Consider the following 42,494-nt stretch of genomic DNA (forward strand, 5'->3'; position numbering starts at 1 on the left):
GGCGGCGTCGCGGGACAGGGCGGCAGCGGCGGCGTCGCGGGCCAAGGCGGCAGCGGCGGCAGTGGTGGCAGCGGCGGCGAGGCCGGCCAAGGCGGCGCCGGCGGCGGCGGGGGCGCCGCGGTTTGTCCGATCGGCGAGCACCGATGCGGGCTCGTGTGCGAGCCGGATACGGCCCTCGAGAGCTGCGGCAGTTCCTGCGAGTCCTGCCCCGCCGTCCCGAATGGCATGGCCACCTGCGACGGCACGACCTGCGGCGCGTCCTGCGCGGCCGGCCAGAAACAATGCAATGGCGCCTGCATCGCCGGGTGCTTCACCTGCCCGAGCACCCCGCTCGCGCGCTGCGCCGGGGGCTTCCAGGCCTACACCTTCACCGAGGAGATGATCTCGACGGCCGTGACGGGCATCTCCAATGCGCGCGTCCGCGTCGATCCGGCCGGCTTCGTCCACGCCGCGTTCACGAATCGAGTCGTCCCGGTCCACGTGGAGTATGCGACGAACCGCAGCGGCGCGTGGGTCGTCGAGACCGTGGCCGTCGCGGGCCCATCTCCGGGTTCCGAGGTCTCGCGGGCCCACCTCGCGCTCGGCGCGTGCGCCACGCCCACGGTCGCGTACATGCGCACCGGCGGGGGCCTTCAGCAAGCGTGGCTGGCCGTGAAATCGGGGATGAGCTGGGCCGAGGAGCTCATCCCCGTGCCGACGAGCGCGGCGGATACGACGCCGTCGACGAACGTGTCCTCCCTCGACGTCGCCTCGGACGACGCGGGCGTCCTTTACGTCGCGGCGAGCGTCGGAAACACCGCATTCCTCCTGCAACGGAGCGTCGCGGGCGTGTGGACGAGCGAGGCCGTGCCTTTCTCCATCAATGGCCTCGAGACGCCGGTGATGACGCTGCACCCGACGATGGGCGTCATCCTCGCGTATGGCAGCGTGCCGCGTATTGCCTGGAAGGACACCGGCACGTGGACGGAGTCGGTCGTGCCGGGCGCGAAATCGCTGCTCAGCTCGGGCTTCAACCACCAGCCGCAGATCGGCGTCGCGGCTGACGCCGCGGGGACGGTGTACCTCGCCTGGGGCGCCGGCGAGGCCAATGGAAGCGACAGCCTCTACGTGAGCCGCCGCAGCGGCGGGACGTGGTCTGTGCCGGTCCAGCATTCGAATGCGAGCGGCTGGGCCGCGGACAACCTGCGGGTCTACGTGGACCCGAACGGGCGCGCGCGCATGAATTACGAGATGTACGCGACCGGCGGCTCCGTCACGCCTTTCTGGTCCGTCGCGGAGGACGACGCGTGGCTGAGCCGCGGCATCTCCACGGGCGTGAGCGGCGGCGCCGTCACCACGACCGACGACGTCGGCCGGCTCTTCCTCCTCGTCAACGATAACAATGGCCTGAAGCTTCGTCATCAAGCGTGCGTCGCGTGCAGCGGCGGCTTCTGCCCGCAGATCGTCGCGGGCGCGGGCAACGTGGGGAACGACCTCTCGCTCGCCGTCGATTCGGCGGGCCGCCCGATCATCAGCTACACCGACACGGGCCGGAGCCTCCTCCGGCTCGCGCGGTGGAATGGCTCGACGTGGGTCCACGAGACGGTCACGACCGGGAGCATCGGGGACAACTCGATCGCGCTCGACGCGAACGATCAGCCGCAGGTGAGCTTTCGGGACGCCACGAACACGGACCTCAAGCACGCGCGATGGGACGGGGCGAGCTGGGTCGTCACGACGGTCGATTCGATGGGCAGCGTCGGCGCCTTCAACAACCTCGCCCTCGACGCGGCCGGGAATGCGCACATCGGGTATTTCGACTCGACGAACAGCGATCTGAAGTACGCGCGGTGGACCGGGGCCCTGTGGGAGGTCCAGGCCGTCGATACGGCGGGCGACATGGGGCGCTTCGGCTCGCTCCGGGTGGACAAGGACGGCCATCCACGGATCACGTACATCGACTTCGACGCGCGCGACCTCAAGTACGCCGCGTGGAACGGCTCGCAATGGAACATCGAGACGATCGATCCGGACAGCACCGCCAACGCCACGAGCCTCGCGCTCGACGCGGCGGGCAACCCGCACATCGCGTACCTGGATGCCGGCATGGTGAACGATCTCAAATACGCGTTCTGGGACGGCGCGCAGTGGGTGATCGAGACCGTGCTCGCCGACGGCGCCGTGGGGTCTTCGCCGGCCCTTGGGCTCGACGCGGAGGGGACGCCGCACATCGTGTTCGGTAATTTCACGACGAGCGAGGTGCGGTACGCGCGCAAATCGGCCATGGGCTGGTCGTTCCAGACGATCGACAAGTTCTCGAACTCGAGCTCGACGAACGCGCTCGTGATCGACGGCAAAGGCCGGGTGCACCTCGCCTTCCAGGACCCGAACAACTCCGACGTGAAATACGCCCGTCAGTGAAGCGCGCGGCGTCCGCACCTCGTGCCCTCGCGCTCGCCTCGGGCGCGCTCGCGCTCGTGGCCTGCGCGGGCGCGGTCGCGCCTTCCCCGGCGGCGCGCGAAGACGTCGCGAGCGTGACGGCCGCGCCGCTCGGGCTCGTCGTCCCCGCGGACAATTCGCAGGCGGTGGAGAATGCGCGTTGCGAAGGCTGTCACGAGGACGTGGCGGCCGAATGGCGTGGATCGCTGCACCAGCGCTCGTGGACGGATCCGGTCTTCCTGGCCGCCTATTCGATCGAACCCCTGCCGTTTTGCCGCGGCTGCCACGCGCCGGCGGCCGATCCCCAGAAGCCGCCGGATCCGGGCGCGCGCGCCATGGGCGTCGGGTGCGTGACGTGCCACGCGGATCTCGCGGGCGAGCCTGTCCTCGCGGGACCGATGCCGCACCGGAGCCGCTCGGCGCCTGGATTCGACACGGCCGCCGCATGCGATGGCTGCCACGAGTTCGATTTTCCGCGGCGCAAAGGCGCGCGCATGCAAGCGACCCTCACGGAGCACCGCGCGAGCCAGCACGCCGATACGCCCTGCCAAACCTGCCACATGAAGCCCGTGGCCCGCGCGCGTGGCCGCTCCGGCAAGGGACATCGATTCGAAGTGCGCGAAGATCCGGCCCTGCTCCGCTCGGCCGTCATGGCCGCCGCCGCGCCGCGCAGCGCGCGCTCGATCGTCGTGACCCTGCGCGCCGCCGCCGTGGGCCACGCTTTTCCCACCGGTGACCTCTTCCGCAGAATCGAGATCCGCGCCTCGTCCGTGGAAAATACCTCGCTCCGCGCCCCGGCCGTGGCCCTCCAGCGCGTCTTTCGCCTCGAAGGGTCGGAGAGCGGCTCCGCCTCGCGGATCGAGGTGCGCGACGAGCGTGTCCCCGCCTCGGGCGCGCCGCGCGACGCCGTGCTCGTTTTCCCCGATTCGATCGAGGGGCAAACCATTCGCTGGGAGGTCGTCTACCAGCGCATGGGCCCCACCCTGGCAGCGTCCTTCGGCGTGGACCTCGAAAAAGACGAAATCGTCGTCGCCGCCGGCACCCTCCGTATCCCCAGCCCCCCCGCATCGCCATGATGAAACGAAATGCCATGCTCGCCCCGCGTTCGCTCTTGCTCCTCACCGGAGCCGCCCCCCTCGTCCTGCTCACCGCGTCGTGCGGCTCCGCGCCGCCGACGCCGCCGACGGTCGTCGCGCCTCTGCCGAAGCCCGCGAAGGCGGCGGAGGCCCCCGCCGAGGCGCCGAAGCCCGAGATCCTCGTCGCGTGGGTCGAGACGACGCCGCCGAATCCGGTGATCGACGGCGAGATCGACGAATGGGGAGAGAGCCAGGGTTCGCCCTCGGTCAGGCTCTCCGTGACGAAAGACGGCGCGCATCTCATTGCGGATCTCGTCGGCGACGCGAAAAACGGCCTCTGGATCGCCCTCTCGGCGCCGGCCGCCGAGCTCCGGCCGCTCGGGGAATGGGGCCGGGACGGCACCTTTTACAAGTTCGACTGCGCGGAGGGCCTCGAACCGGAGGCCGCCACGAAATGCAAGGCGACGCTGGACCTCCACGCCGCATTCACGGCCAGGCACGCGGCGCGCTTCGAGCGGCTCTTCCGGCTCGACGCCAAGGGCCTCCGCTGGCTCGAAGCAGGCGGCCTCTCGCCCGTCCCGAATGCGATCGTCGCCTCGAAGGTGAAGGGCGACCGGGTCACGACCGAAATCAGCCTCCCGCTCTCGGCATTGCCGCGGATCTCCGAGTCCCCGGCGTCGACGTTTTCCCTGGCCGCGGTCACGGGGCCCGCCGACAAGGCGCCGGCGCTCGCGCCCGAGCAGCGGGCGGAGCTCAGCGCGCCCGAAAGCATCGATTTCGAGCCGCACGGCGAGCTCCGCGCCGCGGCCCGCATGCACGCGCTCGACCAGGCATTCTCCTATCACCCCGCGCAGCCGAACATCGTCGAGCTCGTCGATTTCCCCGACCGCGTGCACGGCGGCACGTCGCTCGAGCCCACCGAGCAGGTCCTCTGGGAGCCCGTGACGAAGCTCGGCGATCTCGAGCTCGGCTACGTGCACGTGCTCGACACGTACGTCGGGATCTTCAAGGCGAAGAAGCTCGTCGACACCGTTCTGCTCGTGGGCGAGCCCAAAGGGTTCGTCGAGCGAAACAAGATGGTGCATTTCTTCGGGTACGACGAGCACATGATCGATCCGATCGGCGCGACGAGCGCCTCGTGGAGCGTGCTCGCGGTCGACGCGACGGGCAATACCTCCGAGCCCCTGGATTCGGACCTCCTGCCATCGGGCTGGTCCTCGGTCACCGCATTCCAGGACAAGAGCTTCGACCGCTTCGGCGTGCGCGGCGTCCCGTATGGCGGCGACGAATCGGAGCCGGGGGGCCCGCTCGAAGTCGTGTGGACGTGGAACAAGAAGAAGGCCGCGTACGTCCCCTCGCGCCAGGTTCCGCGCGGAAAACGCTGAACTTCCGGGTTTCTCCGGTTTCATTCCGTCCCTTGACGATCGCTCTCCGCCTGCACAGCCCTCGGGCCGGCGCGAGCGGAAACGGTACGCTCTCAGCCGAGCCTGCTGGCCCGGGCTCTGCAGTGGTGTTCGGACGGCCGCCAGTATTGGTAGGACGAAGAACACCATGAACAGAACCCGAAGCGTCATTCTGGTCGCGTCCGTATTCGCGCTCCTCGGCGCACAACGCCTGACCTCGGCGCAAGAACCGCGGCTCCGCCCGGATTTCGCGTCGATCGGTGAGTTCCGAACCCACGAGATCCTCGTGCCGCGGGCTCCCGGACGAGAGCCCATGAACGAGACGAACCGGCCCGCGCGGCTGCACCCCGAGCTCCGGGGCGCGCTTTTGCGCCTCCAATCCGGTGCGGATTCAGGCGAGAGCTCGCGGCCCATCTTCCCGTCGAGCTGGTGGCCGATGAGCGACAACGGCATCGCCGCTCGCTGGAATACGCGAAACAAGGACTACAGCGATTACCGCTCCGATCCGGACAACGTCTCGCCCGTCGAAAAATACGATCTACTCATGAATCCGGGCGAAGCGCAGCGGCTCCCGCAGGTCCGCGCGTTCACGTCCGAGGAGATGCGCAGGCCGGAGCGCGAGCGCGGGCAGGGCACGGTCCGCCCCTCGATCGTCGTCGCGGGCCCCGCCACCGCGTGGGAGCTCTTGAACCACGGCACCTACCAGACCACGGTCCCCGAGTCGTGGTGGGGCCATTGCAATGGCTGGTCGTCGTACGCCACGGCCGAGAAGAACGGCGCTCCGATGCGCGACGTGCGCGTCCGGCGCGAAAATGGGCGCATCGCGGAGTGCAACGGCGAGCGCGACCGCTCCTGCGTGCTCTTCCGCATGGCCGACATCGAGGCGCTCTTCTCGGAGGTCTACTTCCACGACTCCTCCACGATGGCCGGCAACCGCTGCAACGTGCCCGAGGACGACATCACGCGGGACAACGTCGGACGGCCGACGACCCCCGCCTGCCGCGACGTCAACCCCGGCACGCTGCACATCGCCTTGACGGGCCTCATGGGCCGCGGCGCGCCCGCGCTCGCGAACCTCGGCGGTCCGCGCGAGAAGCTCCCGTTCGTCATCGATTACGCGTACGGCGACGAGGTCTGGACGTTCCCGGTCGTACGATATCGCGTCCAGGAGAACGAGGAGATCGACGAGAGGCGCGCCTCGCAGCTCGTCTGCAACGGCAATGGCCCCTCGTCCGGCTGCCGGACCTACCGGTGGAACGAGAACGCCACCCGGTTCGCGCGGATCCGCACGAGCATCTACCTCGTCAATTACGCGGCGTCCATCGAGCAGATGCTCGTGCCGCCCCTGCAGCGTCGTCGCCCCCTGGCCGAGGTCTCGCTCAATTACGTGCTCGAGCTCGACGGTCGCGGCACGATCCTCGGCGGCGAATGGACCGAGTCGCCGACGGGCGTCGGACCGAACAGCAAGGAGCTGCATCCCGACTTCCTTTTCATGTCGGCGTTCCCGGACGCGAGCGACGAGGCCGGCGACGATACGAGCGGACGCTCCGACAACCCCAACATCTCGTACGTGGTGCTCCAGCAGATCCTGCGCCTCTCGCGCAATGGCCGGTAGGACACGAAAGGCCGTGATGGGAAGACACGTGATCGCCCTCGGGGCGCTCGCCGCAGGCCTCGCGGCGTGCGCCCCCGAGGGCCCCTCGGCGGGCGTCGTGGAGACGGCGCCGGCGGTCGAGCAGAGCAGCGCGGAGCTCCGTCGCGGGCCGCCCTCGCTCTGGACCGCGGAATGGACGTGGCTCGTCTTCGCGGCGAACGACGACCTCGATCCGAACCTCGTCTCGGCGTTCGATCAGGACGCGCTCGAATGGCAGCACGGCCTCGGCGGCAGCGCCCTCTTCCGGATCCTCGTGCAGCGCGACTATGCGCCGTTCCAGGTGGGCGACGACGGCAGGCCCCGCCCCTCCGAGCGATACTCGCTTTATCGCGAGGAGATCCGGCCTCCGGGCCGGGAGAACGAGGAGCCGGGCGTCATGGTCCTCGGCGAGACCGACACGAGCGACATGGCGACGCTGCGTGATTTCCTGGTGGAGGGCGTGCGGATGTACCCGGCGCGCCATTACTGGGTGACGTTCACGGGCCATGGCGACGGTTTCGCGGGCCTCGCGGACGACGCGACGTCGGGCGAAGGAAAACGTTTGTCCCTGGAGGGGCTCTCGGCGGCGCTCGGCGAGGCGTCGAGGGTCATCGAGACCGAGATCCGCACGAGACCCGGCCTCGGCGGGATCGGGGCGTCGAACCGCATCGACGTCGTCGCATTCGACGTCTGCCGGCTCGGCGCCGTCGAGGTGGCCTCGTCGCTCGCGGGCGTCGCCGATTACATGATCGCCTCGCGCGAGACGGTGCCGGACGCAGGTCACCCGTACAGCGCGCTCCGCTACATCGCGCAGGATCGCCCCGCGGCGAGCCCACGCTTGCTCGTGGAGACAGTCGTCACCGATTACGTGCGCGCCTACATCGAGGGCGTCTCGACGGCGGGACGCGCATACGTCGGCACCTCGGTCACGAGCGTCGGCCTCGATCTGCGCCGCATCGGCAAGCTCGAAGCAGCGCTCACCGACCTCGTCACGGCCGTGCGCCGGGAGCGACCTCGGGGCTTTCGCTGCGAGGATGTCACGTCGCTCCTCACCGAGGCCTGCGGCGGGGCGGGCATCGTCGCTTCCGCGGCGTCGGCGTCGCACGGCGGGCGCTCGCGGCAGCGGTCGCGGACGCGCACGACGGCCTCCGACGCGTCGGTCGATCTCGTGGCCTTGCTCGAGCGGCTCGCGGATCCCGCACATTGCGGCCCGGGCGGCTCGGGCTCGGTGATCGTCGGCCCGGACGTGGCGGCGGCGGCGCGCGAGGTGCTGACGGTCATCGGCCGGCCGCACCTCTGGACGAAATCGGAGCCCTGGGGCGAGCAATTGCAATATGGTGACCAGTACCGCCGCCTCTCCGGCTTCCACGCGCTGAGCCCGTTCGTGGTCGAGGCCCAGCGCCTGGAGCCGCGCACGGGCGCGCGGCTCGGCGGCCTGAGCGTGCTCTGGGGCAATCCATTCGAGCTCTTGCTCCGCGAGAATGGGCGTTCGCTGATGGACACGTACCGGGCGACGTCGTTCGAGAAACGCACGGGCTGGACGAAGATGCTGGAGGCGTGCGTCGACCAGGCCGAGGCGTGCCGGACGGGCAAGCCGTGGCCGAATGGGCCCGCGGGCGAGGATCCCTGCGAGGGCCTCTGATCTCGCCCGCCCCGCCTACTTCTTGATCCTGTCCGGATCTCCGAGGAACTCGAAATGCATCGTGTCCTCGAGCGCGTCGTGCCCGAGCCAATCGAAGCCGAACCGTTCGAATGCCTTGATCCAGCATTTCGGCATCGCCGCGCGGTCGTAGGGCGAGCGCGACTTCTGCTTGCATTTCGGGTGGCTCGGCCAGGGGTCCACGCAGCCGCAGCACGGGTTTCGGTCGGGGTCGACGTCGAGCGCGATGCCGAAGAGGTGGTTCGAGATCTCGATGCCGCGATAGGTATTCGCCCCGCGAAAGCCCCCGAGGGCGCGCGGCGTGTACTTGGAGGCGCCGGTGCAGGATTTCTTGATCTTCTTCTCGACGCAGGCGAGCGCGGGCGCGACCTTCGCGTGCACCGAAACCGGGAGGCCCATGAACTGCACGGTCACGGCCTGAGGGAGCGCGCCTTTCGGGTTCAGCTTGCGCGTGACGTCGTCACCGACGTTGCCGTAATGGGTGGCGAGGAACTGCACGGCCTTCGCGTGTTTCCCGCCGTCCAGCGCGCCCTTCGAGACGAACGTGCGGCGCTCGAGGAATTTCTGCGGGCTCTGCACGCGGCAACCGTGCTCGAACACACCCTTGCCGGCGGGGGCCTTCTTCTCGGCCTTGGGCTTGGCCTTGCCCTTCGCCTCCTTGGCCTCGGCGATGGGAAGCTCGCCGGTGACGAAGGGCGCGGCACAGACGAGGCCGAGGGCGGCCGCGAAGAGCAGGCGCGAGGCGCGCTTCAGCCTTCGGTCGTCGGGGCGCGGGGAGCGGGCGGACACGCCGGAGTTCTACACGCAGATCGGGCCGGAGGGAAGGGACAGCGGCGGGATTCCGTCACCGCTGCCGATGCCGCTGCCTTGACGAGCACGACAGACCGTGGTTTACGGCCCGGGTGAGCTCTTTCCTTGGCCTTACCGCTCGGCGATGGCTTGGATTCTTCGCCGGCTTCGTCGCAATCGGTTGCAGCGGCAGCAGCACCAGCACCAGCACCACACCACCGATCGCGCAAAGCACGCCCGCGGCACCGCCGAGCCCACCGGCCGCGCCTCCGGTGACCGTGGTCTTTCAGCCGTGGCAAGTGGGGGGAACGCGCCTCCTTTCCTTGCCAGAGCGGAAGGTGATCTGGGCCGGTGAAAACCATCTGACGTTCTTCGACAGGCAAAACGCCGGCGAGGCTGTCGATCCGGGGCGGTTCGTCGCCGTCGCCTCGCTTCCCGTGAACAACCTCAACACACGGAGCATTGTTCTCACGTCGAATGGCGCCGACGCCATCGTGCTCGCTTCGGTCGCCGCGCCCGTCTGGGAGGGAAACATCATCCGGCCACCGTCGGCGCGGGTGGTGGAACGGTGGAACCTCGCCACGCGCACGCGGATCTGGTCGCGCACCCTGCCGGCCATGCCGAACATCCAAACCGGCGCGTCGTCGACCGAAAATGACGACCTCCTGACGCTCGGCCCGCGCGGCCTCTTCGCGACCCGCTGCATGCAGATGATCGCGCGCTCGCAGACCAACTGCCATGTCGTCGCGCTCGACGAGCGTACGGGAGCGATGGGCGCCTCGGAGGCATGGACGTTCACGGACTTTCCTTTCTCGTGGTCGAACCATGACTCTCAGGAAGTGTCGAAAGGACGGCGTCATACGCTCGTCAATGCATACCGGTACTGGCAGCAGTTCCCCCACTTCCTGGTGTTCGACGACGTGGGGCGCATCGTCGGGAGGGTGCGAGCGTCGTGCGCTCGTTTCGCAGATGACAATGCGGAGCAGATGCCGACGATCCTGGTCGACGAGCAGAGCAACCTCGAGGAAAACGCCGACGTCTCCCGGCGTTTTCGCCTGATCAAGGACGCGAGCGCCTGTCAATTGCAGCAACATTTGACGGACGCGCGCAAGTACCAGAGAACGGACGACACCTATCCGTTGACGAGCCAATTCAACTGGATCGGCGGGGGCCGTCGGATCGTATGGAGCTCCCTCACCCACCGTATCAGCGCGCCGGGCGAGCTGCCCAAGGCTCATTCCGTGGATGTGGGCCGCCTGGGCCTCCCCGCGCCGCTTTCCCCGCCGCCCGGCGCGGCGGATGCTGACGTACTCTTCGCCGGATCGGGCTCGGATCTGTATGCGTACACGAAGGAGAAGATTTTTCACCTCGAGGACACCGGCTTCGTGTTCGATTCGGCGAAGACCGGGCAGGGCGTTCTTTTCAGCCGTGGCAACGAGGCGCTCATGGCGACGTACGCGGGGCTCGACGCCAGCAAGTACGTCCTTTCGCTAGGCAAGCGAAAGCCAGGCAAACCCGGCTTCACGTGGCAAAAAATCACTGCCGTCTCGCAGTTCAGGCCGGATTTCATCTCGTTCGAGAACGCCGGGCGTCCACAAGTGCTGATTGCCGGCGGCAAGCAAGGGCTCCAGTGGGTCGACACGCGGACGGGGCAAGTGTTCCTGCGGAGCTGCGCGCCCGGCGCTCCATCGCCGAATCCCTGTAGCGATCGCAAAGCCGAGAACGATTATCGCGGATTGGTCCTGTCGAGCGCTCGGAAGACGGCCTTCACGGTGCACCTGAAGGACCAGAGCACAAGGTACAACAATTCGTTCGACGAGATCGAGTTGTCCACCGGCAAGACGCTGCGGAGCTTTCCGGCGCCGGATTGGAGTACGTCCGACCCTCTCGACTTGCCCATGGGCTGGCTCGAGAAAGAGCGCCGGTTTTGGGTCGTGGGGCACGATTTCCGGGCCGGGAGGTCCGGGGCCTCCGTCACGATCGTGACCCTTCCCGCCACGGACGGCGCCGAACCGCATTACGAATCGTTCGCCACCCACTCACAGCCCGCTCATATCGGCGCGGATCCGGAGGGTCGCTTCTTCGTGGCCGCGCGCGGTGCCGATACGATCGACGTATTTGCCCCCCATGGCGCCCTCGTGCTCACGATGGGCGTTCGCGCCGATGGCTCCTTCGCACAGGCGGGCGACGGCCGGTTTGCCTGCACGGGCAAAGCATGTGACGAATTTCGATGCGTGGTCGGGAACGTGGCTCGCCAGGTCACCGACCCGGCCTGCGCCGCATTTCGCGTGGAAGGGTTTTCCATCGTCGACGAGCTTGCGCGCATCGAGAAGGCTCGCGCGGCCGGCAAGGCGAGCCGGCCCGAATGACGAGCGGCTCGCCCGAGCCCCGTTTCAAGGGTCGTACGAGAGCTTCAGCACGGACTGCTTCGACGAGCTGTAGCGGATGTTGACCTGGTGCACGCCCAGCGAAGCCGGCTGATAAAGCGGGTCGTAGGTGTCGAGCACGAGCGCCAGGCGGTGGCCGGCGGGCACGTCGTAGCCCGCCGCGACGAGCTCGATGGACATCTTCACGTCCTGCCCGGGCGTCGCGTTGTGCAGCGTCCTCACGCCGTGCGAGATCAGCTTCCCGTTGCCCAAGGCATCCTCGTCGTAGAGGTAGGCGACGAGCTGGGTCTTCGAATGCGAGGGAGATATCCAGACGTCGAGGGTCGAGACGCCGCGGAGCTTGAGCGGGGAGCTCAGGGACGAGGTCTCATAGGTGATCGAATTGACGTCGGAGGCCGCGGGCAGCCAGGCCGAGACTTCGAGGTCGAGGTGCGCGTCGAGCGCGGCCGAGAGAATGGGGATGCCCGTCGTGGCGATCGAGTCGGCGCCCGACAAGATCGAGTTCGTGTACGTCGATGTATAGGGAGAGCTCCGCAGGGAGCCGTCGCCGATCAAGCCGCGGGGGCCCAGGTAGAGGGTCTTCGTGCTGACGCTCGCGCTCGGCCAGTCTTCGAATGAGACGCGCTGGTGCGAGGACTGGAGCTCCATCGTGACCGGCGGCTCATCCGCGATGCCGTTGTCCACGCCCTTGAGCCAGTAATCGAACCAGTCGTGGACGTTGTCCCACACGTAATTCGAGAGCCCGAGCAGGCCCGTCGCCTCGGCGCTGATGTGGATGCCCTGGTTGACGTCGATTCGCTTGGGGCCGGTGAGGAGTGAATACAACTTCAGCGAAGAGTTCGGCTTGAACAGCTCGTCGTTGAAGTTGTTGCTGATGTAGACGGGGGCATTGCGCGCGTTGATCTTGTCCACGTACGTGAGGGGGGAGCGGTCCTCCGCCCAGGCGAGCGCCTCGGAGACGTCGGTCCCCGCGAGCAGATCGCCGAAGTACACCGGGATGTCGCTCGAAATCTCCCCGAGCAGGAAGCCCGAGCCGACGAGGAGCGTGCCCCATACGAGGCTCGTCGATTCGCCGCCGTAGAGGGCGTCCGGCAGGCTGCCCCATCCGCTCAGCGCCGCCGCGGTCTTGATGCGCGGCTCGTGCGCGAGCCCGAGAAGCGAGAGCCCCGCCCCGTACGACATCCCGGAGATGCCGATGTTCGAGATGTCGGCCTGCGTGTTCGCGTCGAGCCAATCGATGATCGCCGACAGGTCCTCCATGTCCTCGGGCCCGCCCACGGTCGCGAATGCGCTCGACTGCCCCCAGCCGCGCGCGCTGTAGCTGAGGACGAGGTAGCCGTCCTGCGCCAGCTTGCTCGCCTGGACGAGGTACTCGTGCTCCTCGAGCGCCCAGCTATTCACGAAGATGATCGTCGGGAGCGCCGCGTTCGAGCTCGTCGTGGCAGGCGTGAAGAGGTTGGCGGCGATCTCGGTTCCGTCCGCCGACGTGATGACGATCTGATCGTCGAATGTGACGCTCCCGGCGGCCAGCGCGCTTTGCGAACAAACCAGTCCCGCAATGGTGCCGAGCACCACCGTAGTAAACTTTTTCATGTTTTGCGTCCCTCGGTAAGAGCCTGGGAAACGGCAGAAAAATCCGCCATCTGCGCGCACAACCACGCGCATCGCCCGTCATCGCGAAATACCCCTACACGAGCCAGGGTCGAAATGGCTAGCGAATTCCTACGCACGCGAAGGGATTTGTGGGGACTCCCAGGAACGTGACGCCGCCTGGCGCTGCCATTGAAAGTTTACGACATGCGCGGGTGAGGGGCAGCGGCTGCTGCCGCCGCCGCCTCACCCGCGCGGAAAGGACATCACGCGCGCCGCGCGCGCCTCCGCCATGCGGGCGCCGACGTGCCCTCGGCGGGCAGATGGTGTTCGAATGTTGGGAGACGCGGACGAGAGCCTGACGCGACGGTGTTCGAATGTGGAAGCGACGCCCCGCGGCCGCTCCCGCTACGCGCGGAGCGACGCCGATCCGCTACGCTTGAGAGCGCGCGCGATGCCGCTGCGAAGCGTGCCCATCGTGACGATGCCCCCGAGGTCGAGGCCGAGGCAGATGAGCGTCTGCGCCACCTCGCGGCTGAGCCCCGTGAGCATCGCCTCGGCGCCGAGCAATTTGAGCGCACTTGCCGTGCGGAGCAGCGTGCTCGCCACGGCCGTATCCATCACCTTCACGCCCGTGATGTCGATGATCACGACCTCGGCCCGATGCGTCTGCACGCCTTCGAGCGCCGTCGTGAGCACCTGCTCGGCCCGCTGCTCGTCGATGGCTCCGATGAGCGGCATGACCATGATCCGGTCCGTGATCGGAATCATGGGCGTGGACAGCTCCAGGAGGCGGGCATTCTGCGCTCGAATGATCTCCTCCTGCAATCGGGCCCGCTCCTCTTCGCCCCGCGCGCGCTCCGAGAGCTCGCGCGAGAGGTGCTCGTTCGCGTCGTAGAGCTCCGCGGTGCGCCGCGCGACCTCGCTCTCCAGCGCCTCGTTCGAACGCTTGAGCTCGCCGGTCATCACCTCGAGTCGCTGATAGAGCAGCGCATTCGCCACGGCGATCGCCGCCTGGGACGCGAGGAGCGTGCAATGCTCCGTCTGGCGCGGCGTGAACGCCTCCTTCACGGCGTTGTTTTCCATGTAGAGGATCCCCCCGAGCTCGCCCTTTTGCACCATGGCGAGGCAGAGGACCGATTTCGGGGAGGTCTTCGCGATGTAGGGATCCGCCGCGAATCGGCTGTCCACGCCCGCGTCGCCGAGGACCATGGGCTCTTTCGTCCGGGCGACGTATTGCACGATGGTCCGAGGCAGGTCGGCGCTCTGCTCGAGCGGGGTCGAAAGGCCGAGCTCCACCCGGTCCGGATCGACCGTGATCGAGGCCGCGATCACGAGCTCGGCGTCGCGCCCGAGGAGCAGGACCGCCCTCCGCGCACCACCAATCTCGATGACGAGCTTCAAGACCTGCTCGACCACCTTGTCGAGCACGAGCTCCGCCGCAATGGCCTGGGCAGACCGGACGACGGCGGCGGCCTCGATGAGCTCGGAGGCCAGGGCCCTCGTCGTCGTGCTCGTCGTGAGGGAACGGAGGTTCGCGGCGACGCTCGTCGCGACGTTCGTCGCGGGCAGCGCCGCGGACGGGGGAAGCAGGTGCGAATGACGCTCGACGATGTCGTCCGCCTTCGCCGTGGCCCCCCAGCGCAGATAGGCGTAATGCGCGTCGGACATGTAGATGTGCGCGACCCTGGTCTTGCCCTTGGAGAGGTAGAGCCGCGCGCAGAGCTCGCTCGCGAGCGCTTCCAGGGAGGTGTACCCATTCTCGCGCGCGGCCTCGATCGCTGCGTCGTAGAGATCGATCGCCTCGGCTTCCCTCCCCGCTGCGCGCGCCTCTTCGGCCCGCACGAGCAGAATCTTTTGCCGGAAATTCTCGGGGCAGATCGAAGCGAGCCGTGCGAGCTTCTCCTGGTGGGGCTCGGCCGCCGCCGCGTACCGCGCCCGCTCCTCGGGCGAGGCGCCTGCCGAGAGCGCGTGGCTCGCCATGCAGAAGTAGAACGAGAGCTCGGTCGCGAAGTATTGGCCGGCGCTGCTGCCGAGCCTCTCCTCCGCGAGCCGGGCCATTTCGAGCGCGGCCCGAAGATCGCCGTGGAGATAGAAGAGCTGGGCCTTCACCGTGTAATACCAGCACGTGATGAAGAGCGCGCCGGCGGCCTCCTGCGAGGCGACGAAGGCGGCCTCGTCGAACGACTCGCTGGCGAGCGAGGTGCGGCTCGCCGTGCGCCCCGTGAGGGCCGCGAGCGTGTGCTTCGCGATCGTCAGGAAGCCGATGGCCATCGCTTCCTTGGTCCGCTGCGTGAGGCCGAGGAACCGGTCGAGCTCCTCGCGCACGGCGGAGAGCTCCTCGCCGAGGCTCAGCCGGACGATCATCGTGTAGAAGCAGGCGTGGGACGTGTACACGAAATCGCCCGAGACGAGGTCGGACTCGTAGGCGCGCTTGTAATACGCGATGGCCTCCCGGACCGGCCGCGTGAAATGCAGGAACACGCCGAACACCATGTTCACCTTGGCCGTGAGCTCGGCGCTGCCGAACTTCTCCTGCAAGGCGAGCGCGAGGCGGCCGTACCGATACCCCTCCTCGTATCGATCCATTCCTCCGGAGAGGATGAAGCCATAAAGGACGTAGCCGTAGGCAGAGCCGTCCGAATTGCCGTAGCGAAGGGAGATCTCGACCTGCTTCAGCGCGACGAGGGCGATGAACGTCGGCCCCTCGTAATAGGCCGGTGAGGTGAGGAAGATCAAAAGCTTCTGGACCGCCCTGCGCTCCGGATCCGTCATCGCCGGAGCGTCCACGAGATCCTCGATACGGCGCTCGCCCAGGTTCGCCCGCACCTCCTCCATCTCGCGGGCGAGCTGCGCCTTTCGTGCTTCCTCGTCTCCAGGAATCTCGACCCCGAAGAGCGCGAGGCCCCGGAGCCCGGCCTGGATGGCCTCGGGAAGCCGGCCGGCCGTGGTGCAGAGGTTCATGCGCAGGCAATGGACGTGCGCGAGATCGAGCTTCTTCTCGGCGCGGGCGAGGAGCACTTCGAAGAGCGCGTCCGACGCGTCCATGCGGCCCTGGATGGCCTCGCATTCGGCCTGCTCCACGTGCAGCCAGAACGCGAGCTCGTGGTCCTCGTCCCAGCTCGACGCGGAGAGGAGCGCGAGCCCTGACCCGAAGTAGCCGGCGGCGATCTGGTAGGCGGCCGCGGCCTTGGCCTTCCTGCCGGCCGCGAGGTTCAATCGGGCGAGCATCCCTCGTTCGGCGGGATCGGTGATCAGCTCGGCGCCGATGTCGAGATGATTGACGATATCGAAGAGCTCTTCGCCGAGCGCGCCCGGGGCGCGGCCCGCGAGCATGAGCCGGCCGATGCGGAGGTGCGTCTCCCGCTCGCGGCCGCCTTCGAGGAGCCCGTAGGCGGCGTGCTGCACGCGATCGTGGAGGAACTTGTAAGAGACGTCGAAGGGCTCGTTTGCCGGCGCCTCGGCGGCATCACTCGGGACCACGTCGAGGAACCGGTCGCTCGTGTCGAGCGGCAGGACGAGGCCCTCTTGCAGCGCCTCCCCGAGGGTCGCGGCCGTCTCGGTCATCGATTGCTCGGCGAGCGTCGCGAGCGTGCGCAGGGAAAACGTGTGCCCGATGCACGCGGCGAGCTTCAAGACGCGCTGCGTGGAGGGCGCGAGCCCCCGCAGCTTGTGCATCATGAAATCGACGACGTTGTCCGTGGTGTTCGCCCGCTGGATACGCTCGAGATCCCATACCCAGGAGCGCGCGCGCGCGTCGAACGCGATGAGCTCTTGCTTGTGGAGGTCGCGCAGGAGCTGATTGATGAAGAACGGGTTGCCGTGGGTCTTCGCGAAGACGAGCTCCGCGAGGGGCGCGCACGCCTCGGCGCCGCAGCCGAGCGTATCGCCGATCATGTCTCCGACGGCCTTGGACGAGAGCGGCGAGAGCGTGATCGACCGGATCCCGACGCCCTCCTTGCGCAGCTCGTCGAGGGCCACGAGGAGCGGGTGCCCGGGCTCGACCTCGTTGTCGCGATAGGCGCCGATGACGAGCAGGTAGCGGCTCTCGGGGCCTGCGAGGAGAATCCGGAGCAGCCGCAGCGACGCGGGATCGACCCATTGCAGATCGTCGAGGAAGATGGCGAGCGGGTGCGCCTCGGAGGTGAATGCGCGCACGAAGCTCTCGAAGACGAGGGCGAACCGATTCTGGGCCTCCGCCGGCGCGAGCTCCGAGAGGCTCGGCTGCGGCCCGAGCAGGAGCGCGAGCTCGGGGATGAGGTCGACGATGAGCTGGCCGTTCGGCCCGAGGGCTTTGCGAAGCTTGCCCTGCCAGCGCGCGAGCGCCTCCGCGGGCTCGGTCAAGATACGCCGGATGAGCTCGCGGAAGGCGTGGACGAAGGGGGCATAGGGCACGCTCCGGTTGAGTTTGTCGAGCTTGCCCGCGACGAAATACCCTCGGGAGCGGCGAGCGATGGCCTTGTGCATCTCGCTCACGAGGACCGATTTGCCGACGCCCGCGTAGCCGGCGACGAGCAGACACTCGGCCTTGCCTTCGCTCGCGCGGCCCCACGCGGCGAGGAGCGCCTGCGCGTCGTTCTCCCGGCCATAAAGCTTCTGGGGTACGCGCAGCTCGCCGCCCAGGTCGAGCCGGCCGAGCTCCATGGGCCCGATCCACCCGTTCGTCTCCCATTGCCGCAGGCACTCGTCGAGATCCGCCTTCAGCCCATACGCCTGCTGATAACGATCCTCCGCGGCCTTGGCCATGAGCTTCATGGTGATGTCCGAGATGGCCCTCGGGATCTCCGGCGCGAGCTCGTGCGGGGGCGTGGGCATCCGCGCGATATGGCAATGCAAGAGCTCCATTGCGTCGTTCGAGCGGAAGGGCCGGACGCCGGTGAGCATCTCGTAGAGGGTCACGCCGAGCGAATAGAAGTCCGTGCGGTGGTCGACCTGCCTGTTCATGCGCCCGGTCTGCTCGGGCGACATGTACGCGTGCGTCCCCTCGATGAGCTCCGGGCTCGTGGGGCGCAGGATCTCCTGCGAGAAGCGCGCGGCGATGCCGAAATCGATGAGCATGACCTCGCGCGTCGCGGGATTGTAGAGGATATTGGAAGGCTTGGTGTCCTTGTGGATCACCTGGGCGCGGTGCAGCGAATCCAGGATCGTCGCGAGCGCGGAGGCGATATGGAGCACGACGCCAATGTCGAGCCGCTGCGCCGCGAGGATGCCGTCGAGCGGCTGGCCGCCGCGATCTTCCATGACGAGCGCGAGGCCGCTCCGGAGCCGCTCGAGGCCGTAGGCCGTGAGGATGCCCGGGATGTGAAGGCTCTTCAGGATGGCGTACTCGTGCCTGAGCTTCGCGATGTCCCGCGGGGTCGGGTGCTCGTGCTTGAGGAGCTTCACCGCGACCGGAGCGCGATCCGCAATTCGGTGCCCCCGATGGATGATCGTGGTGTCGGTCTCGTGAATGGTCTCCGACAGGACGTAATTGGGAAGACTCGAACGCATGTTATCCTTGACCGAACCGCGCGATCGTGGCCGTGGTTGCTCGTGCCCCTCGTGTCCGCCCGCCCCCCACGCGGCGAACGGGTACCGATGGCATGGGGATCCCGTTTTGGGATACACCAATCCAATTCGGGCGTCTACCTGTCAAGCAATTGGCGCCTGCGCCGCGACCGGTCGCGTCGGAGATCACGGGAGAGGAGAATGGGTCCGTTTTGCCCGGTCGGGTGAAAAGGACGCGCGGGGGTGGGGCGGATACCCCGCGGCGTGCCTTTCCAGGAGGGCTACTCGCACGTACCCGCGCGGCATGCAGGAGGTGATGGCGGCACGCACGGGGGCACGATGAACGCCCGAAGAAAACTTCATTCAGGGTGAGCAGGTTTCAGGCACGCGAGGGTGTTCGGACGTTCGAAGGGACGCGGGTGATGGTGACGCGAGGGGAATCGGACGTTTGGAGACGCGGAGGAGACGGTGACGCGAGGGGAATCGGACGTTTGGAGACGCGGAGGAGACGGTGACGCGCGGGGGATCGGAGGGCCGGAGAGCCACGAGCGATGGTGACGCGTCGGGGATCGAGCGTTCGGAGGGCGGCGGGAGACAGTGACGCGAAGGTGGTCGAACGTTCGAACGGGCGCGAGAGACGGTGACGCGACGGGGGGAGGACGGTTGGAGAAGCGGGAGCAGCTGGTGACGGTGTCGCCGGCCGTGCGCCCCTACGAGCGCACGCAATTCCGGCCGTCGCACTTGGCCTGGTAGAGCCTCTCGTCTGCCGACTTGATGAGATCGATGGCGACGCAGGTCTTTTCGTCCGCTTGCGCGACGCCCGCCGAGATGGTCAGCGAGATCCTGTGCGCCTCGAAGGTCACCACGTGGGCCGCGATGGCTGCGCGGATCGTCTCGGCCATGGCCGCGGCTCCTTGAAGGTCGGTCCCGGGCAGCATCCACGTGAACTCTTCCCCGCCGTATCGTGCAAAGACATCACCCGGGCGCACGTGCTGCTGCATGAGCGATGCGACCTCGCGTAGCACCTGGTCACCTGCCAGATGCCCGAACGAGTCGTTGATCCGCTTGAAATGGTCGAGGTCGAACATCACCAGCGCGAGCGGAGGTTCGGGATGCTCCATGCGCCGCAACGCGGCGTCGAGCTGCTCGAGGAGATGACGGCGGTTGTACGCCTTCGTCAGGCCGTCGATCGACGTCATGGTGTACCGTGTTTCGTCGATCGGCCGCCCGCACGCGGCGCAGCAGGACTTGAAGATCGTGTTTCCGATGCTGACCCGATCGCCACAACGAAGCCGCGCCTCCGTCACCCGCTCGTCGTTGACGAAGGTGCCATTGGTGCTGTTGTCGTCGACCACCCAGAAGCCATCGGCGCGCTTCTCGAAGCGCGCGTGGTGCCGCGAGGCGGAGTCGCTGTCGATCGAGATGGTGTTTCCCGCGTGGCGTCCGACCGTGACCACCGTGGCGGTGCCCAGCTCGTAGCAACGGCCCAGGAGCTTACGATCGCGCGTGTAGATGATGACGAGGTTGTCGGGTCCTGCCTGGTCCTGCGAGCAGCAGATGATCATGGGGGTCCGCGGCGTAAGGTTGGATCCATAGAGTAGCGTGACCTGTCAGCGGTAGCAGCAGCGGCAGCAGCAGCAGCCCCCTTGACCCCCTCCCCCGCCCCCGCCTACCGTCCCGCCCCGTGACGCCCGGGCCGCGCGCTCTCTCCTTCCTCCTGCCGGCCCTCGCGCTCGTCGCCTTCCCTTCCCTCGCGGCTGCCGACGAGACCCCTTCCCTCGCCCTCGAACCCGCTCCCGCCGGCGATCGCGCCTTCCTCACCGAACACGCCGACGTCCGCGGCCACCTCCTCCCCTCGGCGCGCCTCGTCCTCGATTACGCGCGCCGCCCCCTCGTCCTCCGCAACGACCGCGACGAGCTCGACCCCGTCATCTCGGATCAAACCTTCTTCCACGCCCTCGCCTCGCTCTCCCTCTTCTACCGGGCCAGCGTCTCCCTCGACGTCCCCTTCTCCATCACCCAGGCCGGCAGCACCCCGCCCTCCGGCGACGCCTTCCCCCGCGCCGCCGTCGGCGCCGCCCTCGGCGACCTTCGCATCGGCGCCCGCGTCCGCCTCGCAGGTGGCCTCGACGAAGCCGGCCTCGGCGCCGCCCTCGGCCTCTCCGCGTCCCTCTGGCTCCCCACCGGCACGGATGGATACGCCGGGGATGGGGCCTTCCGCGCGCGCTTCGCCCTCGTCGCGGAAGCGACCGGAAAGCGCCTCCACGGCGCGTTTTCCGGCGGCGTTCGCACCCGCCCGCCCGCGGCGCTCCCGGGCGTCTTGCCATCGCGTGTCGCCACCTCGCTCACGTTGGGCCTCGCCGGCGGCTTTTTCGTCGACGGCGCCCGCACCCTCACCCTTGGCGGCGAGCTCGCGGCCGATCTCCCTTTCCTCGGCGGCGCCCGCCTCTTCGATCCTCGCGCCACCGTCGCACACGCCCTCGTCACCGGGCATTACCGCATCACCGGCGGACCGCTCGAAGTCGGCCTCGCCATGGGCCCGGGCCTCGGGCAGGGCGCGGGGAGCGCCGACGTCCGCGTGCTCGCGCTCTTCGGGGTTGCGCCGGAGAAGGCCAAACCCCCGCCGGATCGCGATAGCGACGGCATTCCGGACAAGGCCGACGCTTGTATCGATCTCGTCGGCGTGGAGTCGGGGGATCCGCTCCTGCACGGCTGTCCCGAGCCGCCGCCCGATTACGACGGGGATGCGATTCCCGACGAGAACGACGCTTGCCCGCGCGCCGCCGGCGAGGCCACGTTCGTGCGCAAGACGCACGGCTGTCCCAAGGACACCGACGAGGACGGCGTGCCCGACAAGAAAGACGTTTGCCCCACGGAGCCCGGCCCGAAGCCGCCCGAGGGCAATGGTTGCCCCAAGCCGAAGGAGCCGGAGCCTCCGCCCGTCGCTTCGCTCGCCGAGCAGGAGATCGTGATCTCGCAGCAGGTGCAATTCGAGACGGGCACGGCCGTGCTCCGCCCGGAGAGCGACGGCGTGCTCGGCGAGGTCGCGCGGGTGCTCGCGGATCACCCGGAGGTCACGCGGATCGAGGTGCAAGGCCACACCGACGACACGGGCCCGCCCGACGTGAACCGCAAGCTCGGGCAGGACCGCGCCGAGAGCGTCGTCGAATGGCTCGTCCGGCGCGGGGTCAGCCGCGCGCGGCTCGCGCCGAAGGGGTACGGCTCGGACAAGCCGATCGCGGACAACACGACCGAGGAGGGCCGCAGCAAGAATCGGCGCGTCGAGTTCCGGATCCTCGAAAAGAAGCCGGCCACGAAGGACGATGGCAAACCGGCGTCGGGAGGCGCGAAATGAGCCACGCGAAAGGGATGTTCGCGTTCGCCGCGCTCACCACGCTCTCCGTTTCGGGCGCGGGCCATGCCGAGGAGCCGGCCGAGGATCGGGGCGCGCTGGGCCCCGAGGTGCTGCACAACCCGACGCTGGAGCGGACGGCCGAGCAGGGGATCCTGCGCGCCGTTCCCATTTCGATCGAGCTCCCCGTCGACATCGCGCTCCGCGCCCGCCGCGTGCTCGTGCACTACCGGCTCTGGGGGGATCCCGACTGGACGGCGCTCGAGTTGCGGCGAAACGGCGCCAGGTACGAGGGCGCGATCCCGTGCCTGGAGATCAGCACCGTCACCGGGGATCTGCGCTACTACATCCGCGTCCACGACGCCGAGGGCCGGGTGATCGCGACGGGCGCGTCGCGCGCGCGGCCGTACCTCGTGACCATCAAGCACGACACCGTGCTCGAGCCCGGCGAGGGCAGCGGCGCGAAATGCCCCGATCCGGCCGATTGTCCCGCGGGCCTGCTCGGATGCCCGAGCGAGCGCGTCGTGGAGATCGCCTGCCAATCGGACGCCGATTGCGAGGGAGGCACCACGTGCAGCTGGCGCGGCTTCTGCGAGCGGATCGATCGGCGCAAGAACTGGATCTCCCTCGGCGTGCAGCAAGACGTGGGCGCCTTCGCCACGGCGGGCGCGTGTAGCCTCGTTTCGCAGGAGAATGAGGGGTACGCATGTTTCCGCGCGGACGGCGCGCAGTACACGGGCACGCCGGTGCAGACGAATGCAAAGCCGTCCGGGAGCCTCGGGCCGACGCGGGTCGTCGTCGCGTTCGATCGGCTCATCCATTACGACACGACGCTCGGCCTGCGGCTCGGCTGGGCCTTCTTCGGCGAGGGACCGACGCCGCGCGAGGGCACCACATTCGTGCCGTTCTCCTTCGCGGCCCGCGCGACCCACTGGTTCGGCGACGACCTCTTCGCCCGCTCGGGGCTCCGGCCGTATGCGTTCCTCACCGGCGGATACGCGATGGTCGACATGAAAGGGAGCACGGTCGTCCGTGAAAACCCGCTCGCCCCGCCTTACCAGGGCGGCAATGACCTGGAGCAGGAGGTCACGGTCTGGAAACGCGCGGGCGACGGATTCGTGGGCGCCGGGACGGGCCTCGCGTTCGCGTGGGAGAGCCGCCGGGCGGCCTTCGTGGAGATCGCGGCGCATGCCGTGTTCCCGTTCGGCGCATTCGTGCTCGCGCCGAGCGCGGGCATTACCCTCGGCTTTTGAAGGGAGGCGCAGATTGATGCGAGCAAAGCTCCAAGACCTCTGTTTCGGTTTGGCGAGCGCGGCCCTCGCGGCCGCTTGCGCGTCGGACGCATTGACCCCGCCCGAAGCGCACATCGATACCCCCGGCGCCTTCGTGGCCGTGGAAGGGTATGACGAGCCGGGGGAGCTCACGCTCGTCCGGATCCTCGATCGCCTGCAATTCGAGGAAGCCCGGCTCCTGTTCATGACGGTCCACGACGCCCGCCCCGAGACCTACGACGAGGCGCGCGAGCTCGCCAAGGACCACGATCTCCCCATACGCGAGCTCATCCGCATCGAGCCGGACACGGTCGTCACGCAATCGCCCCATCAAATCGTCTGGTTCCGGACGCTCACGAAACAAGAACAGGAGCGCGTACCGTGAAAGCCCCGCAGCTCGCCCCCGTCGCGCTCGTCGCCGCGGCCCTCGGCGCCACGGCCGCGCCGCTCGCCTGCACGAGGCACGCCGACATCCGCGACGAACGCGAATCGATCCTCGAGCGTCCCCCCGCGTTCGACGCCGGCGGCATCCCCGAGCTCGACAGCGGCCTCGGCAGCGACGCCCATCCGCTCTGCGCCGATCGCCCGACGGGCGAATGCGTCGGCTCGAACGATTTTCCGTGCGGGTTCGAGGACTGGGCCATCGCGACGGCGAAGGCTTGCCAGGAGGCCTCGGGCTGCAAGACGAACGGCTGGCTGGAGGTGAAGATGGGCCCCGGCGGGTGCGTCGAGGCGATCGGGATGGAGGAGCCGAACGACGAGGTGGTCTCCTGCCTCGTCGCGGAGATGGGCGCCGTGAAGTGCCCGTGCGGCGAGGGGATCAGCAAGTATTATTTCGGTTCGGGGAACGCGGGGCCGTGCGACGCGAAGTGAGGCAGAGCGTCACTTCGGAATGACGCTTTCTCCCTGCTCGAAGTTGTTCATGATGGCCGCGACGTCGCACGCCTTCAGGTACGTCGAGAGGACCTCCGCGCGCCGCGGCAAGAACACGTCCGTGAGCGCCTCCGAGAGCGTGCCATTCTCGTCGATGTGGACCTCGCCGAGCGTGGACGGGAACGTGAGCCCGCAGCCGAGCGACCTGTCCGGGCCGAGGAAGCGCTGCGGCGCGTGGCAACCGGCGCACGTGAGCGAGGTCGCGCGGTGCAGGACGGCCTCGGGCGTGAGCGGATCGTCCGGGGGGCAATCCTGGCCGAGCTTGTAGAGGTCGAGCCCGAGCTGGATCTCGGACGCGAAATCGGAGCCTTCGACGCCGAACGCGCGCGACGCATAATCGACGGACGCGTCCCCGGAGACGAGGCTCTCGCCCATGTTGAATTGCTTGCCGGTCCGCATGCGGACCTTGGGGAACTCCGTCTGCGCGAGATCCCAGAGGTTGTTGTTGACGAACTCGCTCCGGAAGCTCACGGCGGTCTCCGACGTGTTCGCGCGATCGAAGAGGTCCGGCAGCGGGTTGTTCTTGACCGTGACGGGCTGGAACGTGAGCTCGAGCTCCATCGACGCGAGCGGCGTGCGCTTCAGGTGATACTCGCGCATCTCCCAGGGCTCTTGCATCTGCTGGCTCACGCGCACCTGGCCGCGCGTGGCGCTGTAAGGATCTTCCTCGGTGGAGACGGCGCCATAATGGTCGGGGTGGACGACCGGCAAAAAGCCCGGCAGTCCGTCGAAGAAGAGCTCTTCGAGCTTGGCCGCCACGACCTCGAGATCCGCCTCGTCTCCGAGGCTCGCCCACGTCTCGGCCACGGGGCGGCAGCCCCCGAGGACGTCCATGCCCGTCGGGTTCGGCAGCGCCGCCTCGAAGATCAAAAAGACGCGGTTCGCCGGGTCCGTGCGGCCCGAGGTCTTCGCATACACGATGCGGTGCTCGCCGCAGGTCGCTCCGGACTGTGGCGTGAGGTCGAAACGATTGACGATCGCCACAGGCACGAAGGAGTCGGGGTGGCCCGCCTCGAAGAGGCCCGCGCTCGACGCGAGCGCGCCCTCGGCCCGCGGACAGAAGAGGGCCGCGCCGTTCTTGAACGCGGCATTGTCGGGATCGTCGCAATGCGGGTTGTCCGAAAAAACCCCCTCCGCCGCGGGGTTCTGCGCGTCGAAGAGGCGGCGCACGAGGTCCGCGGGCGCGGTGTCCTCCCCGGCGATCGTGACGAGCTGCGTGAGGACACGCTCGAGGCTGAAGCGCGCGAGCACGGCCGGATCCCGCACGACGAGCGCGCGGCTGTTCGCCGCGACGGAGATGTCCGGGTTGCACGTGGGGGGCTGTGGATATTCGACCGGCGGGACGTCCGGGAGGTCGGGGGGTGGCAGTTCGACCGGCGGTTCACCCGAGCTGCTCGGTACGATCCCCCCTTCGGTCTGCATTCCACAACCCGCGAGGGCGAGGACCGCGACGGCCGCAAAGGGCCGGAAAATGAAGCGTGAATGCTCGTAAGCCATGAGACCCTCCAAACCTGGAGAAGGAACGAGGTGTCCTCCCAGGGTATCGGGCCCCACGTCGGGGTCAAGAGCGAGCGAACGTCAGGATTCGGCGGACGAGGCGGCGGTTTCGCCCCCGTTCTCCTTGGACGGAGCCTCGGGGACGCGGCCGCCAATGGAGACGAGCAGCTCGGCGACGGCCGCATGTGTGCGGTCGCGCAGGTCGACGACGCGCGCCGCCTCCTTGCCCGTGGTGAGGGGCTGGATCGGCTTGCCCACGCGCACGCGGACGAGGCGCATCGAGCCGTCGCCCGTGTCGATGGCGCCCTTTTGCATGAGGTTGCCCGCGCCCTCGAGCGCGACCGGGACGACGGGGACGCCGGCGCGGACGGCGGCGTAGAAGCCCCCCATCTTGAACTCCTTGAGGACGCCGTCCTCGCTGCGCGTGCCCTCGGGGAAGACGAGCAGGGGTTTTCCGCGCCCGAGGACCTCCTGGAAGCGCTTGATGACCTCGGCCGCGACCCGCGCCCCGCCCCCGCGCTCGACCGGGACGTGCCCGGCGAGCTTGAGGTGCCAGCCGAGGAAAGGAATGTTCATGAGCTCGCGCTTCGCGGCCCACTTGTAATCCCCCGGGAGGACCGCGCCGAGGACGAGGATGTCGAGCAGGCTCTGGTGATTCGAGCAATAGACGTACGCGCCCTCGGTGGGCACGTTCTCGAGCCCCGTGGCGTCGACGTCGAGGTGCAGCCCCCGCGCGCTCGCCTTGCACCAGCGCTTCATTGCCCAGGTGCTGACGCCGTGATCCTTCGTGAGCGGGCCGAGCGTGAGCGAGATCGTCCCATACCCGACGGTGCGAGCCGTGAAAGGACCCCACTGACGCGCGGCGCGAATGACTTCTCGGAGCTGCATGGATCTCGCTTCCTAACACCACGCGGGAAGCAATTCCAGACCTGCAAACTGCGCAAAATGATACGCGGTATGGGACCTCAGAGAGGGTCCATGATGAGGCCATAACCGACGACTTCCGGCTTGCCCGCTCGCTCGAACTTCACGGTGAAGATGCCCGGCTCGTTCTCGCTCTGCATGACGGCGCGGCGCATGGTGCCCGCCCACTCGGCCCATACGACGGCGCCCGGCTTGCCTTTCCATTTGATCGGGATCGGCTGCAAATCCGCTTCGTCCGCGATCAGCGCCGCGCCGCCGAATCCAAGGCAGAACCACCGCTTCACGCCGGCGGTCGACGCTCGGGGCTTCGGATCGCCTCCGGCGTCCTGCGCCCCGAACCCCCCCTCGAACGGCGAGACGAGCAGCACGTGCCGATACTCACCCTCCTGCCGGTGCGCCGCATAGTTGCCAGGCTCGAGCCCGTTGACCTGCTTGACCCAGCGCACGCCCTTCAAGAGCCCCTCGGGCGCGCGCGCCTCCATGTCCGTGTAGCGGACCGCGATCCGATCCTTGACGTACCGCCGCACGACGGCGTGCTTCATCACGCCATTCCACTCGGTCAGCACGACGTCGCCGAGCTTCGGCTTCACGTTGTCCGGAACCGGGATCACGTAGCCCGGGTGGACCTTGTACGACGGGCCGCCGGATTGTCCCTCGATGACCAGGTCGTCGCCGTCGAAGCCGATCGCGGTCGCCGCGTAGAGGACGAGCGTCGAGCCGATGCGCGCGTTCGTCAGCATGGGCTCGGAGAACGTGAAGACGCGGCGCCCGGGGTCGAGCTTGATCTTGCGCGGCGGCAGGCCGAGTGGGTTCGGCTGGGGCGACTTCGGCTGCGGGGGCTGCGTGGGGCTCGGCGCGATGAACGAGCCGAGCGGCGGAGCACCAGGCGATCCACTCGCGGGAGGCGCGGCCTCGGTGGTCGTCGACGACCCGCTGCTGCACGCGGCAAGCAGGGCCGCTGCCAGGAGGCCGCGGGCCAGAGGTCGTTGGAGGCCGAACATCAGCCGCGATCTTTGCCGTGTCGCGGCCGGTCTGGCGAGCAAAAAGCGACCGAAGGTCGCTTGAACCATTCGTTATGGGCTCAAACGATTCTGCGCACGCGCCTCAGTGAAAGTCGCGTGATCGCGTGGGAACGCCGCGTTTGCCGGGTGCGTCGAGGCGATCGAGGGCTTCGGCGAGGACGTGAACGACCTCGTAGTTCGACGCCCGGGGCTCCGGGTCACCTGCGGTGCCCTTCGCCCCGGACCCCTGCCGCTCGACTCGGCCCCGGACGGCCAGGATCTTCGCGTAGCGCGCGGCCGCGTAGCTCGCGTCGAAGAGGTCCTTGCGCACGATGACGTTGACCACGCCGGTCTCGTCTTCGAGCGTGACGAACGTGACGCCGCTCGCCGTGGCCGGGCGCTGTCGGCCCACCACGAGGCCCGCGACACGTACGGTCTCACCCGTGCGCTTCTCCTTGATCGAGGCCGCCGTCACCGTGCCCTCCTGTTCGAGCCGCGCGCGCAGGTGCCGCAAGGGGTGGTCGTGCAGGGACAAACCCACCCGCCCGTAGTCGAGGACGAGCTGCTCGGCGGGGCGCATCTTCGGCAGGCCCACGTCCTTCTCTTCCTCGAGCGGGACGTCCGCGAAGAGGCCGTCGGGCATGCGCGGCGCCCGCGCCCTCCAGAGCGCCTCGCGCCGGCTCGGGACGAGCGCTTCGAGCGCGCCCGCCTCGGCGAGGGCCTCGATCTCGTTCTTTTGCAGGCCCGCGCGCCGCACGAGGTCCGCGACGCCCGTGAACGGCGCCTCCGCGCGCGCCCGGAGCACGCCCTCGGCCCCGCCCCAGCCGAACCCTTTTACGAGGCGCATCCCGAGCCGGATCACGCCGGCGTCTTCGAGGAAGTGATCCCAGCCGCTCGACACGACGCACACGGGCCGCACGATCACGCCGTGCCGCTGCGCGTCCTGCACGAGGGAGGACGGGCTGTAAAACCCCATCGGCTGGGAGTTCAGGATCGAGCAGGTGAACGCGGCCTGGTGGTGGACCTTGATCCACGCGGAGGCATAGACCAGGAGCGCAAAGCTCGCCGCGTGGGACTCGGGGAAGCCGTACTCGCCGAAGCCGTGGATCTGCTGGTAGAGCTGCTCGGCGAAGCGGGCCGAGATGCCCTTCTCCGAAAAACCTCGGAGCAGCCGCTCGCGATGCCGCGCGAGGCGGCCGTGTTTCTTCCACGCGGCCATGTCGCGCCGGAGCTGATCGGCCTCGCCGGGCGTGTAGCCCGCGCCGACCATCGCGATCTGCATGACCTGCTCCTGGAAGAGCGGGACGCCGAGCGTGCGCGCGAGGATCTCGTCGAGGCAAGGGTGCGGCGAGATCGGCGCCTCCTGCCCCGTGCGGCGCCGCAGGTACGGGTGGACCATGCCGCCCTGGATCGGGCCCGGCCGCACGAGCGCGACCTCGATGACGAGGTCGTAAAACTCCTTCGGCTTGAGGCGCGGGAGCATCGACATCTGCGCGCGGCTCTCGATCTGGAAGACGCCCACGGTGTCGGCGCGCTGGATCGCCTGGTAGACGGCCGGATCTTCGGCCGGGATGCGGGCGAGCGCGTCGATCGGGTCGAAGGGTTCTTCGGGGCGCGTGCGCTCGTGGATCATCGCGAGCGTCTTGCGGATCGCGGTGAGCATGCCGAGGGCGAGGATGTCGACCTTGAAGAAGCCGAGCTCGTCGAGGTCGTCCTTGTCCCACGGGATGACGGATCGGCCGGGCATGCGCGCGGGTTCGATCGGGGCGACGTGGTGGAGCGGCTCGGCCGAGAGCACGAAGCCTCCCACGTGGATCGACAGGTGCCGCGGCATGCCTTCGAGCGCGTTCGCCAGGAAAATCACCTGCCGCAGGCGCGCGTCGTTCGGATCGAAGCCGAGCTCGGCGAGCTTCTTCTCGCTCGTGTCCGCCTCGTGGTAGAGCGCGAGCCCGCTCAGCCGATCGAGCTGATCCGTGGTCAAACCGAAGACCTTGCCGACCTCGCGGAGCGAGCTCTTGCCGCGGTAGCAGATGACCTCGGAGACCATGGCGGAGCGGTCGCGGCCGTACCTTTCGTAGATGGCCTGGATGACCTCCTCGCGGCGCTCGTGCTCGAAGTCGACGTCGATGTCCGGAGGCTCGCGCCGCTCGGGCGAGAGGAAACGCTCGAAGAGCAGGCTCGATCGCGCCGGATCGACGGCCGTGACGCCGAGGACGAAGCAGACCGCGCTGTTCGCCGCGCTGCCGCGTCCCTGGCAAAGGATGCGCTTTTGCCGGGCGATCGAGACGATCTCGTGGACGCTGAGGAAGTACGGCGCGACGTCGAGCAGCTTGATGAGATCGAGCTCCTTCTCGATCTGCGCCGCGACCCGGGGCGGCGTGCCCTCGGGGTAGCGGTCCTTCGCGCCCTCGTACGTGAGGCGGCGGAGCGCGTCGTCCGGGGTTTCGCCGGGCAAACAGAGGCCCTCGCTCGGGAAGCGGTAGCGGATCTCGGCGAGGGAGAAGCGGCAGGCCTCGGCGATCTCGACGGTGCGCCCGACCCAGGCGGGTTCGTCGCGGAACAGGTTCCGCATCGAGGCGGCGCTGCGCAGGGTGGCCTCGGCGTTCGGGGCGAGGAGGGCGCCGGCCTGATCGAGCGTGGTTTTGTAGCGGATGCAGGTGAGGACGTCGGCGAGGGGCTTGCGGCCGCCGTGGTGGAAGAGGGGGCGCGCGGTGGCGAGGACGGAGAGGCCGTAGCGGGCGGAGGCCTTGGTGGCGGCTTCGAGGCGGGCCGCGTCGCCGCGATCGAGGTGGCGCCATGTGGCGAGGAAGGCGCGCTCGGCGAAGGCGTCGCGGAGCGGCCCGAGGAGGGCGTCGGTCGCGAGCGCGGGGCTCCCGAGCGGGACGAGGGCGAAGAGGCCGCGGTGGACCTGGGTCACGTCCTCGATCGTGATGCCCGCCGTGCCCTTCTCGTGCGTCGCGTGGGCGAGGGTGAGCAGGCGGCAGAGGTTCGAATACCCCTCGTGATCCTGGGCGAGGAGGACGACGCTGCCGCTCCTTTCGCCGTCCCTCTCCAGGGTCAATTCCGCGCCGACGATGTAGGGCTGCTCGAGCTTCTTCGCCTCCGTGTGCGCGCGCGCCGAGCCGTAAAGGCCGTCCCGATCCGCAATGGCAATCGCGGACAAACCCAGCTCGTGCGCCCGGCGCACCATCTCCTCGGGCTGCGAGGCGCCTTCGAGGAACGAGAACGCCGAGCGCGCGCAGAGCTCGGCGAACGCGGGTTTGTCCTCGGGCTCGGGCGAAGGCTCGGGGGGGCCCGCAGGGACGACGGAGAGGGCCGGCCTTCGTCGGTTCATTCGCACCAGCCCTGGAGGTACCCTTCCCCGGTCGTCCGGTCCACGAAGACCCACGCGAGGCCGGCCGCCCGCGACGCCCCCTCGGCCTTCGATCCCGAAGGGACCTTCGCGCTCGTGGCGCCCGGGACGAGCCAGGCGACCCCGTAATCCCGCGACGCGGCCGAGCTCGTCCACCACTCGACGCCGTCGAGCCGCATGACGAACCGCAAGGACTCGATGGCGTAGAGACGGTTGTCGATGGCGACGACCGCGCCCTTCGTGATGCGGCCGATCGGGACCGGGGTCGCGAAGAGCCGCGTGGGCAGGGGGACGTCGCGATCCTCGGCGGATTCGAGGTCCGCAGCCCCGGCGGGCGCGCGTTTCTGGTCGAGATCACGGACGGGGACGAGCTTCGAGCGCGCCTCGGGCTTGTGGGCGTGCATCGCTTCGAGCACGCCTACGCGATCCTGGCCGATCTCGGCCGAGAGCTCGGCGAGCAGGGCGGGCAGGGCGTCGGGACGAACGGCCTTGTCGCGCGAGAGGTCGATCTGGACGCGCCGCGCCTCGACGATCTGCGAGACCTCGAGGTGAACGCCGACGGCCGGCGCGAAGAGCTCGGCGCGCTCGAGCTTGGCCCGCAGCGCGCGGTGGAGGTCGCCCGCGTCGGAGAGCGGCGAGGGCAGGTCGATCGAGAGCGAGAGGACGGGCTCGCGGGAAGGATCCCGCAGGTTCGCGATGGATCGGTCGAGCGGGATCGTGATCACGAGCGAGAGGCAAGCTTCTCCGCGGGCGCCGAGGCGGGCGGCGAAGCGCGAGGTCATGCCGCGGAGGACGAAGAGGATGGGCTCGACGCTTGCGATCGGGTCGTCAAAACTCGTCTCCTCGACGATCGTGCGCGGGGGCGCGTACGGGACGAGCGGGAGAGCGTCGTGGCCGGAGGCGAGATCGAGCACCTCGGCGGCGCGCAGGCCGAGCCTCGGCGTGAGCTCGCTGCGCGGGAGTTTTACCAGGGCCTCGACCGTGAAGATGCCGAGCCGGGCGAAGAAGGCTGCCGTGTCGGCATCGAGCGGCAGCGCCGTGAGCGGCAGCGGGCCGAGGACACGCGCGCCGGGCTTGGCGACGACCGTCGGGTGCGGGGTTTTTCGCACCAAGAGGGCCGATCCGCTGGAAAGAACCGGACTCGCGGCGAACCGGGCGAGCGCGCGGGCGATGCGCGGGCCGTCGGCGATCGCGGCCTGAACCTTGTGGCCGAGCGCGTGGATGCGCTCGCAAAGCTCGTCGAGCAGGGCCTCCTCGCCGCCCACGAGGTGCGCGGCGCCCGTGATGTCGAGGAAGACCGTGTCGAAGGGCGCGTCGCCCGCGGGGCCGCGGCGTTTGTCTTCGTCGGGGTTCGGGGCGTAGGGCGCCGAAGGCGACCCGGAGCCCCGAGCGTTGAAGGCGTGCTCGGGAGCGAGGCGGATCGCAGCCGTCGTGCCGAGCCCCGTTTCATGCGCGGGGTCCCCGCCCAGGCAAACCTCGGCCACGCGGCCGAGCGCCGCGTCGACCTCGGCGAACGAGACGTTCTGGATCGTGAGCTCGGCGAGCGTCGCTTGCGCCTCGGCCACGCGCTGGCCGGGGCGGATCCCGTACCGCCAGGCGGCCTCGTCGACGAGGTCGAGCGTGGCCGTGGCTCGATCTTGCGCCTCCCCTCCCCCGTCCGGTTTGGCCCGGGAGAACAGCACGGCGAGCGGGCCGCCTTCGTGGCCCTCCTCGTGGGCGCGTTGCCGCACGAGCTCGCAGCCGAGCTGGGGCAAGACCACCGCCACGATTCGCCGGCCCATCACGGGATCCTCATGCGCTCTTCATGCACTTTTTCCAAGCTCGATCGACTGCGCGCCCGTCACGCGGCCGCGCCGGTCCTTGGCGACCCGCAGGCCGAGCCGATCCTCGCCGAGGCGCTCGAGCTCGATGCGCATCGCCGCCGGCAGCGGCATCGCGCGGGAGGCGGCCGCGTCCGTGAGCAAGAGGACGGTCGTGTCGCTGCCCTCGATGGCGAGGGCGAGGCGGCGAACGATCGTGACCCACCGGTCGAGCCTGGCCTCGCCACGGCAGCCGGGCACGCCGGCCGTGTCGACCACGACCACGGAGAAGGCGTGGCAGCCGGCGACGCGGACGGCGACGCGGGCGAGGTCGTCGAGGTCCGGCCGGACGACGAGCAGCCTCTCGAGATCGACGCCGGCGCGGGCGACGGCGGGCGCGAAGAGGGAGCCGGGGTTTGGAGCGGAGGGCGCCGAAGGCGATCCGGAGCCCCGAGCGTGGACCGGGTCGAGCCAGGCGCACCACGCGCCGCGCGTGTCGCTCTCGCCGCGGAGGCGGGCCTCGGCTTGCGCGGAGGCGCAGAGGGACAAGGCGAGCGTCGTCGAGCGGGCGAGGCCCTGGGGCGCCGTCAGCTCGACCACGGCACCTCGTGGCAGGCCTCCCTCGGGCAAGGACGCGTCGACGGCGCCAAGGCCCAAGGGCAGGGCCTTGGCGCGGCCGGAGAGGCCTTCGATCGCAGGGCGGACGAGGGCGCTCTGGAAGAGCTCCTTGTGGCGGGCGTCGGCGTCCGTGGCGAGGACCGTGGCAGCGGCGGCGCGGTGCATACTGAACACCCTACCAGGTACCTGAACGCCGGCCAAGAAAGATGACACGAACCGAGCGCCCGTGACGGACATACTCTGTCCGCTCAGCGATGAACTTGTCCGGTGAAGACCGAAACGGGCGGCCGGCGCCCTGGTTCGTGTTCTGGACGACGGATCAACCGAGGACCACTGAACAGACCGGGCGAGGGAGGGCGACAGATGGAGGGGCGCTCCGTCACGTTTTCGCGGAGGGGCCCGCTCGCTGCGGTACGCTCGCGCCGCGTCGGGGGGATGAGGAAGCAGCCATGCAGGAGGAGACCTTGCGAGACGTTTTCACGGCCTTGATCGAAGAGCTCCGCAACGCCCCCGAGATCGTCCTCCTGGGCGCCGAGCTCGGGCCACCGGCTGCGGCCGAAGCGCTCGCGCGCCTCGAGACCTGGTTCGGCGGCCGTGTGCCCGACGACGTGCGCGCGTTTTACGCGGAGGTGGGCGCCGTGCAGATCCGATGGATGGCGGCGAAGAGCCCGCGCTACGTCGGTCGCGAGGACGAATACCCGCGCGGCGCGGTCCCGTGGACGTACGCCCTGTTCGACACGCTCGAAAACAAGAAGGAGGACGGCGTGCTCGTCCTGCCGCCTCTGGACGTGGTCATCGAGCGTTCGTGGGAAAACCTCATGGACGATGTCGATATCTGGATCGACGGCGAGATCGACGAAGGACCGCAGATCGAACCGGGCGACTTCGACCGCTCGGTGCGCATTTTCGACTTCTCGTCGTTCTACGACTGGCCGGGCTTCTTCCGAGCGACCGGCCGTGTCGGTGTGGGCACCGACCACGGCATCGACTGGTCCGGAGAGCGCCACACGTTTCGCGAGCACCTCGACGATGCCCTCGACGAGATGCGAGGGCGCATCGAAGCCGCGCGCCGCGGAGACACGAGCTTCTGACGGCGCGTCCGGGACAAATGGGACCTCGCGCTCCGTCGGTTCAGCAGCGCGTCCGTGCCCCGCGACCCGCGTTCGCTTCCGCTTCCGCTTCCGCTCCCGCTCCCGCTCCCGCTCCCGCTTCCGCTTCCGCTCCCGCTCCCGCTCCCGCTCCCGCTCTCCCCGTCTGCAGGATCGGAATGCCACCCATTGGGGGCGCCGGTCCACCGGTTGTGGGAACGCATGGAACTTATCGCCCCGTACGGTGCCCTCGTGGCAGACTGGGGGCAGTGTCTCCCGACAAAGGACTGAAGCACAAGCCCTTCTCCTCGCTCCGCGGTGCCGTTCGGACCGCCGACGCGTCCGCGCCCCAGCCCAGGTCCGCCCCTGCGGCAGCGGCGCCGCTCGGTCGCGTCGTCGTGCGCCAGGAGCTCGACGCCACCGAAGGCGCCGTGCTCACCCGCGTCATCGGCGTACCGCCCGAGCACCGCGCCCCGCTCGGCAGGCGATGGCGAGACGAGCTGGGCCACGAGGTGCTGGTCGAGGGGCGCGATCTCCTGGTGATGACGGACGACGTCGAGAGCGTCGCCGCCGTGCTGCGCGCCGCGGGCGTGAGCGAGATGAAGCTCGTACGGCGCGAGGTCCCGCCCGATCTTTCTCGCGCCGGCGAGCCCGGAGGGACGCTGCGGTCGCAGATCCGCCGCGGCCTGCGTGTCGCCATTGTGCAGAAGGCCGATCAGGAGGCCGGCGCGCTGACCGAAGGCGTGGTGCGCGACATCCTCACCAGCTCGCCTGAGCATCCGCGCGGCATCAAGGTGCGCCTCGAATCGGGCGAGGTCGGGCGGGTGCGCCGAATTCTCTCACGTTGATCAGGGGTCGTTTGGCAATGAAGGCACGAGCGCGGCGCTGCCTCGAAAACGGTACACAAGTTCAGGGGGAGCCCGCTCACGTCGCGCCCGTCCGGCGGACGAGGCCCGGGATCGGGTTTGCGCAAAGAGGACGATTTGGCGACCATGACGGGCCGCACGCCGGCACACGGAGACGCGACCCTTGGACGAGACGCCCCTCAAAAGACCCTTGGACGAGACTTCCCTCCGAGAGCGCATGGAAGACGAGGGCGAGCTCGATCTCTGCGGGCTCGAACTCTGCGACGGCGACATCGAGGGCTGGGACGCGTTCCCCTGGCTCGTCGAGGTGAGCCTCCTCGACCTGTCGAGCAACGACCTCACGGACGACGGGCTCGAGCGGATCACGCGCTGCGAGCACCTGCGAAACATTTGGCGGATCGATCTCCACAGCAATGAGCTCGGGCCGCGCGCAGGGGCGATCCTCGCGGCGGCGAAGCACTGGAAGAACCTGAACGATCTCGAACTCGGATCCAATGCCATCGGCGACGCCGGCGTCGTTTCCCTCGCGGACGCCCCGCTCCTCGCGAATCTGTATTTTCTGGGCCTCGCGCGGACCGGGATCCGCGCCGAGGCGCTCGTGCGCCTCGTCACGTCGGAGCGGCTGGGATCGCTGCGGATCCTCGATATTCGAGGCACCCCCGTGGGGCCGGAGGTCATCCGCGCCATCGCCTCCGCACCGGCACTCGGTGCGCTGGAGACGCTCGATTTCAGCGACAATGAGCTCGGCCCGAATGCGATCGGCGATGACGAGGTCGAGGTGCTCTTGCAATCGAGCGCGCTGCCGAGCCTGAAAAAAATCGTGGTGCTGCCCCCGCGAATCTGGGGCTCGGCCGGGGAGGTCGACGTGGTAGCGTGCCGGGAGAAGCTCCGGTGAGCGCGACGGTCTCCCCGAACCACGGCCTCGCGTCAATGCGACCGGAACCGCCGCAGGCGCGCGTCCTCCCAGCCGCCGCCCACACCCGCATCCGCCTCCGCGCCGTTTCCGTTTCCGTTTCCGTTTCCGTTTCCGTTTCCGTTTCCGTTTCCGATGCCGTTCCCGGAGCCTGTTCGGAGCGTACTGGGTACTATCGACTGCGCCCGATTCACGGACCGGGGCGTGGAGCCGAAGATCGCGATTGCGGCACGAATCGGAAGCGCACGAGCGGCGGGCTGCCGTCGTCGCTCTCCGGCCGTTCGATTTCCACGCGGAGGGCCTCCGGCGATACCCCGTGCCGGACCAGCCATCGTTTCACCTGCTGTGCGCGCTCCTGCGCGAGCTGCTCCGCATTTCGCCCTTCATTTGCTTTGACGCGCGCGATGATTCTGATCGAGCCGGGCAATTCCTTGAGGGCTTGGGGCAGCGGTTCCAGCTTGGCAATTTCCTTCGGATCGAGCGCGGTACTTCGGAGCGCAAAGCCGACCAAGGCAAGCATCGGGAAGCTGCAATCCCCCGGGGAACGCGCCCAGTTGCCGCTTTTGCATTGCAAGACCTCGCATGACCGTCGCAGTAGAAGAGAGCTTTTATCGGGAAGCCATTCTCCGGCATAGAAGCAGGACGACGAATCGTTCGGCTGGCAGGAGGCGCGTCCGCGATGACAGCCGCACATTTGCTCGCCGATGGTGACGTGCTCCTCGGGCGCATACTGCCTGCCCTGAAGCTTGCACCCTGTCTCGTTCACCTCCAGCTCGGCAGGCGGTGGAAATGGATGAAGCGCGCAGAGGCGCACGTCGGTGAGCGAAGGATACACGAGATGATGTTTCAAGCGTTCCGGGGGAATGGGCTCGATTCGGCCGTACACGAGCACCTCCACGTTCGGCGAGAAGGTGCAGCAGGTCCAGGAATCGTCACCCCCGCAGCGAAACGCGTGGGGGTTTGCTTCATCTGCAAGCAGCAGGCTCGGAGGCATCCCCCGCTCGGAGCTTTCGAGAGGCGAAAGGACGATGGGGCCTCCCGCCGAATTGCAGCACTGAAAGCCGCAGTCCACCAGGGTCATCCTCGTTCTGGCGCGCAGCATCCCACGCACGAGCGCGGACTGGCCGGAAAGCTCGTCGGCGCGCGCGAGGACTTCGGTGACATCGAGAGGATCGAGCCCCGAAGGGCATGGCGGCAGCACAGCCGGCTCGAATGGACAACCGTGGTCGATGAGGCACTCAGGCCGAAGGTTCTGGAAAGGCTTGTAGGGCGAATCTGCGGCGCTTGCCCATCCGCGGGTGTCGACGACCCGAGCGGCATCCAGCGCGTCGGGTCCGGCATCCGTGGGAACCACGGACGGGGTCGAAGGCGTGAGATGATCCGGTGCTCGCGGTGTGCCGCACGCGGTGGAATACGCGATGAGAACAACCGCGGGCCACCGGAAAAGCGTCCGTGCAAGCACGGCCTCAGTCTATACTCATCCGTGGGCGTATGGCAGTCCCTTCGTGATCCGGGGATCCACTCCCCCGTTCCTCAACGGCGGTACACAAACAAGGCCCTCTTGCCGCTCCCGCTCCCGCTCCCGCTTCCGCTTCCGCTCCCGCTCCCGCTCCCGCCTCCGCAACCGCTCCCGCTCCCGCTCCCGCCTCCGCTGCCGATTCCGGAGGCCCTTACCCGTCGTAACCCGATGGTTCTGCGTCCTGCTGCCGGCGGATCGACCCCGTTGGCGCACGTTAATGCCACTTCCCGCCCCGTGGCCGCCCTTTGGGACGTTCTCGGAGCCGATCCGCGTACGGCGCTGCTCGCGGTGCTCGTCCAGAGCGAGATCACGGCCGTTGCGGCGGGGGATGTCGAGATCGTAGCCATCTCGCACGACGCCGCAGGCAAGCTCCTCGCGATGCTCCCCTCAGGCGACCCATCGATCGACGCCGCGGGCCAGCCACTTCGGCCGCCCACGGCCCCCTGCAAACGAGCCCTGCCCGGCGCCTGCCGTCTCGGCTCGAGCGGACCGAGGTCCTCACGAAAACGCGCAGCGAGCTCGCCGAGAGCCGGGTCGATGAGGAGCACGTGCAGCAGCTCGCGTCGACGCGTGCGGCGCTGCGTGAGGATGGAGGACCTTTCCCCCTCTTTTGCCTACCACGGCTCGAGGTTCACTGCGTCGATCGAAGCACGGACTCCAGCCGAAACCACTGCATCGAACGCGGGGTCGCTGTACGGCCCCTTGCTCAATGCGTGCGCTGCCACGTCGTCGGCGACGGCGCGGACCTCGGCTTCGAGCCCGAAGCCCTTCGCGAAGCGTGCGACGAGCATGAGCGCCCGCGCGTTTGGCAGTGGACGCTCGCGGAACCCGACGAGGTAGCTTTGGAGAAATGCGCGCACAATCGGATCCCCAGGCTCGCTCGCGGCAATCGCGAGGTGGACGGGGCGGAGGGCATCGTGAAGCGGGTTGTCGGAGAAGGCCTGAAGCTCGCGCGGATGGCTCAGGAGGAGCGCGCGAACGTCTGCTCGCGCGGTCACCTGTTCTGGCTGCTCGGGAAGGAGTTGGAGCAGGTTGACTCCGTCGCGCGGCGAGAGCGTTCCTTGCGCGAAGCGCTCCAGGTACTCGGACAGCTGGACCCAGGTGCTCGTCTTGCTCGTCTGTTCGGGGCACTCGAACCCGCGTTTGTACAGAGCTGGCTCGAAGACGAGCTCGTCGAGCGTCCGGGGCGCCTCCTCGTACCACCGCCACGATTCGCTGAACTTGTAGACCTGGTGACACTCGGCCTCGGCCATCCTCGCCGCGACGTAGAGATCTCGCCGTGCTGCGGGCTTGCCGCGGACCGACGCAACGCGAGCCTCGCGGTCGACGATGGTACGGAAGAGGCGTGACGCGGGGAGTTCGCGCCCGAAGTGCTTCGCGTAGAGGGCCATGAGCTGGAGGTGATCGAGGATCAATCCGTGCTCCACTTCTTCGTAGTCGCGGTCCAGCGCGGCCGTGGTCTCGGCCAAGATTTGATCGAAGAGGGCGAAGCTATCGTTGATCGCGGCTACGCTCGGACGACGCGAGCGCGCCTCCTCGAAGCGGTATGCGGTGTCGGCCTCGAGGAGGCGGCGCTCGATCGCATCGCTTGGGTGCCGTCGGCGGGCGAGCACGGCGGCCCACACCACGTTCTCGTTGACCTCCACGTGGCTGTTCGTCAGCGCGCGCAACGCGAGACGGCGAAAGATCTCCTTGCCGAGCGGCGGTCCCCGTTCGCCCGGCGTCAATTCGTAGTCGGCGATGTCTTCGGGGCGGAGCGCGGCGAGGCGCAGGAGGATGTCGGCCTGCTCGGGCTTGAGCTTATGCGTCGCGGCCGTGAGGGAGATGGCGTTGATGCGCGCAAGCTGGAGGCGATTGTTCGCGACCGGAGAGTGGCGGAAGAGCTCGGTCTCGAGGCGGTTGACGATCTCCTCCTTGCACGCGGGCGGACTTGTCCAGTCGTAGTCGTCTTCGTAGTGGGAATACGTGATCACATCCTCGGTGGCGCAGATGCGCGTCTTCCAAGCGCCGTTCGGATCCGTCGCTTCGCCCCAGCGCTCGCGAACAAACCTCGTCCGGGCGGAATCGCTCTTGAGGCACGGCCGCATCGTCCATGGGCTACACGCCGCGACGCCGAGGGCAAGGATGGCGAAGAGCCGGCGGACGCCGCCGATTCTAAGCCGGTAGAGTTTCGGAAATGGATGCTCGATCATATCAGACGGCCGGACATTCAAAATAGTCAACCAGCGCCCCGTCAATCTGAAGATGGACGATTGTCCCTCCCGCGCCCACGGCAAACCCGTCGAGCTCCTTGAAAGCAACCGCGTCGAGTGTCGGTGAGCCAGGGATGCGGATCGTAGCGGGGTCGCCAGGCGGAGAACGATCGCCACCGGCGGGGAAAATGACGATAGCTCCGCCGTCTCCGACGGCCACGTCGTCGTGCCCGGCCTCCATCGCCCACGAGTGGAAGTTGGTCGCGGCACTACGTAGGGTGGTCTCGAACCGACGCGACGTTTTGTAGACCGCTGGTCCGGGGCTCATCTCGCGCTCGAGACTGAGCCCTCCGCTACCGAAGACGATCTGGCCGAACGGACCACGGAACGCCCATAGATCTACATCGACCGGCGATGGACGCGGAACGCACGCGAAGGACGTTCGCTCGGCCGATGCCCAGCGAGGACAGTCCACGATGGCGCCAGCCCGACCGACGGCTATGCCTGCGTCGGCGATCGCGCGGAGGTCGGCGTCCGTGTGAGCGGCGATCGATCGCCAAGAGCCCGTCTCTTCGCGCTCGAGGATGGTGCCGCCGTCGCCGACGGCGAGCAATGCACCCCCGACAAACTGAACGGCATGGAGGTCGCGCGTGGTCCCGCTCGGCTCGGCGTGCCAGCCCGCAGCGTCGCGACGCAGGATCGTGCCCGTATCGCCGACGGCGAAGATCGTCGCATCGCTGTCGGCCTGCTGGCCGTCGCTTCTCGGAAGGACCGCGAAGCCGCGGAGCGCGTGCGTGGTACCGCTCTCCTCTCGCTTCCAACCGGTATGCGCGCTTCGGCGCAAGACGATCCCGCCCGCACCCGCAGCGTAGGCGTGCTCTCCGTCGATGCATACGGCGTGGAGCGGCCCACCGCCATCGCTCCTCTCGATGTGAACGATGTACCGATAGCCCGGCCCCGCGGCTCGCGACATCCCCGAGCGCATGGGAACGACGATGTCGCGCGAACCGGAAGGTAGGAGGCTGAACGTTGGCTCGAGCGGCGTGCCCTTTCGGGGATACGACGGCACCTCGGGCGGCATGCACCCCGCGATCCCCAAGACGATGCAAGCGATGCCGATGCGATTCACTCCAAGCTCTCCAGGTCGAGGACGTAGGCCCCTCGGATCGCCGCGCCGGAGCGCGGGTGCAGCGGATCGTAAGAATCGCGTATCAAGTCCGTATTGGCCTTACGAACGATGGCGGCGGAAAGGGCGGTCGCGTCCAAGACGAGAAGGTAGTCTCCCTCGGCCAGCCGCTGCGTCATCTCGACATCGAACGCTCCTTGCGCCGATCGCGCGCATGCGATGGACTGGCCCGACTCATCTCGAAGCTCGAGTGCCACAGGAAACTGCGCTGCTGCGCGAAGACGTACGGACCTCCCGCCGGGCGCTATCGTGAGGCGGTAGACGGTGTCGCTCCCGAGGCCGCCACATCGAGCTCTCACGCCTCCCGAGGCGGATTCGAGTGTGCCGAATGTACGGCCAAGACCAATCGGCTTTGCACGCGCAAGGAGCGGGTCGACGATCGTCGGATCTTCCGGCCGCACGAGCGCGGTCGGCGAGACGTCGGTCGAGACGGCGAGCTGATAGTCGCCGGTCGCCTGCCACTGGCCGTCCACGATGACCAGGTACGCTTCGCCCCCGCTCAACGTCACGGGGAGCTCGAAATTACGGCCGGCAACCCAGCCGAATGTGGAGCGCGAATTGTACACGGTAAGCGCCGCGTCGGACGTTGCGCAGACCCGGAATCGATACGTCGCCGTCGCAGGCGGCGTGAAGGCCCATACATGATCGCTGAAGCGGCCGACCACGCCGCCGCCCGTGCAACCCGCGAACGTGGTCAATCCATCCGGCTGTGCGGTGGACGCCGTGACATCGTTGTCGAGGGCGAGAACACGCCACGGATGCTTCGTCTCCGATGCGGCCGACGAGCCTCCGTTTCGCGGTGCGCAAGCGCCGACGAGACAGAATATCGGTACGAGGAGCCGCATACGCTTCATCGACGAAGCTCACTCCTTCAGGAGCATCTCGCCATCCAAATGGGCGATTCTTCCCCGAATCGCGTCCCCTCGCTCGCCCGCCGACTCGAAGACGTGCCCGTCCGGCAATAGGATTCGTAATCGATTTTCTACCGTCATTTGCACCCGTCCGGTTCGCCGACGAAGCTGCGCGTAGCGTACTCCACCGCGCTGCCGATGGTCAAGTCGGAGACGAAATACGCGACGCTACCGACAATGGCGCCCACGAGCCATCCGCCCGCGCCGCCGAGCACAGTGCCGCCGCCAGGCTCCACGACAGTGCCGCCGCCGGCGCCAATCTCGGCGCCCGTGGTCGCGAAAGCTCCCGCGATCGCAAAGAAGCCTGCCGTGGCTCCCAAGGCGACGAGGAACCAAGGACCCGCAACCAGGTTGAGCCCCCTGGCGATCGACCTGCCCCTGCCTTCCTCAAGAACGGTACACAAACAGATCCCTCTTGCCGCTTTCGCTTCCGCTTCCGCTTCCGCTTCCGCTTCCGCTTCCGCTTCCGCTCCCGCTTCCGCTTCCGCTTCCGCTTCCGCTTCCGGAAAGCGCCTTCAAATGCGCTTCGTCCGGGGGGCGCGAGCATGCCCGCGTGCTCGGGCGGCGCAAGGCCAAGCCGTGCTCACCGTCCTCGCGCTTCGCGCTCCGGGCGGCTGCGCGCGGTGCGA

The 42,494-nt window shown here is 68.5% G+C and carries 27 protein-coding genes and 1 pseudogene; 13 read left to right on the forward strand and 15 right to left on the reverse strand.

Going from position 1 to position 42,494, the window contains the following annotated elements:
- From QHF85_RS43645 to QHF85_RS43665, 5 genes and pseudogenes are all read left to right on the forward strand, one after another.
- Positions 1-2,400: pseudogene (locus QHF85_RS43645) on the forward strand (hypothetical protein); the annotation flags it as partial.
- The gene (locus tag QHF85_RS43650) at positions 2,397-3,494 is read left to right on the forward strand and encodes a multiheme c-type cytochrome (RefSeq protein WP_281333413.1); all 1,098 of its coding nucleotides are present in this window, start codon (positions 2,397-2,399) and stop codon (positions 3,492-3,494) included. The pseudogene QHF85_RS43645 and the gene QHF85_RS43650, both read left to right, overlap by 4 nt.
- Positions 3,491-4,879, forward strand: coding sequence for a hypothetical protein (locus QHF85_RS43655; RefSeq protein WP_281333414.1), 1,389 nt, complete (start codon positions 3,491-3,493; stop codon positions 4,877-4,879). Before QHF85_RS43650 ends, QHF85_RS43655 begins: the two co-directional genes overlap by 4 nt.
- A gap of 166 nt (positions 4,880-5,045) precedes the next feature.
- A complete protein-coding gene (locus QHF85_RS43660; RefSeq protein ID WP_281333415.1) occupies positions 5,046-6,512 on the forward strand; it encodes a hypothetical protein in 1,467 nt (488 codons plus the stop codon).
- Between the two features lie 16 nt (positions 6,513-6,528).
- Entirely contained in the window at positions 6,529-8,172 is a 1,644-nt protein-coding gene (locus QHF85_RS43665) for a clostripain-related cysteine peptidase (protein ID WP_281333438.1), read from the forward strand.
- Between the two features lie 15 nt (positions 8,173-8,187).
- On the opposite strand, the gene QHF85_RS43670 is transcribed toward QHF85_RS43665, so the two are convergent.
- On the reverse strand, positions 8,188-8,979 hold the full coding sequence (locus tag QHF85_RS43670) for a M15 family metallopeptidase (protein ID WP_281333416.1): 792 nt from the start codon (positions 8,977-8,979) through the stop codon (positions 8,188-8,190).
- A gap of 323 nt (positions 8,980-9,302) precedes the next feature.
- Between QHF85_RS43670 and QHF85_RS43675 the strand changes: the two genes are divergently transcribed.
- Positions 9,303-11,348, forward strand: a complete 2,046-nt coding sequence (locus QHF85_RS43675; RefSeq protein WP_281333417.1) for a hypothetical protein — start codon at positions 9,303-9,305, stop codon at positions 11,346-11,348.
- A 24-nt stretch (positions 11,349-11,372) separates the two neighbouring features.
- On the opposite strand, the gene QHF85_RS43680 is transcribed toward QHF85_RS43675, so the two are convergent.
- The 3 genes from QHF85_RS43680 to QHF85_RS43690 form a co-directional block, all read right to left on the reverse strand.
- Positions 11,373-12,959: a CocE/NonD family hydrolase gene (locus QHF85_RS43680; protein ID WP_281333418.1), complete on the reverse strand. Its 1,587-nt coding sequence runs from the start codon at positions 12,957-12,959 to the stop codon at positions 11,373-11,375.
- A 405-nt stretch (positions 12,960-13,364) separates the two neighbouring features.
- Positions 13,365-18,446: an AAA family ATPase gene (locus tag QHF85_RS43685; RefSeq protein WP_281333419.1), complete on the reverse strand. Its 5,082-nt coding sequence runs from the start codon at positions 18,444-18,446 to the stop codon at positions 13,365-13,367.
- Between the two features lie 707 nt (positions 18,447-19,153).
- Positions 19,154-20,008: a GGDEF domain-containing protein gene (locus QHF85_RS43690; protein ID WP_281333420.1), complete on the reverse strand. Its 855-nt coding sequence runs from the start codon at positions 20,006-20,008 to the stop codon at positions 19,154-19,156.
- Between the two features lie 119 nt (positions 20,009-20,127).
- Here QHF85_RS43690 and QHF85_RS43695 point away from each other — a divergent pair, with 119 nt between their 5' ends.
- Genes QHF85_RS43695 through QHF85_RS43710 form a run of 4 tightly spaced genes read left to right on the forward strand, consistent with a single transcriptional unit; the run spans position 20,128 to position 23,939 of the window.
- Positions 20,128-21,798 carry an OmpA family protein gene (locus QHF85_RS43695; RefSeq protein WP_281333421.1) on the forward strand — a complete coding sequence of 557 codons (1,671 nt, stop codon included), beginning with the start codon at positions 20,128-20,130 and terminating at the stop codon, positions 21,796-21,798.
- On the forward strand, positions 21,795-23,048 hold the full coding sequence (locus QHF85_RS43700) for a hypothetical protein (RefSeq protein WP_281333422.1): 1,254 nt from the start codon (positions 21,795-21,797) through the stop codon (positions 23,046-23,048). Before QHF85_RS43695 ends, QHF85_RS43700 begins: the two co-directional genes overlap by 4 nt.
- 16 nt (positions 23,049-23,064) lie before the next feature.
- Positions 23,065-23,451 carry a hypothetical protein gene (locus QHF85_RS43705; RefSeq protein ID WP_281333423.1) on the forward strand — a complete coding sequence of 129 codons (387 nt, stop codon included), beginning with the start codon at positions 23,065-23,067 and terminating at the stop codon, positions 23,449-23,451.
- A complete protein-coding gene (locus QHF85_RS43710) occupies positions 23,448-23,939 on the forward strand; it encodes a hypothetical protein (RefSeq protein ID WP_281333424.1) in 492 nt (163 codons plus the stop codon). Before QHF85_RS43705 ends, QHF85_RS43710 begins: the two co-directional genes overlap by 4 nt.
- Before the next feature lie 9 nt (positions 23,940-23,948).
- Here QHF85_RS43710 and QHF85_RS43715 read toward each other — a convergent pair whose 3' ends face one another.
- The 6 genes from QHF85_RS43715 to QHF85_RS43740 form a co-directional block, all read right to left on the reverse strand.
- Positions 23,949-25,496, reverse strand: a complete 1,548-nt coding sequence (locus tag QHF85_RS43715; protein WP_281333425.1) for a hypothetical protein — start codon at positions 25,494-25,496, stop codon at positions 23,949-23,951.
- 81 nt (positions 25,497-25,577) lie between these two features.
- Positions 25,578-26,384: a lysophospholipid acyltransferase family protein gene (locus QHF85_RS43720; RefSeq protein ID WP_281333426.1), complete on the reverse strand. Its 807-nt coding sequence runs from the start codon at positions 26,382-26,384 to the stop codon at positions 25,578-25,580.
- A 77-nt stretch (positions 26,385-26,461) separates the two neighbouring features.
- Positions 26,462-27,421 carry a hypothetical protein gene (locus QHF85_RS43725; protein WP_281333427.1) on the reverse strand — a complete coding sequence of 320 codons (960 nt, stop codon included), beginning with the start codon at positions 27,419-27,421 and terminating at the stop codon, positions 26,462-26,464.
- A 103-nt stretch (positions 27,422-27,524) separates the two neighbouring features.
- Positions 27,525-30,755 carry an error-prone DNA polymerase gene (locus QHF85_RS43730; RefSeq protein WP_281333428.1) on the reverse strand — a complete coding sequence of 1,077 codons (3,231 nt, stop codon included), beginning with the start codon at positions 30,753-30,755 and terminating at the stop codon, positions 27,525-27,527.
- A complete protein-coding gene (locus QHF85_RS43735) occupies positions 30,752-32,554 on the reverse strand; it encodes a DNA polymerase Y family protein (protein WP_281333429.1) in 1,803 nt (600 codons plus the stop codon). Before QHF85_RS43735 ends, QHF85_RS43730 begins: the two co-directional genes overlap by 4 nt.
- Before the next feature lie 21 nt (positions 32,555-32,575).
- A complete protein-coding gene (locus QHF85_RS43740; RefSeq protein WP_281333430.1) occupies positions 32,576-33,355 on the reverse strand; it encodes a recombinase A in 780 nt (259 codons plus the stop codon).
- 284 nt (positions 33,356-33,639) lie between these two features.
- On the opposite strand from QHF85_RS43740, the gene QHF85_RS43745 reads away from it, so the two are divergent.
- From QHF85_RS43745 to QHF85_RS43755, 3 genes are all read left to right on the forward strand, one after another.
- Positions 33,640-34,281: a hypothetical protein gene (locus QHF85_RS43745; RefSeq protein WP_281333431.1), complete on the forward strand. Its 642-nt coding sequence runs from the start codon at positions 33,640-33,642 to the stop codon at positions 34,279-34,281.
- A gap of 596 nt (positions 34,282-34,877) precedes the next feature.
- Positions 34,878-35,126: a YwbE family protein gene (locus tag QHF85_RS43750; protein WP_348652808.1), complete on the forward strand. Its 249-nt coding sequence runs from the start codon at positions 34,878-34,880 to the stop codon at positions 35,124-35,126.
- A gap of 235 nt (positions 35,127-35,361) precedes the next feature.
- Entirely contained in the window at positions 35,362-36,039 is a 678-nt protein-coding gene (locus tag QHF85_RS43755; RefSeq protein ID WP_281333432.1) for a hypothetical protein, read from the forward strand.
- Positions 36,040-36,247: 208 nt separating this feature from the next.
- On the opposite strand, the gene QHF85_RS43760 is transcribed toward QHF85_RS43755, so the two are convergent.
- The 5 genes from QHF85_RS43760 to QHF85_RS43780 all read right to left on the reverse strand — a co-directional run bounded on the left by QHF85_RS43760 (position 36,248) and on the right by QHF85_RS43780 (position 42,185).
- Positions 36,248-37,519 (reverse strand): OmpA family protein, encoded by a 1,272-nt coding sequence (locus QHF85_RS43760; protein ID WP_281333433.1) that lies wholly within the window; start codon positions 37,517-37,519, stop codon positions 36,248-36,250.
- 671 nt (positions 37,520-38,190) lie between these two features.
- Positions 38,191-39,813, reverse strand: coding sequence for a hypothetical protein (locus QHF85_RS43765; protein WP_281333434.1), 1,623 nt, complete (start codon positions 39,811-39,813; stop codon positions 38,191-38,193).
- On the reverse strand, positions 39,770-40,897 hold the full coding sequence (locus tag QHF85_RS43770; RefSeq protein WP_281333435.1) for a hypothetical protein: 1,128 nt from the start codon (positions 40,895-40,897) through the stop codon (positions 39,770-39,772). The genes QHF85_RS43765 and QHF85_RS43770 overlap by 44 nt, the downstream gene beginning before the upstream one ends.
- Positions 40,894-41,619 carry a hypothetical protein gene (locus tag QHF85_RS43775; protein WP_281333436.1) on the reverse strand — a complete coding sequence of 242 codons (726 nt, stop codon included), beginning with the start codon at positions 41,617-41,619 and terminating at the stop codon, positions 40,894-40,896. The genes QHF85_RS43770 and QHF85_RS43775 overlap by 4 nt, the downstream gene beginning before the upstream one ends.
- 323 nt (positions 41,620-41,942) lie before the next feature.
- Positions 41,943-42,185, reverse strand: a complete 243-nt coding sequence (locus tag QHF85_RS43780; protein WP_281333437.1) for a hypothetical protein — start codon at positions 42,183-42,185, stop codon at positions 41,943-41,945.
- Positions 42,186-42,494: the final 309 nt, after the last annotated feature.

The organism is Polyangium sp. 6x1 (assembly GCF_029946515.1).
Lineage (GTDB): Bacteria > Myxococcota_A > Polyangia > Polyangiales > Polyangiaceae > Polyangium.

Bases quoted from the DNA above. Each gene is read 5' to 3' on its own strand.
- QHF85_RS43700 (WP_281333422.1), top strand. From the start codon at position 21,795: ATGAGCCACGCGAAAGGGATGTTCGCGTTCGCCGCGCTCACCACGCTC.
- QHF85_RS43740 (WP_281333430.1), bottom strand. From the start codon at position 33,355: ATGCACCGCGCCGCCGCTGCCACGGTCCTCGCCACGGACGCCGACGCC.
- QHF85_RS43755 (WP_281333432.1), top strand. From the start codon at position 35,362: ATGGAAGACGAGGGCGAGCTCGATCTCTGCGGGCTCGAACTCTGCGAC.
- QHF85_RS43725 (WP_281333427.1), bottom strand. From the start codon at position 27,421: ATGTTCGGCCTCCAACGACCTCTGGCCCGCGGCCTCCTGGCAGCGGCC.
- QHF85_RS43715 (WP_281333425.1), bottom strand. From the start codon at position 25,496: ATGGCTTACGAGCATTCACGCTTCATTTTCCGGCCCTTTGCGGCCGTC.
- QHF85_RS43690 (WP_281333420.1), bottom strand. From the start codon at position 20,008: ATGATCATCTGCTGCTCGCAGGACCAGGCAGGACCCGACAACCTCGTC.
- QHF85_RS43665 (WP_281333438.1), top strand. From the start codon at position 6,529: ATGGGAAGACACGTGATCGCCCTCGGGGCGCTCGCCGCAGGCCTCGCG.
- QHF85_RS43730 (WP_281333428.1), bottom strand. From the start codon at position 30,755: ATGAACCGACGAAGGCCGGCCCTCTCCGTCGTCCCTGCGGGCCCCCCC.
- QHF85_RS43685 (WP_281333419.1), bottom strand. From the start codon at position 18,446: ATGCGTTCGAGTCTTCCCAATTACGTCCTGTCGGAGACCATTCACGAG.
- QHF85_RS43735 (WP_281333429.1), bottom strand. From the start codon at position 32,554: ATGGGCCGGCGAATCGTGGCGGTGGTCTTGCCCCAGCTCGGCTGCGAG.
- QHF85_RS43655 (WP_281333414.1), top strand. From the start codon at position 3,491: ATGATGAAACGAAATGCCATGCTCGCCCCGCGTTCGCTCTTGCTCCTC.
- QHF85_RS43705 (WP_281333423.1), top strand. From the start codon at position 23,065: ATGCGAGCAAAGCTCCAAGACCTCTGTTTCGGTTTGGCGAGCGCGGCC.
- QHF85_RS43745 (WP_281333431.1), top strand. From the start codon at position 33,640: ATGCAGGAGGAGACCTTGCGAGACGTTTTCACGGCCTTGATCGAAGAG.
- QHF85_RS43660 (WP_281333415.1), top strand. From the start codon at position 5,046: ATGAACAGAACCCGAAGCGTCATTCTGGTCGCGTCCGTATTCGCGCTC.
- QHF85_RS43750 (WP_348652808.1), top strand. From the start codon at position 34,878: ATGAAGCTCGTACGGCGCGAGGTCCCGCCCGATCTTTCTCGCGCCGGC.
- QHF85_RS43720 (WP_281333426.1), bottom strand. From the start codon at position 26,384: ATGCAGCTCCGAGAAGTCATTCGCGCCGCGCGTCAGTGGGGTCCTTTC.
- QHF85_RS43680 (WP_281333418.1), bottom strand. From the start codon at position 12,959: ATGAAAAAGTTTACTACGGTGGTGCTCGGCACCATTGCGGGACTGGTT.